Origin of the sequence: Corynebacterium sp. MSK218, from assembly GCF_030232655.1 — a bacterium.
In the GTDB taxonomy this organism is placed as follows: Bacteria; Actinomycetota; Actinomycetes; order Mycobacteriales; family Mycobacteriaceae; genus Corynebacterium.
Map to the genome: position 1 here is coordinate 1 of NZ_JASPGN010000006.1, position 56,238 is coordinate 56,238.

A 56,238-nucleotide genomic window follows, 5' to 3' on the forward strand; every position below is an offset into this window, starting at 1 on the left:
TGATTACAATCAACCAACACAAAAAGTACATTGGCACACTATTGAGTTCTCACACATCATCCGCACACCACAAGAAAATTAACCAAACGTTAACCTCTCGCAAGCGGCCCGAACAACATTACCCAACAAGCCCAACCAAAGTCAAACCCGCCAAACAAACATTGTTCAAACATCTACCACCAGTTAACCTCACGGCTACCTCGCGGCGACTCGCATAAATATACGCACACCCCCAACAAACAACAAATCGCCTGGCTAGTGCTCATTTTTCATAGCACACCAGGCGATGATTGCTCGACCTTTCTAGTGGTAGCAAGCCAAAAGCCCATCCGGGCCATCGATCACTGTGATAGGCGTTTCGAAGATCGGGGTAAGAATGTCATCCCGCATGATCTCGTCTGGGCCACCGAACGCCACGATGTTTCCGTCCTTAGCGGCGCAAATGTAGTCGGCGTAGCGTGCAGCGAAGTTGATGTCGTGCAAAACAATGATGATGGTGCGACCGAACTCCTTGGCGGCACTGCGCAGATGTTTCATCATCTCGACTGAGTGGGAGATGTCGAGGTTGTTGAGGGGTTCGTCGAGAAGCACGTAGTCCGTCTCCTGACACAGCACCATCGCCACGTACGCGCGCTGACGCTGCCCACCGGACAGCTCATCGAGGTAGCGGTTTTCCAGTTCGCGCAAATGGAAGAAGTCAATGTAGCGCGAGACTATGTCTTCATCCTCAGCGGTCAGGCGGCCTTTGGAGTAAGGGAAGCGGCCGAAGCTGACGAGCTGGCGTACGGTCAACTTTGTAATGAAGTGATTTTCCTGGCGCAGGATGGACAGAATCTTGGCCAAGTCCTCGGACTTTGTGGAGGAGACGTCGTAACCGGCGACCTCGATGGTGCCCTCGTCGGCGTCGAGAAGCCTGCCAATCATGGTGAGCATCGTGGACTTGCCCGCGCCGTTCGGCCCAATAAGAGCGGTGATACCTCCGGTGGGGATTTCCAGATCGACGGGGCCAATGGTGGTCTCGCCGGAATAGGCCTTAGAGACCTTGGAAAGCTTGATCACAGCTTGCCCTTTCGCAGAATGACAAAGAGGAAGACGCTGCCGCCCACCAGCTCAATGATGATGGACACCACGCCCTGCGCATAGAAGACGTGCTGCATGAGGAAGTAGGCACAGGTAAGCACGGCAAAGGCGGTGGCCATGGACATCGGGAAGAGATAGCGGTGATCGTAAGTCTCCGCCGCTTGGTAGGCCAAGGTGGCCACGAGGAAGCCCAGGAAGGTCATGGGGCCCACGAGTGCCGTGGTCGTAGCCATGAGGATGGAGACCAAAATCAAGGTGTAGATAGCGTTGACCTTGTGGTTCACACCCAAGTTGGTAGCGGCATCACGGCCTAGAGCCAGAACGTTGAGACGGCGCGAGTTAAAGAACATCAACGCCGTGACCGCAATAACGAGTGGAATAGCAATGGGATAATACTCGGTTTCGGCGTTATTAACTGAGCCGAAAAGGCGTGCGGTAAGCACGTCGAACTCACTCGGCGTGAGCATACGCTGCATGAAAGTGGACAATGAGCCCAAACCACCGCCAATGATGATGCCTACCAGCAACATCGCATGCATATTGTTGCGGCGGCTGGTGAGCAGCCACGAGTACAGAATCAGTGACAGCCCCACCATGAGCACGAGTTGAACAAGGAACATGCCCATGTTGCGGGATTGCGTCAGCCCAGCAGCGCCGAGAAAGAAAATGGTGGCAGTATTAATTGCCACATAGAGGGACTCAAAGCCCATGATGGAGGGCGTCAAGATGCGGTTATTGGTCACCGTGTGGAAGGCCACCGTGGCCACCGCCTGGCACACCGCAACAATCGCCATGGCGGTAACTGCATCAGCACGGCGGCGCGCAATGAGCCACCACTTCCGGGTCCCAAAGTCCATGGGATTGTCGTAGGCCAACAGGCCGAAAGCGAAGATGAGGCCTGCGGCGATGAGGGCGCCGAGGATAATCCAGTACTTGCGCGCAGCAGCAGCGGACTGGAAGCTGCCCACGCTGCGGCGGGAGTTATCGACCTGCAGCTGAGTAGTCGTTGCTGGAACGGAGATACGCACACTCACTTGGTTGACCTCACAATCAGAACGACGAAGACGATGGCGCCGACGACGCCAAGGATGACGGAGACGGGCATCTCAAACGGAGCAATGATAACGCGGCCCAGGATGTCACAAAGCGTTACGGTGGCAATTCCCAGCAGGCACACCCACGGCAGATTGGAGCGCAGGTCATCGCCACGCAGCATGCTCACCATGTTCGGAACGATAAGTCCCAGAAAGGGCAGGGCGCCCACGACGACGGTTACCACGCCCGTCGCCACCGCAATGAGGCCAGTGCCCAGGAGAATCATTCGTTGGTAGTTCAGGCCAATGTTGGTGGCAATATCCTCGCCGAGTCCGGCGACGGTGAGCTTGTCAGCATAAAGGTACACGGCGAGAAGTACGAGCAGAACTACCCACAAAACCTCATATTGTCCTTCATAGACCGAGGTAAAAGAACCCATGAACCAGATGCCGAGCTGCTGCAACGTGTCGGTACGCAACGCCACGTAGGAGGACACTGCGGACACGACGGCGCCCAGCATGATGCCGATGATGGGCACAATGAGCGAGGAGCGCAATGCCACCCGACGCAGGAAAGCGAAGAACACCATGGTCCCGGCAAACGCGAAGGCCACGGAAATAAGCATCTTCACTAGCACCGAAGCATGCGGGAAAAGAATGAGGGAAAAGAGCAGTCCCAGTCCGGCCCACTCGGTGGTACCCGTGGTCGTAGGTTCCACAAAGCGGTTCTGAGTGAGCAGCTGCATCACCAAGCCGCTCATAGCCATGGCCGCGCCGGCCAAGACGAGGGCAATCGTGCGCGGCACGCGCGTAGTGAAGAACATGGTCCAACCATCCTCATTATCGAGGATGCTGTACTCCCCCACCATGAGGGACAGGATGAGCAGAGTGAACACGCCGAGCACACCGAGGCCCAATGTCCACGTCACAACGGGTTCACGGGAGCTGCGCGTGGGCATGCGCCCACGATCATCGTGTGTGCCCATCCGCACCGTCACGGTCTTCACTCTGCTCCTTGAGGTTTTAGGCCTTGGCCTTTTCGAAGGCGTCGGCAAGCGCGTTCAGGATTTCCGTGTAGGTGATGATGGATTCATCGACGTACGTATCCTGTGGCGCGACGTACACGTTGCTGTCCTTGACCGCGGTGACATTCTTGAGCGCAGCGTTGTCCTTGACTAGCTTCTCGCCCGGGGTAACCTGCTCGCCTTCCTTGGAGACTGCGGCGTCGCGGTCCATGATAAGGATCCAGTCTGGGTTGGACTGAGCAATAGCCTCGACGGAAATGTCGTCGCCCTCATGGTCATCGGAAGCGTTCTCCACCTCTAGTGCCGGGGTCAGACCAAGAAGGTCAAAGATCGGACCATAGGTGCGGCCAACGTGCGGGGCAATGTAGCCAATCTCGCCACCAGAGGTGTTGACGGCCATGACCTTCTGCTCCGGGTCATAGGCGTCCTTGGCGCGCTGAGCAGCATCATCGAAATCGGCGATGAGCTTCTCGGCGTCCTCTTCGTGGCCGAAGACCTGGCCCAGTGCTTCGGTGTGGCGCTTGAGTTCCTCGAAGAAGTCCTTGTCATCGCGCGGCTCGAAGTCGAGCACGGGAACGTCCTCCAGCAGCTTCTCGATGTCCTCCTGGTGCGACTCAAAGCGCTGACCATTCCACACCACGTCCGGATCAGCTGCCACCAAGCCCTCGAGGTCCGGCTCCTTGTGCGAGCCGAGATCTACCTCGACGGTGTCCTTGTTATACGTATCACGCAGGGACTTCGGCACCAGCGGCAGCGGTGCTGCAGCCAGGTCAATATCCCACTGAGCCAACACCGAGAAGGCACGGTTATCCGTCACCGCCGGGTTCTCCACCGGGGTGGTAACGGTCTTTTCACCGAAGTTATCCTCCAGGGTGATGGAGGAGGCATCTGCTGCCGCGGAACCCGCTGCCTCAGTGGTCTCCTCTGCGGAGTTGGAGGAGCAGCCGGTCAACGCCAGTGCTGCAATAGAAACAGTCGCAGCAATCTTGGTGGTAGTCGTGCCGAAGGCGCGGCGGGAAATCGTGAACATGGTGTCCTTGCGTATTAGGTGTGGCTAACCACAGTCGGTAAATAACGTCGCCGCCTAACCTAACCTATGTAAGGGTTACCTTTCAAGCACACTATTGTTTCCTAATTCCCCGCGGGGGTACCTGCACCTCCCGCCAGAAGGGTATCCACGGCGACTGGGCCTTGCTTATTGAAGTCCTCGCGGGCAGCGCGCCGGAACTCCGGGTCCGCCAAGAAATCGAGCGTGACCTGCGCCAAGCCGGCTGCCGAATCCACTGCGGCGTCGACAGCTTGAGGCGTGGCCGCCCACCGCGCGAAGTCCTCGGTATGCAGCGCCACATCCGACGGTGAGACTTTCACCATAGGATGCAGGCCCGGCACCAAATTCGATACATTGCCAAAATCTGTCGACGCCGCCACCGTGTCCGGCACAGTGCCCGCTGGCAACGCCGTGCGTCCCCGGCGCGCTTGCGTGGCCGCCCACCGCTCGACGAGCGCAGCATTATTGCGCACCGGCAGTGTCATCGGGTGCTCATCCCACTCGAGGTCTACCTCAACGCCAGCCATTAGCGCCGCGCCCCGCACAATGTCCTCGACGCGTCCGGAGAGGTCCATCAGCGTGCGCGTACCTAAAGAACGCACGTAAATGTGCATTTCTGCGCTCTTCGGAATGATGGACGGCCTGTCACCACCGGCCATGGTGGCATGAACGCGGTCTGACGGCGGCATCTGCTGCCGCATAAGCCCAATGCCTTGATAGGCCAAGCTCGCCGCGTCGAGGGCATTGCGCCCCATAAAGGGCTGCGAGCTCGCATGGGCCGCTAAACCGCGGTAAGTCACGCGCAAGATACGCCGGCCTACCCACGCATGTGCACCGATGTCATAGCCAAAGCCGTGAATCATGACTGCAGCATCCACCCCGTCCAGGCTGCCGCCGCGAATCATGTACTCCTTGCCGGAATGCCCCTCCTCCGCTGGGGTTCCCTGCAGGAGGATGCGGCCGGGCAGGGGGACGTCGACAAGCGCAGCGGTGGCCGCGAGGAATCCCGTCACGCCCGCCGCGGCGATGATGTTGTGACCGCAAGCGTGGCCAATCTGCGGCAGTGCGTCATACTCCGCCAAGATGGCCACGGTGGGGTGATGCTTCGGGTCGAAGTCCTCGCTTTGCCACGAGGCCTCAAAGGCGGTATCTACACCATAGACGCCGCGACGTGTGGAGAAGCCGTATTTTTCCACGATATCGGCCAGCACCGCCATGGAACGATACTCTTCAAAGGCGGTCTCCGGGTGGGCATGCAGATCCGCCACGATGTGCGCGGCGGTTTCCCGCAGCCCTTCCGCCCGTGCTGCGGCGCTGTCCCACACCTTCTCCTGGCCGGGGTAGTCCTCCTCCGTATGTTCGGGCGGGGCGGCGGACGCCACGCGCTTGGCGACGTCCCCCTCCATCGCCTCCAGATATGCCGTTGATGGAGTGTTGGGTTGAGTCATACCTCTACCCAATCATGACCGCGTTGCCTGGGCCCAGTGGAAGATCAACATAGAACCAGATAGCCAGCAAGATGGCCCAAGCGGTGAAGAATGGAATAACGAATGGCACGAGGCGGGACATAAGTGTTCCTAGACCTGCCTCACGTTCATAACGCTGGAGGAAACCCAGCATGACAATCATGTACGGATTGAGCGGGGTGATGATCTGGGTCGCGGAATCACCAACGCGGAATGCGCCCTGGATGAAGGCCGGCTCGTAACCCAGTAGCGCGAACATCGGCACGAATACTGCCGCCATGAGCGTCCACATGGAGGAACCGGAAATAATAAGCAGGTTCAGGCAGGACGCGAGTGCAATGAAGGCAAAGATGGCCGGGAAGCCGGTAAGGCCGATGGATTCCAGGAAGGCTGCGCCCTTCACTGCGGTGAAGGTACCGATGCCGGTCCAGGCGAACAGCGCCACGAACTGACCCAAGATGAACGCCAAAATAAGGAAGCTCATCATGTCCTTGAGCGCGCCGATCATCATGTTCACCACGTCATTGATGCCCTTGACCGTGCCGACAACCCTGCCATAGACCACGCCGAGCACCAAGAAGTAGGCAAAGACGATGAAGACGATGGAGTTCAACAGCGGCGACTTGGGCAAGAAGCTGCCTTCCTCGTTACGCCAGGGGGATTCTGGCAGAAGGACCGCGAAGAGGATGATGGCGGTGAGGATAACCGTGGCCACGCCAGACCAGATGAGGCCCTTGGACTCGGCTGGGCGCAGCTCAGCGGTGAGCTCTTCACCGTTTTCGTCACGGTCTCCGCGCTCGGCAGCGTCCTCTGGGTCGATGTCCTCCTCAGTAGGAACCTCCTGCTGCCACATGCGCGGCTCGATCACCTTGTCGATGATGAAACCGGCAAGCAAGCCTAGGACGATGGAGGAGGCCACGTTGAAGTAGTAGTTCGACATCGCATTGACCGGAGCGAACTCCGTGTTCGGCAAGGTGTCCATGACGGCGGTCGTAATACCAGCAAACAGGGCATCCAGTGAGGTGGGCACCAAGGCGGTCGAATAACCTGCGCCCACAGCGGCGAAACCACCGATAAGGCCGGCAACGGGGTGGCGGCCAGCGGCCTTAAAGACCATGGCAGCCAGCGGCGGGACGATAACGAACGCAGCATCCGCCATCACCGAGGCCGTCACGCCAATAACGCCTACCGCGTACGGCAACAGCCACGGCTTTGCCGAACCGAACAGCTTGCGGATAAGGGCTGAGAGCATTCCGGAACGCTCCGCCACACCCACAGCCAGCATGATGGGCAGCACCGTGACCAGCGGCGGAAAGTTGATGTAGTTCTCACCCATCGTCGTGGTGAACCACGTCAGTCCCTCACCGGTGAACAAGCCTTTCACCGGCTGGATTTCATCTGAGCCTGGAATCTTAATTTCCACGCCCATCTTCGCCATGATGGTGGACAGCACGCCCGTAATTAGGAAGAGGATTAAGAAGATGGTGAAGGGCTCCGGCAGTTTGTTGCCGATGTATTCCACACCGTTGAGGAACTTATCCAGCATTCCCCCGCTAGGCTGTGGGCGCTTGTTCTGATCTGCCTTGACGGAATTCGCCTTGGGCTTCTCCGCGGTACCAGCGCCGCCTTGTGGCGCTGCGTTGGTTGGGCTGTTCATGGGTACTCCTGTCGTAGGGGTCAGTCCCAGTGCTCCACGTCACACTGTTGGAAAAAGGCTACCACGGGAATGTAACTCAAGTAACAAATATTTCGGGCTCACGTCACATTTTTCTCCGACTTGCCTTAGTCCGCTTTTCCGGCCCCTACCCCATTGCGAGCTTTGCCCCCGCTACGTTCACGGCAGATAGCGACTAGAAAATCGCCGGTTTTAGCCCCTTATCTACCGTGAGCGTCACAGAATCTGCCCGAGGCCACGATGCCCCCTCACTCAGCATCATCGCCGCTTGACGACGCCAGCCCATAAAGCCGCGCGAAAGGATCCCACTCGCTGTCGCGGTGCGCCTCATACTCTGCAAAGTTGGCAGCAGCCAGCGCCACTTCTTCAGTTCTGAGATGCGCAATGAGCGCAACCGTCATATCCATTCCGGCTGCAACACCTGAGGAGGTCCATCGATTTCGGTCGTGTACCCACCGTGCTTCCGGCTGCCAAGCCACTTTCTTGCCAAAGGAGCTCGCCCACGCAAACGCGCGTTTGTTGCTCGTTGCGGCATAGCCTTCCAATAGTCCTGCGGCTGCCAAGACTGCAGAACCCGTGCACACGGCGGCAACCATAGGCGCTTGTGAACCCACCTCACGAAGCCACGACAGAAAATATTCGTCCTCCACGAGCTGCCGGGTTCCTTTGCCGCCGGGAACGAGAAGGATGTCAGTCGGCTCAATCTGCTCATAAGAAATTGTCGGCACCACTTCTACGCCCTGAGAGCTAGCCACTGGCTTGCCCGTGGGCCCAGCGAAAACCACGGTGACGTCAGGGACGGCTTGAAGCAGTTGGACGGGACCGAAGACGTCGAGAAGCTCAAAGCCCTCAAACAAGACAACAGTGACGCGTTGTGGCTCAAATGTCATGCAGCAATACTACGCCCGACGATGACCATTCCCCGTGAGGAACAGTTGCCGTGGCGGTTATGGCTAACCTGACTGTCATAACCACTGCCACACACAAATCCGACGACGTTCACCAGACTTTGAGATTTAGCAGTTTCCTCCTGAAAGGACATCAGCATGAAGAAGCTCACCATCGCGCTTACCACACTTGCCATGGCCGTGGCTGGATGTAGCTCCAACACCGAGCCTGCTCCGGCTCCATCGAGCAGCGCGTCGTCATCTTCACCTGAGACGTCCGACTCCAGTTCGAGCATGCCGCCCACGAGCGAGACAGAGGAAGCAAAGCCCGAGACGACGAAGCCGGAGGCCAAACAGCCCGATCCCACCATGGCTTCCCCACAAGCTGATACTCCAGTCGCTGAGGCTCCCGCGGTCGAGCAGGCCCCCGCAGAGCCCGTTGTTGTGGAATGCCTCGAGGGCACCCCAGGGTCAGCACGCTGGTCTGACGGCACCGTCTCCTATTCCCAATGGTGTTTCGACACCATGGGTGGTGAGCAGCACCTCGAAGAGGAGGCAAACGCGGGCGTTCCGCCCACGCCAGAACAGCAACAGCCGCGCAAGCCTAGCCCATGGGTACAGGGGCAAATTGACTGGGCAAACTGCCTCGACTCCGGCAAGACCAAGGAACAGTGCCGCGAAGAACTGAACTAAAGCGGGCCGGCCCCTCCACCAAGTCCCACAAACGAGAAGAAGCCCCAGCTAGAATGCTATCTAGCTGGGGCTTCACGGTGGAGCCGCCGGGAATTGAACCCGGGTCCTTCGTCATCTTGCCAGGGCTTCTCCGTGCGCAGTCTGCACAGGATCTCTACTCGGCCCTCCGGCTCGGGCAAACACGCTCCGGATGATGGGCCCAGTTGCTCTAAAAGTCCCCGACCGGCCGAACAACAAACCGGTCAGGCAAGTTCCCTAGTCGATGCCAGGATCTAGGTCAGGAACCAAACCTAGGCTGACAGACACGCGTCGCTGGAATTAGGCAGCGAGGGCGTAGTCACGCTGAGAGTTCTTCTCTGCGTTTATTGGTTGCTACGACGCTTAACGGTGGTCTCTAGCCTGCACCGGCACGCTTCCCCTGGCTCAATGTACGAAGTCGAAACCAAGTCGACCCCTTGTCCGCAGTGGTGCGAAAACATTGCTGCGAAAGCGCTGTAAAGAAAGCTCGCGCTTCCTCTACGGTTTGTATAACGCTAGTGCATTCAGGCTTATTCCCGCAAGAAGCGCGTTCCACAGTCTCTTTAAATCCAGCCTTGTGATCTGAAATAAATTCATCGTTGCTAAGGTGTGCTAGTCACATCCGTCAAAATAGTTGAAGGTAGCGAAGTGAGCTCAACGACCGAGAACTCTGCCTCCGTACACACCGACCAGAAACAAGCCAGCAACACTGAATGGGCAATTTCGCTCTTTGGCACCGCCGTGGGTGCCGGCATCTTGTTCCTTCCCATCAATGCCGGCAGCTTCGGCTTCTGGCCACTGCTGGTGGCCACCATTCTCATTGGCCCGATGACGTACTTCTCCCACCGCGGGCTCGCGCGCATGATTTGTGTGTCGCCCCGCCAGGGTGAGGACATCACCGCCGTGGTTACGGACTACTTTGGCAAGACCGCAGGTCTTATCATTTCGGTGGTGTACTTTTGCGCGATTTTCCCCATCGTGCTGATTTATGGCGTGTCCATTACAAATACGGTCAACAGCTTCATCGTCAACCAGCTGCATGGTCCCACCATTTCACGCCCGCTGCTGTCATTCCTGCTGGTGGGCGTGATGACCATTGTCTTCGCCTTTGGCCAGCGCATCGTGCTGACTGTTACGCAGTTCTTGGTCTACCCATTGATTTTCTGCCTCGGCGCGCTGTCTATTTACCTCATCCCCCGCTGGGATATCGCTTCCTTCATGGAGGTGGGCAACAATGATTGGCGCGTCGTCGGCGCGGTGGCTCTTATTATTCCGGTGCTGGTCTTTTCCTTTAACCACTCCCCCGCCATCTCCCAATTCTCCCTCGCGATGGTCGCTGCACACGGGCGCGAAAAGAGCTCCGAGAATGCCTCGCGCGCACTAGCGCTCACGGCCATTCTGCTCACCGTCTTCACCATGTTCTTTGTGTGGTCCTGCACGCTCACCCTCGGCGCTGATGGTCTGGCTGAGGCCCGCGAGCAGAACCTACCGGTGCTGTCTTACCTGGCCAACGTCACCGGTGTGCCGGTCTTGGCTTTCATCTCCCCCATCGTCGCGATGGTGGCCATCATTTCCTCCTACTTCGGCCACGTGCTGGGAGCGACCGAAGGCGGTAACTACCTCCTGCGCACCGCAGCTCCTCGAGCTACGAAGAAGCTGTCAGAAAAGCAGTTGACCTCCATCATGCATGGCATCATCTTTGTCTCCGCCTGGGTCGTTGCCATCATTGATCCGTCGATTCTCAGCCTTATCGAGGCCATCGGTGGCCCCTTCATCGCCTCGATTCTCTACCTGCTGCCGATGTACGCCATCAACCGAATTGATGCTCTCAAGCAGTTCCGCGGCCGCCCGAGCAACGTGTTCGTTGTCATCACAGGCCTCATCGCCGTGGGCGCCGCCATCTGGGGACTTTTCGTTTAGTCTTCTTCGAGCCACGCCTTCAGCACGACGGCGTGGTTCACCTCGCGGTCTTTGGCGGCGAAGAGGAGGGTGACGTCGCCAGCCGCGGCAAACTGGCGCAACTGCTTCAGCTCCTCATTGTCGTTGTCGTCAAGCTCCGCTCGGTAGCGCTGCGCAAACTCCTCAAAAGTATCCGGGTCGTGGCCCCACCACTTTCGTAGCTCGACACTGGGGGCCACGTGCTTGAACCAATGGTCGTAATCGAGGCGCTCTTTGGCCACGCCGCGGGGCCAGAGCTTATCGACGAGCACCGCTTCCCCACGCAGCTCCTCGTCACCGTGAATAACGTCATGAGCCACCTTGGCCGTATAAATCATGGCACCCAGGCTAGACGTTCATCGGTTAGGCGTTGATGCCCTTTACGCGGCGGCCCAGCTCACGGGTAATATCGCGGTCTTGGTCGCGGCGTTTAATGGCTTCGCGCTTATCGTAATCCTGCTTACCCTTGGCCAGCCCCAGCTCGCACTTAGCGCGGCCGTTCTTGAGATAGACCTTGAGGGGGATGAGCGTCTTGTTGCCGTCGCGCACCTGGCCCATAAGCTTGTCAATCTCACGGCGGTGCAGCAGCAGCTTGCGGGTGCGCTTGGGCGAGTGATTCGTCCACGAACCTTGGGAATACTCCGGGATGTGGAGGTTGCGGATGTAGACCTCGCCGTCGTCGATAGTGGCGAAGGCATCCGCCAGAGAAATCTTGCCTTCGCGCATCGACTTGATTTCGGTGCCCACGAGCACCATGCCGCATTCCAGGGTGTCAAGGATGGTGTAGTCGTGGCGGGCACGTCGGTTGGTGGCCAGTGTCGAGTTGTTATCGGCCACTGCCCCTTTTCTCTTCTTTGCCTTCTTCGCCATAGTCTGGACTATATTACGCCACGGCCAGGCAAAAACCACATCGCGTGTACGTGCTTAGGTCCGCACGTAGGCGCGCATAGTGACCTGTGCTGTGAGCGCAGCCAGAAGCAGCGCCACAATGCCGACGATAGGCAGCACCGTCCACACATCAGACGACGTCACGGGCGCCAAGAGCTGCTTCTGGTAGAGGTCCTTGAGTGCCGGGTCGATGACCAGGTTCTTGCCCAAGACGATGCCCGCCCCGGCGAGGATAACGCCGCCAATCGCACCCAAGATGGCCTCAACAATGAACGGCGCGTGTGTAATCCAGCGCGAGGCGCCCACCATGCGCATGATGGCAGTTTCGCGTTGGCGCTGGAAGGCGGCAATCTGCACCATGTTGGCGATGAGCATGATAGCGGCCAGCGCTACCACTCCGGCCACGATGAAGGTGGCGTTGCGGATCGCATCCAGGTTGCCGGCGGCGCTGCGCACATCTTCCTGTTGGTCGATGACGTCGGTAACGGCGGGGTCATCCGCAATGGCGTCGATAGGCGCGGTGTCCGTCGGGTCCTTCAGCCGCACATGGAAGGCTGCGGGCAGCGCGTCCGGTGATGTTTCCTCCACCATGACTGGGTCAGTTTCCTTGAACAGCTCGACGAAGCGGTCATAGGATTCCTTCTGGCTGCGATAGCCCACGGATTCAATCTCATCGTCTGCCTCCAGCTTCTTCTTCAGGCCAGCGCAGGCAGCGTCCTTGCACTCCGGGTCGTTGGCAGAGATGTCCTCGTTGAGCTGCACCATAACCTCGACCTGTTCGAGGTAGATGTCTTTGGTGTCCTTGGTCATCTGGGCCACGAGCACGCCGGCGACCACCAGCGCCACCGAAATTGCCGTGGTAATCACCATGGCGATGGTCATGGTGATGTTGCGGCCTAGTCCCTTGAAGGCCTCCCGAAAAACAAAGCCTAAGTTCATCTAGAGCGCCTCCCCGTACATCGCGTTCTTTTCGTCGCGCACGAGCGTGCCGTTGTGCAGCTCGATGACGCGCTGGCGGGCGTCGTTGACCGCGCGCGCGTTGTGCGTCGACATCACCACGGTGGTTCCGCGGCGGTTGATCTTGGTCAGCAAGGCCATGATTTCCGCAGCTGTGGCGGGATCGAGGTTGCCCGTGGGTTCGTCGGCAAGCAGAAGCTTGGGACGGTTCACGAAGGCACGCGCAACAGCCACGCGCTGCTGTTCGCCACCGGAGAGCTCGTGCGGCATGCGGTGCTGCTTGGCGCCGAGGCCCACCATGTCGAGGACCTCCGGAACCTGCTTCGCAATGCGCGACTTCTTCTTGCCAATGACCTGCAGAGCAAACGCTACGTTGTCGTAGACGTTGAGCTTGGGCAGCAGGCGGAAATCTTGAAAGACATAGCCGATGGACTGGCGCAGTTGGTTAATCTGACGGCCCTTCAGCGCATTGACATGGAAGTCCCCAAAGTGAATATCACCGGAGCTCACATTTGTTTCGCGCACCATGAGCTGCAGAAAGGTGGACTTTCCGGAGCCCGAGGGGCCAATAAGGAAGACGAATTCGCCGTCGTCTATGTCAAAAGACACGTTGTCCAACGCGGGCCGAGTTGACGTCGCGTAGACCTTGGACACATTCTCAAAAGTGATCACTTAAGCAACAGTAGCAACAATTGTCACTGAAGCCTAGGCTTCGTTGTCCTCCATACGCCACCGAATACCCGCCTCCAAGAAGCCGTCAATATCACCATCCAGCACCTTGGATGGGTCTCCGACCTCGTAGTTTGTACGCAGATCCTTGACCATCTGATACGGATGCAGAACATAGGAGCGCATCTGGTTACCCCAGGACGCATTGCCGCCCGCGCCCAACGCGTCCAGCTCGGCGCGCTCCTCTTGGCGCTTGCGCTCCAGCAGCTTGGCCTGCAGCACGCGCATGGCAGAGGCCTTGTTCTGGATCTGGGACTTCTCGTTCTGACAGGTCACCACGATGCCGGTCGGGATGTGTGTCAGGCGCACCGCAGAGTCCGTCGTGTTGACCGACTGCCCGCCTGGGCCCGAGGAGCGGTAGACGTCCACACGAACCTCAGAATCCGGAACCTCGATGGAGTCCGTTTGCTCCACCACCGGAAGCACCTCCACCTCGGCAAAGGAGGTCTGGCGGCGCCCCTGGTTATCAAACGGAGAGATGCGCACGAGTCGGTGCGCGCCCTGCTCCACCGAGAGCTGGCCATACATGTATTCGCCATGCACCACGAAAGTGGCAGACTTGATGCCTGCCTCCTCGGCATAGGAAATGTCGTAGACATCCACCTTGTGGCCATTCTTCTCCGCCCAGCGCGTGTACATGCGCATGAGCATCTCCGCCCAGTCCGCAGCATCCACGCCACCCGCGCCAGAGCGAATGTTGATAACAGCCTCGCGCTCGTCATACTCGCCGGAGAGCATGGTGGTGATCTCAAGAGATTCGATGGCGGCTTCTAGTTCCTTCAGCTCGGTGTCCACCAACTCCTGAGAGGCCTCATCGCCTTCTTCCTCCGCCAGCTCAGCCATGACGGGCAGATCCTCAATCCTCCCCCGCAGGGAAGTCAGCTTGCGCAACTTCGCCTGTTCCGCCGAAAGGGCTGAGGTCACCTTCTGGGCATGGTCAGGATCGTCCCACAGCGACGGGTCCCCCGCCTGGGCCTCGAGCTCACGAACGCGCTCGGACACCGCCTCCGGGTCCATAACCTTCTCAATCGAGGTCAAGGTGGCGCTGAGTTCCTCAAGTCGTGCTGTTTGTTCCGGACGCATAGCCCCCTACTTTACTTATTCTCACTCCCTGATTAGCCATCGGCCGCATTTAGCGCGACAATAGGCGGCATGAGTGACCAGCCAAGCCTCACCGAGATGATCGATGCCATCATCAAGACCTTCATCGTCGCCCACGCAGACGATTCCGACGCCCACCTTGCCCAGGCGCTTGTGTACAACGCCGGCCGCCTGGCCTGGCGCCTGCGTGAGCAGGGCGTAGACGTGTCTCAAAAGACCGACCGCGCGGACGTCGTCACTGACGCCGACTTTGCCGCCGAGCGCTTCGTCGCAGGCGTCCTCGAGGCCCTTCGCGGCGAGGACGGCATCGTGGGCGAAGAAGGCGCCAACCGCGCGTCAAAGTCCGGCCGCACCTGGGTCATCGATCCCGTCGACGGCACCTTCAACTTTGCCTCCGGTTTCGACTATTGGTGCTCCGCACTTGCGCTTATCGACGCCAACGGGGTCATCCTCGGCGCCGTCCACCGCCCGGCCATGGGCTACACCTGGTTCGGTGGCCGTGACTTCCCCACTACCTTGGACAGCAAGGAGGTCACCCCGCTGACCGATACCCCCGCGGAAAACCTGTGCTTGTCGACCTACCTCCACCCTTCCTGCATCACCAATCCCAAGATTTCGGCGGCGTGGGAAAAGGTTGCCCCGCATTTCGCCACCGTGCGCATGCTCGGCGCTGGGTCTGTGGATCTTTCCTCCGTGGCCGATGGCACGTGGGGCGCATGGATGCAGCATTCTGTGAAGGACTGGGATTGGTATCCAGGCCAGGCGCTGGTCATCGCGGCCGGCGGCGCGGCGCGCAAGGTTGAAGCCGGCGGTGTGGAATGGTGTATCGCGGGTAATAAACAGGTAGTCGATCAGATGGAGGAATGGCTCCGTGGGTAAGTACAAAGAAGACCTCGGTCTGGCCTTGGAAATGGCGGGCCACGCGGATGCTGTCACCATGCACCGCTTTGAGGCTGCCGACCTTTCCGTAAAGGAAAAGCCAGACATGACTCCGGTCTCGGATGCGGACTTAGCCTGCGAAAAGGCCATCCGTGAAGCACTCAAGCGTTCCCGCCCGCGTGATGAAGTTTTGGGCGAAGAGTTCGGCGGCGAAGCCTGCTATGAGGGCCGCCAGTGGGTCATCGATCCCATCGACGGCACGAAGAACTTCGTTCGTGGCGTCCCCGTCTGGGCCACGCTTATCGCTCTCCTCGAAGACGGCAAACCCGTCGTCTCCGTCATCTCCGCCCCTGCCTTGCGCCGTCGCTGGTACGCCGCCAAGGGCGGTGGCGCCTACCGCGTTTTCGGCGGCGAGCCGAAGCGCCTTCGCGTCTCCGAAGTCTCGAACCTAGAGGACGCTTCTTTGGCTATGAGCTCCCTGGCCGGCTGGGGCCTTAATCGCGACACCTTCGTATCCCTGACCGACAAGGTCTGGCGCCTGCGCGGTTACGGCGACTTTTGGAACTACTGCCTGGTAGCCGAAGGTGCGGTCGACATCGCCGCAGAGCCTGAGGTTTCCCTCTGGGATTTGGCAGCCCCTGCCCTCCTCGTCACCGAAGCAGGCGGCCGCTTCACTAACGTCCGCGGCGAAGACGGCCCCCACGGCGGCTCGGCCTTGGCCACTAACGGCACGCTGCACGACGCCACCCTCACCGCTCTGTCCTAACCCTCGTGCGGCGCCGCACGCCGGTGCCGCACCTCAGCGCCGGCCTGCGAACCGCACTCCGCAGGTCATTTCGATCAAATAAGGCCCCAGATCTTTAACGATCTGGGGCACAATTTGTTAGAAACGTACTTTTAATCTTCCGGAAGCGTGAAACCGGAACCGACCTCACCGCGGCGGTTGAGATCCGCGATGATGGCATCGGTGTTAGAAACGACCGTCGGGTTGTGCAGCGCTCCCTGCCACGGAGTGCGGCAGGACGGCAGGCCCGGGAACAGTCCACGGGAGATAGAACCGACGACGCGACCGTCACGGAAAACCGGCGCGCCAGAGTCACCCACCATGGCGCAAACCTGGTTGACGGAGATCTCCTTGCCGTGCTGGAAGGTCATACCGCAGGTGGTACCAGTGGCAACGCCACGCTTGCAGGCAACTTCGCCCGGCTGTGCCGCGCCGCCGACACCGTGGGCGGTCACGCCGTTGTAGCTGCGGGTTACCTCAGCCTTGGAACCGAACTCAATGACCGAGTAGTCCAGGTAGGTGTTCTTGCTCACCAGGGTGCCGGTGGGGCCAACCTGCCAGGAGTCCGCCGACGACACAGGATCCCCCACGTTGCCGCAGTGACCAGCGGTGATGCCTACCTTGCGGCCTTCAGCATCGGTACCTGCTGCAGTCAACGTGCACATCGTGTCCTCGCTGATATACAGCGGGGTGCCCGGACCATACAGGGATTTGCCCTCTGTCATCGCAGTGTTGGATTCTTCCGGGATCTGCGGTGCATCGTAGAAGGACCCCGGCACGCGGTGCAGGATGTAGTCTGCCTGTGGCTTGCCCGCAGCAAGTTTGGAGAACGAGTCGTTCTTCCACACGTAGTTTGGATCCGTGCCCTTCGGCACGAAGTCCGGCTGCGTAGCCTCCTGCAGCAGCCCAATCGGCTCCGGGTTGGTCAGCGGGTCACCCGTGATGGCATCAGCACCGGTATAGGCGGGAGCCTCCGGGAAAGCCGGCACCTGTGCCTGGTCCGCAACCTGGCGTGCTACTGGAGAGTTCGCCGCGGACGCCACTGCTGCGGAAGCATCCTGAGCCGCCTGAGCAGCGGCGCCATTGACGGCGGTATCGAGAGCGTCGGTAAGTTCGGCATCAACCGGCTTGGTCTCAATACCCACAGACGCCAAATCCGCTCGCACCTGGTCCACGATGTCCGCCGAATCTAGCTCCGGGATGGTGGGAAGTTCCTGGGCGCCGGCCGCCGGGTTGCCCAGGAAAAACGCACCTGCGAAAGCCGAGCCCACAAGGACTTTCTTAAGGTGCGGGATTTTTCGCATTACGCAATTCCTCTTTCACTTCTTCTCGTATTGGTCTATAAGACCTACCCATGATGGCACGCCCACTGTGGCGTGTGTTTCAACCGCGTGGGACTGTGTCCAACCCGTTACATTACTGACAGCTTTCGGGTGCCCCCTCTCTTCTTTCACCACAGTCCCCCTACCCCCGCCCAGACCTACAATGGAGGTATGTCTGAGAACCCCACCTCGCCATCATCAGCTGCAGACATTTCGGAAATTGTCGCCATTGTACTGCGTGATACTCACGGCCGAGTTCTTGTCATTCGCGCTACGTCCACCCCAGAATTCGTCCTGCCTTTCGGCTCCATTGACACCACCATCGATCCCGCCCGCGCGGCCCAGCTCATCGCCCATGAGGCCGTGCGTGCTGTGATTGATATGTCGAAATTGCGTCGCCTCGCCACCTACGTATCGTCGGCTGCCAACGGTGCACCAGAGACCATCCACGCGCACGTCTATGTCTACGAAGAAGAAATCTCCGTCGCACATCCCGACAAGGAGATTGCTGAGCTCGCGTGGGTCGATCCCGCCGCCCCGGACGTCACTATCGCGCCATTACTTAGGGAGAGGGTATTCCCCGCCCTGCAGGAACTCTAGGACCATAACGTCTAGACTCCCCACCATTTTTACGCAGCGACTACTCCCCGTTCTCACCGCCGATTCCCTTGCCCTTACACTGGCCGGCTGCGTCACCGACGACAGCACTGATGGCACGCTTTCCGCTGTCTCCCCCACCACTCAAGCTGGGTGGAGCGATCCGTCAGCCAGTTGTCTGCGCCCTCCGGGATGCCCACGACCGGCGCGATGGCCGACAGTGTGTCGTAGCGCTCTTGATCGCCCGAGGAACGAACGCCGAGGATGAGGATAAGGTCCGGCTGCACGCCGAGCGAGAGCGCCACCTCGGCGTCGCCGCAGACCAGGGCCACGACGCGCCGCGGGGCCTCGTCAATGGTGACGTCGCCGAACTTGGTGGAGATGGTGGCCGGGAATGCCGCGTTGTCCGAGTTGGAGGCGGAGGCCGCGCTCGAGGAGCAGGCGGCCAGGCCGAGGGTGAGCACAGCGACGACGCCGAACACGCGCACGGAGGCAGGTTCACGAGAGGTACCTGTATAGAAAGGAAACGATGTGCCGCGTAGCTTGGCCTTGCCCATCTCCCATGCGCGAATTACCGGCAGGCTAGGACTGCTACACAGGAACGATATCCTCCAGCAGCGGCACCAGCTCGTCCAAGGCGTAGTTGGTGGCCTCGGCTGTCACGAGCGAGAAAGCCTGCGAAAGCTCCTTCGGCATGACGATGGCGCGCCCCTCGCGGACCGCGGGCAAGCCCATCCACGCCGGGTCCGTCTCCACCGTGGAGATGTCCGTGGACACGGCCTGCGCAATGACGACATCCGAGTCCGCGTTGGACAGGGTCTCCCCCGAGAGCGGGACCGAGATATTCTTCGCGGACGCCGACTGCGACTTCACCCAGGGGTTGAGCGAGAAGCCGAGCTCGATGAGCTGATCTGCGCGGTTGGTGCCGTCGTTGTAGGCACCCCACGTCGTGGCCGTGCGGCCGAGAACGGCGAAGGTCGTGCCCGACCACTCCGGATGATCCGCGGCGATGCCCGAGATGCGCTCCTGCAACTGCTCGATCTGCTCCTGCGCCTCCGCAGGCTTGCCCAAAGCGGCGCCGATCATGGTGAGCTGCTCGTCACGCGACGTCTTATACTTGTCGCCGCCCACCGAGACGCCGATGACCGGCGCGATGGCGGAGAGCATGTCGTAACGCTCCTGGTCACCGGACGAGCGCACGTCGAGGATGAGGTCGGGCTCGAGCGCCGCCACCGCCTCGTAATTCACGTCGGTCGTGCCGAGGATCTCCGGCGACTGCGTGTAGCCGTGTTCTACCCAGGGGCCCACGCCGTCGCCACCGAAGGAGAGCCAGTCGGCCGCGGCGATGGGCTCGACGCCCAGCTATAACGCCACCTCCGCATCACCCCACCCCAGGGCCACCACGCGCCGCGGGGCCTCCTCGACGGTGACGTCACCGAACTTGGTGGCCACTGTGACCGGATAGGCCGCGGCGTCGCCGTCAGCCGATGCCTACTGCGCCAACGATGCCGACGATGCCGCCACCGAGTTGTCGGCCGCACCGGAATCGGGGTCCGACGAGCATGCGGCCGCACCCCAGCCGACAAGGGCGAGCGACAGGAATACCGCGGCCGAGCGACGAGTGCGGGAATTCCGCAGAGGCATAAAAGACCTGTCGAATTGAGAAAAGATAGCCTAACCAACATTAGGTGAACCTATCTCAAGCCGACGAACCTCCAGCAAGGAAAGACAATTCACGTATATCGGCGAAATAAGGCTAACCTTACCTACATGACATCGACGACTCTGCCGACACCGGCCGTGGGCACCCCGCGCGCCGCGGGCCACAGCAGACGACTCCTCGGCCTAGCCCTCCTCGTGGCCGCACTCGTCGCCCTCGTCTTCGCCAGCCTGGCACTGGGCGCCAAGGCGACCTCCATCTCAGAGCTCACCCAGGCCTGGCCCACCGCCTGGGAGATCCTGCGCGGGCGCACCGACACCGCCCAGGCCGCCGGCACCGTGGGCAGCAGCGTCGCCGAGATCGCCGGAATCCTTGCCACCATGCGCATCCCGCGCACCGTGCTCGCCATCGTCGTCGGAGCTGCGCTCGGACTAGCCGGCACACTCGTGCAAGGTCTGACCCGCAACCCGCTCGCGGACCCTGGCCTACTCGGCGTCAATGCGGGCGCCGCACTCTTCGTCGCGGCTGGCATCTTCCTCTTCGGGCTGACGTCCATGCAGTCGCACCTTTTCCTCGCCTTCCTCGGCGCGGGCCTGGCGGCGCTGCTCGTCTTCGGGCTCTCCGCCGGCGGCATCGGTCGCGGCGACACCCTGGGCCTCGTCCTCGCGGGTTCCGCCCTGTCCGCCGTCCTCGCGGCGGCCACGTCGGCCATCGTCTACATCGATCCCAACGCGCTCGACACTCTCCGCTTCTGGCAAGCGGGGTCCGTCACCGGACGCGGCTTCGACATCATCACCCCTGCGCTCGTGCCGCTCGCCATCGGCGCGGTACTAGCGCTGGCGCTGGGCCCGACGCTCAACATCCTCAATCTGGGCGCGGAGGCCGCGCAGGCGCTGGGCACCAACGTTGCCCGCGCCAATATCCTGGGCTTCGTGGCCATCACCCTGCTGGCCGGCGCGGCCACGGCAGCCGCGGGCCCCATCGGCTTCATCGGTCTCGTGGTGCCCCACGTCGCCCGCGGCATCACCGGCCCGGACTACAAGTGGGTGACCCCCTACTCCGCGCTGGCGGGCGCCTGCCTGTTGCTCGGCGCCGACATCGTGGGCCGCCTCATCATGCGCCCCGGCGAGCTCCAGGCGGGCATCGTCATCGCGCTGCTCGGCGGGCCGGCGTTTATCTGGCTCGTCCGGCACCGAACGGTGGTGAGCCTGTAATGAAGCACCTCAGCTTCGGAAAGTTCAGCTTCCTCTACCACCCGCGCACGCAAGCCTGGACCGCGGCCATCGTGGTCGCGAGCGCGCTCGTGTGGGTCATCAGCCTCGGCACCGGCGAGTTCCCCCTTAACCCCGCCGAGGTCATCGGTGTTCTGGCGGGCGGCGGAAACAAGCTCGAGCGCACCGTCGTCATCGACTGGCGTCTGGCCCGCTCGCTCGTGGGTCTAGCCGTCGGCGCCGCGCTGGGGCTCTCCGGCGCCATCACGCAGCGCATCGCCCGCAACGGCCTGGCCAGCCCGGACATCCTGGGCATCAACCAGGGCGCCACCGTGGCGGCCGTGGCCATCATGGTCTTCGGAGGATCTGCCGGGGCCGGCGGGGCGTTCGGCGCCTACGTCGGCATCCCGCTCGCCGCCATGGCCGGCGGTCTCGCCACCGGCGCAGCCATCTGGATGCTGTCCCGGCGCGGCGGGGTGGATATGTTCCGCCTCGTCCTCGTGGGCATCGGCGGCAACGCCTTCCTCCACGCCCTGGTCACGTACATGTTGGCCGCCACAGATCTCAACACCGCGGCCGCGGCCAAGGTGTGGATGGTCGGCTCGCTCAACGGCGGCACCTTCGAGCACCTATGGCCCACCCTGGGCATGCTCGTGGTGTGTGGCCTAGTGCTAGCCCGCATCGCCATCGATCTGCCCGCGCTGGAGCTCGGCGAGGATTCCGCCCAAGCCCTCGGCGCCCCCTTGAAGAAGATCAACGCGGCACTGCTCATCGTCTCAGTTCTACTGGCCGCGGTGACCGTCTCCGCCGTGGGCCCGGTGGGCTTCGTGGCCTTCGTCGCCCCGCAGATCTCCGCGCGCCTGGCGCGGGTCGGGGCGCCGCCCCTGGGGGCATCGGCGGCCATGGGCGCACTCATCGTGTGCGTGTCCGACCTCATCGCCCGCTGTGCCTTCGGCTGGGAGATCCCGGTGGGCATCATCACGTCGGTCATCGGCGGACCTTTCCTCATCTGGCTGCTCTGGCAGCAAACTCGAACACGAAAGTAGACGACCATGCAACGACGTAACTTCCTCAAGATCACCGCTGGCCTCGGCGTCGCCGCCTTCGCTGCGGCCTGCTCCAAACAGGAGACTGCGCCGATCGAGCAGGCGGCCACCTCCGCGGCATCGTCCAGCGCCGCCGAGCAGCACCAGCGCGTGATCGCGCTCAACACCGGCCAGCTGGACAACCTCCTCATGCTGCGCATTCTCCCGGTGGGCGCGGCCAAGGCCAAGAACCTGGGCGTCGTCCCGGACTACATCCGCAACCGCTTCGGCTCCGACTTCGATCTGGACTCCATCGCGGACTGCGGCCTACGCGCCAACCCGGATCTTGAGACCATCGCCTCCCTGAAGCCCACCCTCATCTGCGCTAACTCGCGTACGGACGAGGCCATCCTGGAGCAGCTCAAGGCCATCGCGCCTGTCGTCACCGGTAAGGGCGGCGGCGAGAACTGGAAGCAGGACCTCCTCACCATCGCCGAGGCCGTGGGCAAGAAGGACTCCGCCGAGACCCTCCTGGCCGAGTACGAGTCCAACGCCAAAGCCTGGGGCGAGGGCCTATCCTCCAAGCCCACCGTCTCCTTCCTGCGTTCCAAGGACGACCAGTTCCAGCTCTACGGGGTCAACTCCATGGCGGGCTCCGTGGCCGCCGATGCCGGCCTGCCCCGCCCCGCCAACCAAAAGCAGATTGAGAAGGCTGGCCAGGACATCTCCGCCGAGCAGCTCTCCGAGGCCGACGCCGACTGGATCTTCTACGGCGTCAACGCCGGCGCCGCCGACCCCTCGCAGGCCGCCACGTGGCACTCTCTCAAGGCAGTGCAGGCCAACCAGGCCGTGTCCGTGGACTACGAGTCCTGGTACATGAACGCGTCCCTGCTCTCGGCCACCATCATCCTCCAGGGTCTGAAGGACAACATCAAGTAATGAACGCTCGACTTTCCGCGCACTCCGTCTCCGTCGGTTATGGCGATACCGTCATCAGCCGCGACGTCACACTCGACATCCCCGACGGCCAGGTCACCACGCTCATCGGCGCCAACGGCTGCGGCAAGTCGACCCTCCTGCGCGGCCTGTCCCACTTGCTCCCACTGTCGGCGGGCTCCGTCACCCTCGACGGGAAGAAGCTGGGTGACTACTCCTCCCGGGAGCTAGCCACGCGCTTGTCGATGCTCCCCCAGTCCCCCATCACCCCTGCCGGCGTCACCGTCGCAGACCTCGTGGCCCGCGGCAGGCACCCGCACCAGTCCTGGCTGCAGCAGTGGTCCGCCTCCCACTCCGCCGCCGTGGACGAGGCCATGGCGCTCACCAACGTCTTTCAGCTGCGCGACCGCCCCGTGGGCTCCCTGTCCGGCGGCCAGCGCCAGCGCGTGTGGATAGCCATGGTCCTGGCTCAGGACACCGACATCGTCTTCCTCGACGAGCCCACCACCTACCTGGACCTGGCGCACTCCATCGACGTCCTCGAGCTCGTCTCCACGCTCAATAAGGAACAGGGCAAGACCATCGTCATGGTGCTCCACGATCTCAACCTAGCCGCCCGCTACTCGGACAACCTCGTCCTCATGAAGGACGGCTCCGTCACGGCCCTGGGCTCGCCCGAGTCCACCATCACGCCGCAGGCCCTGCGCGACGTCTTCGGCCTGGACTCCCGCGTCATCGAGGACCCCGTCACCGGCGGGCCGCTCATCGTGCCGGAGCGCCCATAGGCCCCGTCGTTCCCTGCGTTTTTCGATCATGGGAAAGGCGGCGGGAGTTCATCATGTTCACACTTTCAGTCACAGGACGGCTACTGCACACTGTGTGACACATTCTGCGAATCGTTGCTCATTGCTAACAAAGACTTAACAGACTCGTGACCAGTAATCTCTAGTCCCCGTCGTGCTGTGAAACTACCCTGTGGGTATGAAGAATCTGCGCGCACTCCTGTCCCTCAGCCTGCTGCTGCCACTCGCCGCATGCTCCGCCGGCGAGGAGGACTCTGCGGCACCGTCGGCAGTCACGACCACCGTCGTTCACTCGGCCGACGCCCCTGCGGGTGACGATGCCGCCGACGACGTTGCTTCCGGGGCCGCTCCCGGCGCGTCCGGCACCGCACCAGCCCCAGCATCCTCCACTATCCCGCCCTTGCCCGAGGGCGCCTGCGCCACCTCCCAGCTCTCCGCCGAGATCACCAACGAACAGGGAGCCGCTGGCTCCCGACTCGTCGACATCGTGCTGACCAATACCTCTGACGAGGAGTGCACCCTCACGGGCTTCCCCGGCGTCTCCGCCGTCACCGGCAACGACGGCACTCAAGTAGGCCCCGCCGCGCTGCGTGAGACCGGCACCGAAGCTGCCACCGTGACGCTGGCGCCAGGGGCCCAGGCCCGCGCGGGGCTCAAGATCACCAACGTGGGATTGCTCGACGCGGCGGCCTGCCAACCGCAGGACGCCGATGGCCTGCGGATCTATCCGCCCGAAAACACCGACAGCCTCTATGTCGCAGTACCGGGCCTGCAGGCCTGCGCGGGCGAGGTCGACATCTTGTCTGTCCAGCCCATCACTCAGCTCTCCCCGTAAATCATTTCGATCTCCTAACAATTTCCAGCCGGTGATAGAACTCGGCTTCGCGCTTCGTTAGTCTCGGCCACGAGTTCGCCCCTCGGACGAAGGACATACACCATGACCACTCTCCCTGTCCTCCTGCCCCAACGCACCGCGCGTGCCGCAGTAGCGGCGGCATCAGTAGCCGCGCTCGTTGCGTCCTGCTCCCTCCCCGACACCCGGCGCGATGCAGCCCCGTCGGAATCCGCAGTGGCAGCTGACTCGACCACGGCGACCGAGTCTGCCTCCAACCCAACAGCGACCTCGAGCACTTCCTCACGCGCGACTCGCAGCAGCACCACCCCAGCTACGTCGAGCAGGGCGGCATCGACACGCAACTGGCCCGTATCCTTGGCCGAAGAAAACTGCGACCCGAACGCCGGAGTCGCCGACACCGGAGTCGGCGAATTCGTAGACAAAGGCGAAGCACCAACGGCCATCGTTCATTTCCTGTCGACGGAGGAGCCTGAACGCGGAGCACCTCTCAAAGACTTCAAGGTCACCCAAGATTCTTTCGATGCGTGCGAGCCCCTGAGCTACATCATTGCCTCCGGCAACTACGAGGGCGAACAAGTGGTCTTCCCCATCGTTTTCAACTGAGGCCACCCGCTCAATGACAGCAATGGTTACTTCTCCGGCGACGGCTTCGACTTCGCCATTGGCAGCGACTCCGTAAGTTTCACTACGAGCGATACTCCCGCACATGAGGCAGGCAAGCCAGTGAGCGTGACATTTACCGCGATGGACTTCGGAGCACTCAAGACCGAGCTCAACGCAGAAGACAAACACCACATCGGAATCGACCTCACCCATCTGAGCGACGCCGTCGATCCCGCCGACCTCGACGAGTTCTACGAATTCGACACCAATAGCGGCCCCGTCCGCTGCCGCTTCTCCATCAGCGAAAGTGAATGCGGCTTCATCGACGGCGATTTTTCCCCCGCGGAAGCCATGAACGGACCAAGCAACTACTTCCTCAAAACCCATGGCGAAACGGAAGTCGACCTTGCCACCTTCAGAGACGACTCCAAGGACTTCCTGTCCGACAAGAAATTTGAAAAGGTCGGCGACGGCACTTACGAGGCCGGCACCTTGGGTCACCTCATCCAGGCGGAGCTCAAAGACGGCACTCTGACCCTTTACTTCCCCGACGGCGCCTACGTCTTTGAGGACGGCGTCCTCGACTTCTTCAGCGAGGATGACCTGGAGGCGGGTACCATGCGCTCGGCGGCAACGTCCTCTGCCCGCGCGGATTAGCCCCCGATGTCGCGCAAGTAACGGGCCGACACCCCGCCCGCAATAGTGCGCAGCGCGACGTCCTTGGTCACCACCGTGCCCGCGGCCACGACCGCATGCTCCCCTTTGTGGATGCCACCTTGATCCTGGAAACGCGCGCCCGAGTTGATGACAACGTTTTCCCGATGTGCGTGTTGCTGCCAAACAGGCTGGATACCTAGCGCGAGCAAGGTATCGCCGTCTCCTAGGCCAACTGCGGCGATGCGCTCGTTCCCATTTCCCTCAATATTTGACGCCGAGGAATCCTCGCCTCGGGAGCAACCGGAAAGGACGAGAGTGGATGCTGCTAAGACAGCGGCCGTCTTCATTGCCGCGCGACGGGTCAGCGAATTGTTTCGAAACATACAGAAGCCTAACGTGTAGGGAGCTCATTGGGGTGCGCTGAAGGCCATCGGACGCACGGGGTGTTGATCGATCCTCGAGCGCGCGTCAATCACGTCTACCGCGTCTACCCCGCATGGGGCAGCCTAACTAGATAAAGGATAGGCTAAGTTAATTATTTTGGGGGGTGTGTGGCTGCCGATATGGAGGCAGCTCAGCCGCTAGGGGCCAGCCGACAGGCGCTCCCAGCCGAAGGGGTGGGACCCCAGCCGATAGGAAGGCTCCCAGCGGAAAGGGGGATCCCGGCCGACAGGGGGCACTTTAGAAACGGTTTAGCAAACCACCGAACGTCCGCCGCTCCTCCACACGCTTCGCCCGACCACAGGCAGTTACCTACCTCCCCTCCCCACCTCGAACAGCTGGGCACTCCACCCCACCGCCTGCTTCGAACGCACTACCGCCCCCACGGCAGCCAGGTGCTTCGCAATCACACGGGCCGTGGGCAGCTGCGATCCATACAGAACGAGGCGTGATAAATCTTCCTGGTAGTCATGATCCTCGGCCCCGCTTTCCTGCAACACTGGGGTCACCAGGAACAGCTGCGCCCCAGAACGTAGTACGGCAGCTACCAGCTGCTGCAACTCTATAGTTGGCCAACGTCGCCACGGATCAACCAGCACCACAGCATCTACCTGCTCACACAAAGTAGCCACTGTGCCAGCCCAATCCGCCCGGCGCGCATCCCCACCGCTACGCCCAACCGTTGGAGCGTGCAGTGCACTATAGCGAGCACGATCCCGGCGGCGTGGAGCAATATCGCGCAGCATAACCTCCTCCGCGCTGGCCCCAGGCTCCGTCATCGCTGCAGTTGCTGCGCCTACTGAGATCCTTGCGTCATCCTCTGCCTCCGAAAACGACCCCAACACCACGGCGTTTGCCTGCGGTATCTTACGTAGAATCTCATCCGCATACACCGCTGCGGCCGGACCTCCCACCGCGCATCGAAGCGAGCCAGCATCCTGTCGCGCTAGTAGCTTGCTGCTCAGAATCTCCGCTGCGGCCGGGGCCGACCACTGAGCACTGGAGGCCGCCTGTTCGTGTTCCTCCACGGCCAGTTGTGGCTGGGTTTGCACAATGTAGTCCCAGCGGTGCTCGCCGGTATCAGCCGGATTCTGCAGTGCCTGCCCTAGCCGGCCAAGTGCTGCGGTCTTGGCGGCCGCCGGCCCGGTAATCCAATCCCTTACTGGAGAATCCGGGTTTGCCAACTCGCTGCCCAGCGCAGTGAGGCCGATTCGAACCGCCCGTTGGTCCGCCACATCCTCCGATGAGCTATCCAGTGCTACATCCGCCGACAACGTCACTAACCCCACTGCCTCCAGGTAACGCGCAATCCGGAGAGCCAGCTCCTGCTGCACGCCAGTTGCTTCGGCCAGTTGATCCACTCGATCCGCGCCCTCATCAATCAGGCCGAAAATCCCCATCCCTACGGCTTGGCGCACCAGAATCGCCGACCCCATTTCGGTGAGTTCATGCAGCTCAACCAGCGCATTACGGTAGCTCGTCACAGCCCCTGTCTCCGCCCCCTCACTGTCGCCCTGCGACGGAGTGCCCGTAACCTGCCCCGCACTCTCAGCCTGCGTAGCCGTCGCCCCTGCTTCCGATTGCGCCGGTGCCATTGCGCGCCAGTACCCCGTAATCTCCACGTTTTCCCGCGGAATCCCCAGAGCTCGAACCCAGCGTCGGATCGCCTTCAATCGCCCGGCCTCTCCCGCAGCCCATACATAGGGCATCGCAGCGGGCTCGGCCGCCCACTCTGGGTGTTCTCCGTACAACTCGGTAGCTTTCGCCACGAAGTCCCCGCCCTCGTCTCGCACCTGCCAGTGAATGTCCACCTGTGCTTCGAACTCCAGTCGCTGGACATGTGCCCGCGTGGCTACCTCAATAATCACCACTGCCCTATACCCGGCGGGCAAAGACTCTATACAGCGAGCAATCGCCGGCAGCGCCGTCTCGTCGCCCACCATCAGTAGCCACGGAGTGTGGGTGGGCAGCGCTGCGCAAGACTTCGGCCCTGCGATATACAGGGGATCTCCCGGTCGAGCTCGTGCGGACCAGTCCTCGGCCAGGCCTTGGCCATGCCGCGCGAAGTCTACGACGAGACGGCCCTGGGAGGCGTCGAATGAACGGACGGTATATGTCCGAAACAGTTCTTTGACTTCCTCTTGCCATAGCACCGTCGCGTCCTCCCGTGTGATGGGGTGAGGGCGCTCCCCGGTGGCCGGGTCTGGGAAGATGATGCGGATATCGTCGTCGAAACCATCGCTGACTAGCGGTGGTGCGTCTACGCCGAACGCACTATGGGCGCGTAGTTGTTCGCCCGTCAGAGTAATGCGACGCATCCCTGGTGTGATGTCCTCGATGTCATCGACCTGCAGTTCGCGGATCGTAATGGGGTAGATTTCCCTGTCTCGGCTATTCCTCGCCATGGTCATTCCTTTCTCGTTTCTGAGTTGGCGGTGTGCGGTGAGTCGGTGTGCGTAGGGTCAGTATGTGGGTTGGTTCAGTGGATTGGGACGGTGTGTAGCGGGTCAGTGCGGTGGATCGGCATGCGGTTGGTCGGCATGCGCAGGGTCGATGCCTCTCGCCTCGGGTGCTGGCCAGTCAGCCGAACTCTTGTCCAGCACCGCGGTGCCCACTGCTGAAAACGTTCTTCCAGCCATCGACTTTCACCAGCTGCGCGTGCGTAAGTTCAAGTTCGCTCACCCGCACCGGATACGCCCCCGGACGGCGCCTCCACGCAGCAGCCGGATCCCACTGCGCAGAAGACAAGCAAAGTTCCTTGCGGGTCGGCGGGCGGCAGCGGGGAGGCGAGTGAGCGAACAAGAAAGGGCATAAGAAAACACCCCACGCTGCCACACCGGGCGACACACTCGCGAGGGGTGCTGGAGAAAAAGAGACTAAGAGAGCTTTTTCAAGGTAGGCTTGACCTGCTCCAATACCCATGCACGGGACAGGGAGGTCGGCGTGTTCAGGCCGGCAACCACAGCCTCGTTACCCGCCAGGGTGGCGCCGGACTTGACCTGCGGCAGGTCTGAGTAGCCCGGGATCTTCTCCACCTCCGCGATGTCACCGGTGCGGTTATAGATCACCATGAAGTCCGCAGCCAGGGCGGAGACGTTTTCTGGCGACAGAGTCACGCGCCCCTGCTTTACCTCAATAGAGCCGTCGGTCAGAGGTTCCGGGAATTTCATACCCAGGTCGTAGATGAAAGAGGCTCCTGGGTCCTTCGGGTCGGCCACAGCTCCAAAGGATCCCTGAGCGAACTGGGAGACCACACCGGTCTTACCCTCGATATTCGGCAGCTCGGACTTCGCATCGGAGAAGACCTTCTCATCCTGGTCGATGACTTCTTGAGCTTTATCTTCCTTGTTGAAGATCTTGCTGAGCTCCTTCAGCTGCGACTTCCAGCCGATCCCTTCACCCTCGGTGCCAATACCACCCAGAGTGGGCGCGATCTCGGAGAGCTGTGTGTAGTTATCCTCGGAGATCGTCCAGTAGTCCCCGACGATGAAATCCGGAGCAGCGGCAGCGATCTCTTCCTTCGGCAGAGTCTTGAAATCGGTCTGCTTGATAATCTCCACGCCGTCCAACTTGCCGTCGCGCCACGGGGCATTCATGTCCTTAGCAGACACCACCACGGCGGAGGGCTTGATGCCCATAGCCAGCAGGTTGTCGATGGCTGGACCAATGGCAACGACGCGCTCGGGGTTTACGGGGTATGTGTCTTCCCCCCTGGCGTGCTTGATGGTGACTTCGGAGGCATTATCACCGGAATTCGCTGCGGAGTTTGCGCCTGAGGAAGTATTTTCCGCCTTGCCATCTGTATCGGAGCTGCAGGCTCCCAACATCAGGGTAGTGGAGAGCACGGCGAGACTGAGCGCACGGACAACGATTGAGTTCTTCATCCTGAATGGGTTTCCATTTCACTAAACGAACAAGGTTAGGTAAGGCTACCATCACCCAGGGTAGGCTAACAAGGGTAATCCGAGACTTTTTAACTTAATTTGGATCGGGGAGGGCACGACGATCCAGCTTCCCATTACTGCTCAGCGGCAATGCCTGCAGAGCTGAAGCCATGTCCGACAACAACACGTCCAAACGGCCCCAGCTGAAACATCAACCCCGATTAAGACACCCGCGAGGTTGACAAAATATATCGGAACGCCTCCAAAAATGAAGCCTCGTATATTCCATTACACAGGCCTACAATCGCGGCCATGGAATCGAAGACGCTGACGTCCCTGGTATTTGGAAATGTTGTGTTGGAATCGCAGATGACGAAGACGATTATCGTCGTCTACGCCGACGATATGAGGTCGTGGTACTTCCGGCCAAGCCCGTATACGGAGCTCAAGGTGCCCCTCGATGAGCTGCGGGGGCAGTTAAGTCGGGAGCGTGCTGAGCTTATCTCTGAGCGCATCTTTAACGACGTAAAGTTTGAGCTGGCGGAAAGCTACCCCGGAGGTGTCGACCGCGCGCAGAGGCAGCTTTGTGGCTGGCTCCTGCGCGAGGACCCAGCCGCTTAGACCAACGTCAGGCCGGTGTAGGTGCTGATTTGGGCTCGATGCGGCCCGTTGGACCGTATGCCAACCGGCGATGCGCCCACTCGAACGGGCCGGGATTGCCCGCTGCCTCAAGCAGAGCAGCAAGAAGCAGCGTGAGAACAAAGACCAGCAGACCGATTCCTAACTTGCCGCTTACCGAAGCATCCGCTCCCAGCCCAAAGCCAGCTGGGGTAACCAGAATGATAAAGAAGACCGACTGCGCAATGTAGCCCGACATCGAGCGCTTGCCCAGCGCCACGAAAGCATAGGCCCACCTGGGAACACGGTTGTTGAGTTTCTCCGTGAGCAGTGCCAATATCGCCAGAATGCCAGGACCAGTAAGAAAGCCACAAGCTTGGTTCAGCATGAAGAACACCGGTTCCAGTTCGATTGGCAGGACACCAGCGGCAGCAAGGCCCCACGGAAGACCAACCAAGACGATGACCGCGCCTGCAATGACAACCCAGGTGGTGAGAGTGCGGCGGTGCGCAGCAACATGAGCCAGCACGCCCTCCCTCGCCCAGATGTACCCGATGAGCAAGGCGCCTACTAGCCCCACGAAAGCGACGGGGATCTGCCCCAAGGCAGCAATCTCACCGCGCAGGTTGCGGGCAAAGTAGTCGCCGAAGGTAACAAGGTCAGCGGTCATCGGCCGCGAACTGGGCAGAAGATTCAAGTAGCCAAAGTAAGCAGCCACCGCACCCGAACCGGCGAAAACCGCATAGCCGCCGAAGAACCAGTAGGCGATGCGCCGCAGAGTGCGCGTCGAGAGCGTAAAGCACCACGCCAGAGCGATGCCCATGAGGCCATAGACCAGCATGATGTCGCCGTCGAAAAGCACGAAGCCATGCGCCAGACCAAACAGCGCCAGCAATCCGTAGCGGCGGATGAGCACACGCCGCGATTCTTTAGTGGTGTAGCCTTTGCGCTGCAGGCTGGCCGCAATAAGACCAATGCCGAAACCCAACAGCATGCAAAACATCGCCAGGCCTCGCACACGCACAAACATGCCGGTAAACACCGCGGCCACAATGTCCGGAGTGTTATCGGGGCGCACACCGCCCACGGTGGAGCTGGGCCCCAAGGACCAGTCGTTCACAACCCAACTCTGCACGGCGTTCGCCATGGCAATCCCCAACAGCGCCGTGCCGCGCGCTAAGTCGGGAACGATGAGACGTTGTCGTTTCTCCTGCATACACCCTATTTTACTATTCTCAAGCAACATCTAAGGGCGGTTTGACTAGGCTAAGCCCCATGCCTGAGCCACTGTCCTACTCCTCCACCGAGGGCTTCCCGCAGCTGCACATGTCCCGCGTCATTGATACTGATTTTGACGCCGCGACCGACAAGCTCTTTCGCTGGGGGCTACAGCGCAGCGGCCTTTTTCGGGTTCGCCCCAGCCACGCCATCGTCGAAGAAGGCGCAGAGGTCGGCCTCGGGATGGGGCCTTTCGAATTCCGCTGCCGGGTAGTAGAGGTGTTCAAGGAGCCTGGGCGTTGCGGATTTACGTACGGCACCCTGCCCGGCCACATTGAGCGTGGCGAGGAGACCTTCACCTTAGAACGCCTGCGGGATGGGCGCACGCTGTTGCTTGTCGACGCCTCCTCCCAGCCCGCCCGCTTCACCTTCCTGCGCCCGCTGCTCGATATTCCCCGGCGCGCACTGATCCGGTGGTTCTATCTGCGGGCGTTGGATGACTAAAAGTGGGGGCCACTCCCCTTGCGCCCTCTATTCGACAGCAAGGCTTTCTCCCTGCATGTAACTTGACTCACATGAACACACCGCCTCGCTTCTCACCAAACTCACGAGTCACCGCGGCACTTGCTTTCCTTGCCGCAACCGTTATCGCCTCTGTAGCCGGACTCTTTCCGGTAGCCGTCGCTGACGATAAGACGGCAGAATCCCCTTCTCCATCGACGTCGAGTGCTCCCTCAAGCTCCACTACCATGGCTCCCACCATGGTGGTCTTCGATTCCTCTGGCTCCATGATCACCAACGACGCCGGCGGCCAAACCCGCATCGATGCTGCCAAGGACGCAGCTCGCACCTTCATCACCGAAGCCGGTGACGACGCCCCGCTGGGCCTTGTCACCTACGGAGGTAATACCGGCGAGGCCCCTGAGGATGAGGCGGCCGGCTGCCAGGACATTACCGTGGTAACTCCGCCCGAAGCCGGCAATTCCGACAAAATGATCGCCCACATGGATGGCCTGCAGCCACGCGGCTTTACACCCATCGGCGAGTCACTACGCAAGGCCGCCGCTGAGCTTCCAAAAGAAGGCCAGCGCAGCATCATTCTGGTCTCGGATGGTGTGGCCACGTGTACCCCACCACCGGTCTGCGATGTGGCGAAGGAACTCAAAGAACAGGGTATCGACCTGGTCATCAACACCGTCGGCTTCAATGTAGAACCTGAAGCACAGCAAGAACTGCAGTGCATTGCCGATGCCACCGGCGGCACCTACGCCGATGCTTCCGACGCCGATAGCTTGGCCAAAGAACTCCGCCGCGCTGCCCCGCGCGCCTACAACGCCTACGAGTCAGACTTGGAGGAGATTGAAGGCGGCGAAACCGAAAGCTCTCCTGCGAAAGTAGACCGCGACGTCGAGGCCTTTGCCACCACTCTTCGCTCTAAAGAGGGCTCACACTCTCGGGATAAAACAGCTCACTATTTCTCCACACCACTGGCCGAAGGGGAGCACGTAGTCATCAGCGCCAATACCGCGCAGGAACCAAGCATCAACAACTTCCGCCGTGGTGAGTATCTCCGTATTGCAATCGACACCGAAGAACTGTCTTGCGAGCTCGACGCTGTTAATTCCACCGACTCCTCTGTGAACCAGTATCAGACTGCGACGTTATACAGCGTTGCAGGTGGTGAGAACGGCTGTTCCACCGAAGACCTGGTCTTCAGCATTAATCGCTCCGGAGATTGGAAGCAGGATGAAGAGATCACTACAGAAGTCACCATCACTCGCTTCGGCAAACCAGACTTGCAAGGTCAACCCGACGCGGCCGAAGACAAGACTGAGGCAGGTCCCGTTGCAGCCTCCGGAGAGCCCACTGAGGTTTCTCCCGGTACGTGGTTCACCGATGCCAGCGAGCTTTCTCCGAAGCAACCCGTACGAGCGCAGATCGTCCCCGGTGAAACTCATTTTTATCGAATCCCTGTCGAGCACGGCCAACAACTCGCGGGCAAGGTATCCATGGTTGAAGAAGCGGAGGATTTCGAGCACGCCAAAGCAGGTGATGGACTTGTTCTGACCGCTTACAACGACGCGCGCAGTGAGATTCGCATGGAAGGGTACCGCGCAACCGTCCAGAAAGACAACAGCCAAGACTTCAGTTATCCAGCGCCTATTCTCTTTGCCAACCGTTATGGTGGCTCTGGCAACGACGGTTCTGGGTGGCCGGACAATGTGCGCGTATGGAAAGGCGGCGAGCAATATATCGCTGTCAACTACGAACAGTTCCTCACCGACCAAGAAATCGACGAAAACACCCAACTGCCGGTGCTGACCTATGATCTCGTGGTGGACGCCTTCGGCGATCCCGTCCCGGAACCCACGTTTGCTCCCGTCAAGGTTGAAACTGAGAAGCCCTCGGAGGCACCGGATCCAACCGCGCAAGACAATTCCGCTAACCAGGCGCAAAGCAAAGATGACTCCTCGTTCTTCTCTGCTATCCCGCTTCCCTTGATTGGCGGGCTGGGGTTGCTCGTCCTGCTTGGCCTCATCATTGCGCTAGTGGTTGTCATCAGAAGCCTGAACCGCTAACCACGCTCACGGCAATCGACGTTCACCGCAAATAGTGCCCCGAATCTGCAAAGAATTCGGGCCTTATTTACGGTGACGGTAAAGATCTAGCGTCGAACATCCAGGTGCGGTAACGCTCCAGGTCGCCGTCTTTAAGCTCGTAGCCCGCCCACTCGGCCACCACGCTCAAGGTGTTGGGGAAGCTGCCGCCGATGGTTCTAGCGCGCACCTCCGGGGTGAGCGGGCGGCCTAGCAGCTCGCCGAGCTCGAAGGTGGCCTTACCCCACAGCGGTTCGGTGTCGATGAGGGTGCCGTCCATGTCCCAGAGGACGGCCTTCGGCCTACTCAAGTTCCGGAAGCTCGTTGAGAGCCTCGTCCGTGGCGCCGGTGGCGGCCGCCGCACGGAACACCAAGGTCTCGATGTCGGCCTTCTCCTCCGGTTCAAGCACCGCGTTGGCGTGCTTTTCGTTGAACTCCTCGAGGTTCTCGTAGAACGGCGCCACGACCTTCACCAGCGCGTCGCCCTCAGGGTCGTCGCCAAGCAGATCGAGGGCGTCAAGGAACATCTCAAGCCGCTTCTTCAAATCCGGCAGCACCGCCGGGTCGAAAGGCTCTTCCCACAGGTCCTTGTCCTCGTCCTGCAGGTAGGAACCGGTGGCGAAGGTGTTCAGGTCGTCGATGAATTCGTCTACCTCGGGCTGAAACTGGGCCCGAATCGAGTTGTCCGCAGCTGCGCTCATGGGCCCATTGTGCGTGAGGCGCGCTAAATGCGCACCCCGAGCAGCCCGTCGAGGGCGGTGGCGATGATCTGGTTGCAGTCGCCGGCTGCGCCGTCGAGAAGCGAAAGTGCCTCCGGGGTGTTCAGATCGTCCGCAAGAATCGCGCGAAGCTTATCGACGACTTCCGTCGCCTCCGCCTCAGAAACCTCGCCGGCGAGCTGCTCGCGCCAACGCGTAAGGCGCTCCTCGGCCTCGGCCAGGATCGCGTCGGAGAAGTCCCGGTCCTCGCGGTAGTGGCCCGCAAAGACAGCCAGGCGGATCGCCGACGGGTCGTGGCCTGCCTCCGAGAGCTTGTGCACGAACACGAGGTTGCCCAGGGACTTGGACATCTTCACACCGTCGAGGGCGATCATGCCGGCGTGGACGTAGTGCCCGGCCATGCGCTCGACCTTTAGCGCGGCCTCAGCGTGGGCCGCGGAGAACTCGTGGTGCGGAAACGCCAGGTCAGACCCGCCGCCCTGGATGGCGAAGTGGCTGCCCAGGCGGTTGGTGGCAATCGCGGAGCACTCGACGTGCCAGCCCGGACGGCCCGGGCCGAACGGTGAGTCCCAGGCGGGCTCGCCCTCGCGGTGGCCGCGCCAGATCAGCGCGTCCAGCGGATCGCGCTTGCCCTCTCGATCCGGGTCGCCGCCACGTTCCGCGAAGTACTCCTCCATGGTGGCGCGGTCCAGGTTGGACTCGTAGCCGAACTGCTCGGTGGCGTCGATGGAGGCGTAAATGTCGCCCTGGTCGAGCTCGTAGGCGGCGCCGGCGTCGAGAAGCTGCTGCACCATCGCGATCACCTCGTCGACTGACTCCATCGCGCCGATGTAGTCGCGCGGCGGGATCACGGACAGGATCTCCATGTCGCTGCGGAACAGGTTGATCTGGCTGGTGCCGAGTTCGCGCCAGTCCACGCCGTCGCGCTCGGCGCGCTCGAACAGCGGGTCGTCCACGTCGGTGATGTTCTGCGCGTAGTGGACCTTGTGGCCGTTGGCGAGCAGCTGGCGCTGCGCCAGGTCGAAGGTGAGGTAGGTCGCGGCGTGGCCGAGGTGGGTGGAGTCGTACGGGGTAATGCCGCAGACGTACATCCCCACCTCCCCGTTCGCATCCGGGGTGGTGTCTACTTCTTTGACGCGCTGATCGGCGGTGTCGAAGAGCTTCAGCGGCACCGGGGTGCCGGCGACTACGGGTACGGACGGGTCGGGCCATGCATGCATGCGGACAACCCTACAACTAGGCGGCCATCACGCCAGTGCCGAGCAGCGCCATGACCAAAAGGCCCAGCGGAATGCGGTAGGCGGCGAACCACGCGAACGAGTGGTTGGACACGAACTTCAGCAGCCACGCAATGGAGATGTAGCCGACCACAAACCCGATGCCGGAGCCGACGAGCAGCTGCAAACCGCTCGCCGCCTGGCCCGCCTGGGGGTCGAAGGCATCAGGCAGGGAGAACAGCCCGGAGGCCAGCACTGCCGGAATGGCTAGCAGGAAGGAGAAACGGGTGGCAACCTCGCGGTCGAGGTTGAGGAACAGACCGCCGGAAATGGTGCCGCCGGAGCGCGACACACCGGGGATGAGCGCCAGGCACTGCCACAGGCCCATCAGAACCGCGTCCTTCATGGTCAGTTCCTCGAAGCCGCGGGTCTTCTTGCCGCGGCGCTCGGCCAGGATGAACACCAGCGAGAACAGGATTAGCACGGTGGCGGTGATCCAGAGGTTGCGGAAGTTCTCGCGGATTAAGTCCTTGAGCAGCACGCCTGCAAGACCGACCGGGATGGTGCCGGCGATGACCATCCAGCCCATGCGGTAGTCGAAGTTCCGCTTGGATTTGTCCGCGAGGCCGGCGAACCAGGCGGTGAGAATGCGCCAGATGTCTTTGGCAAAGAAGACCAGCACGGCAAGCTCCGTTCCCAGCTGGATCACGGCGGTGAAGCTGGCGCCGGCGTCTTCGCCCCAAAACAGTTGGGAGACGATGCGCAGGTGGCCCGAGGAAGACACTGGCAGAAACTCGGTGAGGCCCTGGACAACAGACAGGACGATCACCTGGACCCAGGACATTGTGGTGGCGGGATCAGTCATGGCGAAAGACACTACCCCGCCCGCTTAGCCATCGCGGTACGCGACGGGCGCGTTGCTAGGCTTTAACCTTGTGAATGCTCGTTTGTTTGCCCCCAGTTCCCGCCTCCGCTTTGTCGCAGTTTCCGGTGCAGTCGCGGCTGCCCTGGCGTTGAGCGCCTGCGGCGCGTCTCCCTCTGCCAAGATCGAGGAAGCCGGCGGAGAGGCAGCTGCGAACATGGGCAGCGATGAGCCGGTGCAGTCCCCGCAGTCGTCGGACCCGGCGGGCGACCTGGTCGACTTCGAGCCGGTGAGCGATGTGGACGAAACGAACGGCCGCATCGGCGTTCGCACTTCAAGCGCGCTGACTATCGGCACCCTCGAGGAGATTCAGCAGGGCAAGGCCGCCCGCCACGAGCTGGACCAATCCTGCGGCGAGGCTTCCGCCAACGCCGGCACCTTCGCGCTCGCCTGCGCAGGCGAGATCAAGCTCTTCGGAGACCGGGAGGAGACTATCGCCACGGATAAGCCGGTCACGGCGGCCACGGTGGCGTCGACAGGCGAGGTGCTCGCAGGCAGCGACTCGGAGCGCAAGATCTGGGTCTTCGACGGCGGCGAGCTCAAAGACACCATCGACGTCGCACGCGAAACCGACCAGTTGCAGGCGGTGCAGGTGGACGGCCAGCGCGACTCGGTGGTGCGCACCAACCGCTTCGACACCACCATCCAGGACATCGACTGGAACGGCGCGCGCCAAGGCGGCACCCTGCGCGTCGGCCTGGGCGTGGGCAAGGTGCGCGGCGGCGAGCACGGCCTGGTGCTGGCCGCGGATTCCACCGGTAGTCAGCTCCACGTCTACACCACCGACGACATCATCCGCCTCCAGCAGTCCGCGCCCGTGCCGGAAGGACCCTGGGATGCCGCGTGGGACCCCGCGCAGCGCCTCGCCTGGGTCAGCTCGCTGGCCAGCAACACCGCCACCGGCTACGACATCTCCCAGGGCATTCCGGTGAAGCGCAAGCATTTCGCCACCGTCGCAGATGCCCAGAGCATCATTACGCTTGACGACGGCACCGTGGTCGCCGCCTCCGCATCCGGCGACGGCATCCAGATCGTCTCCCCCGCCGACCAAACCGAGAGCAACTAGGAGAAAACCCATGACGCTCTACGACCGCGCACTCAAGCTCATGTTCCTGCTGCCGCCGGAGCGCATCCACGGCATCATCAGCGGCGCGTTGCAGACGCTGCACTTGGTCACCCCGGTCAACCGCGTGATGGAAAAGGCCGTGCGCGTGCACGACCCGGTGCTGCACCAAACTGTTTTCGGCGTGGATTTTCCCGCCCCGCTGGGGCTGGCGGCCGGCTTTGACAAGAACGCCGAGGCGATCGACTCCTGGGGCGCGATCGGCTTCGGCTACGCCGAGATGGGCACCGTGACCCCGAAGTCCCAGCCGGGCAACCCCACGCCGCGTCTGTTCCGCCTGCCGGAGGACAAGGCGATTTTGAACCGCATGGGCTTCAACAACAAGGGCGCGCTCGTGGTCGCCGACAACCTCCGCGCGCGGCGCTCCCGCGACGTGGTGGGCATCAACATCGGCAAGAACAAGACCTCCGAAGATGCCGTGGCGGACTACCGCGCCACCTCGACGCTTCTGGGCCAGCTTGCGGACTACCTGGTGGTCAACGTCTCATCCCCCAACACGCCGGGTCTGCGCGACCTGCAGGCGGTGGAGGAACTCCGCCCGATCCTGGAGGTGGTGAAGAAGTCCACCACCACCACCCCGGTGCTGGTGAAGATCGCGCCGGACCTTTCCGACGAAGACATCGACGCCGTGGCCGACCTTGCCGTGGAGCTGGGCCTGGCCGGCATTGTGGCTACCAACACGACCATTTCCCGCGACGGGCTGAAAACGCCCGCCTCCAGGGTGGAGAAGATGGGCGCGGGCGGGATCAGCGGAGCCCCGTTGGAGAAGCGCTCGCTCGAGGTGCTCAAGCGCCTGAACGAGCGCGTGGGCGACAAGCTGGTGCTCGTCAGCGTCGGCGGCATCTCCACGCCCGAGCAGGCGTGGGAGCGCATCGCCGCGGGCGCGAGCCTGCTGCAGGGCTACACGCCGTTCATCTACGGCGGGCTGGGCTGGATCCGCGGCATCCACCGCGGGATCGCCGCGCAGATCAAAGCCCACGGCCTGGACTCGATTGAGCAGGCCGTGGGCAGCGGGCTGGAGTGGAAAGCGCTCTAAGCGTGACCGGCTGCGCTGCGGCGCAGCACCACCGCGCAGAGTCCGGCGGCGAGCGCCCAGCCGATCAGCCAGAACGGCGTGGTGGCCATCAGCTCAGTGTCCGGCGCGATGAAGCCGAGCCCGATGAGCACCACGGCCGCGAGCAGCGAGCCCACCTGGGTGCGCGAGCCTTGCTGCTTGGTGTTGTAGGTGGCGAAGGCGCCGACGATGGCCACCGCCGCGATGACGGAGAGCACCTGCGGGGTGACGGGGAACGCGGCGTCGCCTCGAAGCAGCGCCAGCACGGCGTAGAGCACGAGCACGAGTGCGATGCCCATGAACGCGCCGCCGACGCGGAGTTGCACTGGAACCATTCGGCGAATCTTACTGGTTTTCGTACCAGCCCCAGATGATTGCCCGGCCCAGCGAGTGGAAGTTCAGGTTGAAGCCGAGCTGGGTGGGGTTGGCAATCTCGTCCGCGGGCAACTCCGTGTCCACCGCGTGGACGGCGTACAGGTAGCGGTGCGGGCCGTGGCCGGCCGGCGGGTTCGCACCGTAGTAGCCCTTAACCCCGCTGTCGCCGGTGAGCACCACCGCGCCAACCCCGAGGTCGTCCTTCGCGCCCGCGCCGGCGGGCAGCTCGGTGACGTCAGCCGGGATGTTGAACGCGGACCAGTGCCAAAAGCCAGAGGCGGTCGGCGCGTCCGGGTCGAAGCAGGTCACCGCAAAGGTCTTGGTGCCCTCCGGGGCGCCGGACCAGGACAGCTGCGGGCTGGTGGCGTTGTCGCCGGCCAGCGTATCGGCGAGGCGCTCGCCGTCGACGATGTCCTCGGAGGCGATGTCGAAGGACGGCACGTCCGCAAGCGGGGCGTACGGGTCGGGGCCGGGGAAACGGTCGGAAACATAGTTAGCAGTCATGTCCCCATTCCTACCGGAGAGCTAGTGACCGCCGCCACTCCATGCGGCGAACAGTTGCGCATATCTCCCGCCCTCGGCGACGAGCTCAGCGTGGGTGCCGTCCTCGATGATGCGCCCGGCGTCCATGACCAGGATCCGGTCCGCGGCCGCCGCCTGGTCTAGGCGGTGCGCCACCACCAGCGCCGTGGTGTCCGCGGTAATCCTCGCGGCGGCGTCTTCCAGCGCGTTGGTGGCATCGCTGCCGGCTTCCGCTGTGGCCTCGTCCAGGATGAGCACCTTCGGGCCCGACAGCGCCACGCGTGCGAGCGCGAGCTGTTGCTCCACCTCCGGGGGTATGTCCTCCGCGCCCGCGCCGACGGCGGTGTCCAGCCCTTTCGGGAACAGGCGCGCGAACTGGGTGCCATCGGGGTCGAGCCCGACGCTTGCCAGCGCACGCAGCAGGTCCGCGTCGGTCGCGTCCTGCGCAGCCATCGAGAGGTCCTCGCGCAGGGTGCCGGCGAACAGGTGGACATCCTGGGTGAGCAGGGTGACGTTCTTGGCGGTCCACGTATCGCTGACCTGCGAGGTATCCACCTCGCCCACCCGGATGCACCCGGAAGTGGGCTCCACTAGCCCCGCAATGAGCGCGGCAAGCGTGGACTTGCCGGCGCCCGACGTGCCCACCAGCGCCGTGGTTGTTCCTGCCTCGAGCGTGACAGAGAGGTCCTCCAGCACGTTGGCGCCGCCCGGGTAGGCAAACGAGACGTGGTCGACTTCCACGTCCACCGGCTCCGCCAGATCCTCCGGAACGGCCGTAGCTTCACGCCCGTCCGCGAGCTTGGCCAGGCTCACCGCGCGGCCCACTGCGGTGGCCGCGCTCTGCAGCTCGCCGACGAAGAACAGGGCGTTGAACACCGTGACCTCGGCGCGGATGACCATGAACACGGCGGCACTCGCCTGGCCCGGGCTGACGGCACCGGCCGTCGCGAGCCACGCGCCGACGCCAAGCGTGAGCAGCACCCACGCGGCGAAAGCGACCTGGCCGATGCCTGTGAGCCGGATGAACCAGGGCACACGGTCCATCTCCGCCTCCACCGCGCCCCACGAGGTCCGCCGCATCCGTGCCAACGCCCAGCGCTCCAAGTCGAAGGCGCGCAGCGTGGGCAGGCCCCGGACGGTATCCAGCAGCACCGCGTTGCGACGCGCCTCCGCCACGCTCACCGCGTTGGAGGCATCCGGGATGGCGCGGACCACCGCGCGGGCGAACGGGTACGTGCAGATGCAGATCAAAAGCAGGATCAAGGCGAAGCGGACGTCGATAAGCAAAAGCCCGATAAACGTGATCGGAAAGACGAACACGGTGGTGAGCACGCGCGAGCCGATGGCGGTGATGGTTTGGACGACGTCGTCGATGTCCTTGGTCATGCGTGTGATCACGTTGCCGGTGCCGAGCTCCATCACCCGCGGCACAGGTGCGCGCAGGATCGCGTCGAGGCAGCGACGGCGCAAGTCGATGGACGCGCGGGCGACCTTGAGGCCCACCACGTAGTTACCGAGGGCGCGCAGGAACATCTCGACGAGCATGCAGGCCAACGCCAGTCCAACAGTCCACACAAAGGCGCGGGTGCCGGTGCCCAGTAGCGGCACCTCGCCTCCGGTGAGCGGGTCGACGCTGCGCCCGAACAGGTTCGACTGCGTGGTGTACACGGCGACGGTCAGCGCCTGGATGAGCAGCAGACCCGCCCACCAGCGTCTGTCCAGCGCGTTGGGCAGCGCCGAGAGGTACGCGAAGGTCTCCTTCACACTTGCGGGTGCGACCGCGTCTGTGCGTGCGTAATCGGGCGCCATCTACGCCACCTCCAATTCGGTTCCAGCGTGCTGCCACGCGGCGTTTCCGGTGATGACCACGGTGGTTTTGTCTGCTCTGAGCGCGGCGACGGCTGCCACGACGTCCGCCTGTGTCACGGAATCGAGCCCCGTGGTCGGGTCGTCCAGGATGAGCACCTCCGGGTCGGCGGCGAGCGCCCTGGCAAGCGCGACGCGCTGCCGCTGCCCGCCGGAAAGGTTCAGGCCGGCCTCCCCCAGCGGCGCGTCCGGCAACTCGCCTGCTTCGTTGATACCGCCGAGCCTGCGGAGGATGTCTTGGCAGTGGGCGGCGGCGAGCGCCTGCTTGACGACGTCCTCCGGCACATCCCCGCGCGGGTTCACGTTGTCTGCGATGGTGCCCTCAAACACGTTGACGGTGTGCGGCGGGAACAGCACGTCTGCGCGCTGCGCCCACGCGGCGGCGGTGGCGTAGGAACGCTCCTCCGGCTCGAGGATCCACAGCCCCGCGCCTGGGACCGGTGTGTCTGTTAGCTCGGGCCCCGCGGTGTCGTCGCCCGCGTGGTGCAGCTGCTCGATGCGCTGGCCACTCGCGACGGCCCTGCCCCACCCGCTGGCCAGGTCGCCGAACGCTAAGCCCGCCATGGTCAACGCAGGCTGCACCAACAGTGCCACGGATGTCAGCTGCCCCGGGGTGATCTCCCCGCGCAGCGTCATCCACGCGCTCAAGCCCACGATGCCAAGGTTGCACAGCCACACCACGCAAAACCTGGCGAAACCGAGCCACACCTCCACACGCAGGTGCGTGAGCATCAAGCGCTTCGCCTTCGCCGTTTCGGCGTGAAAACGTGTTGCCACGGTTGCACCCGCGCCTAGGCCTTTGACGGTGCGAATGCCTTGCGACGCATCCGTGGCCAAGCCAGCGACATCCGCCTCCGCGGCGCGACGCTTCAACGACACCCGCGTCACCGGCCCCGCGGTCCACGCGGCGAACAGAGCGATGATCAGCGCGCTGGCCGGGATGGCCAGTGAGATCCACGGGGAGACCGACCACATCGCCACCATCGCGCAGACCGCGTAGCCGATGGCCATGAGCGGAAACGACAGCAGCTCGCGGTAGCGGCCGACGGTGTTCGCGTCCGCGTCGATGGTGTTGAGTACGGTGCCGGGGCTCATCGCTCCCGCCCCGCGGCGCAGCACGCCCGAGGACAGGTGCTGCTGCGCGTTGTGGGTCACGCGGCGCACCGAGGCTGTGGCCAGGCCGTCGCCGGTGGCCTCGCCGATGAACTGGATGATGAAGATGCCGACCAGCACCGCGAAGAGCCACCATGCGTTGAACTTTTCTTCCCCCACCAGGCCGTCCACGATCATGCCCACCACCACCGGCACAAACGCGGAGATGCCGGAGCCGATGAGGTAGCTCAGAATGTGCAGCACCAGCACGCCCGGGTATGCGCCAACCATGTCCCTGACCACACGGTTCCCGCTGCTCCAGCGTGCTGGGTGGAGCCGCGCCGGATCGTCCGCTGGCGGCGCGGGCGGGACGAACCAGCTGTACGTCTTCATTCTGCGCGGCGGTGGCATCATTCTGGAAAATCTAGCAAATATTGGGTTAAGGGTCAAAAAGTGTGTCCGGAATCGCGGATTTTCACGGATTGACCTGTAGGTTTCCGGAAAGTATATGCTCCGGAAGCATATATCTAGCTGTGATGTCCAGGGACGTTGTTGAGTCGGTCGAAGGGTACGCCGCCAATCGCAGAGTGGTGTCGGTGGTGGTTGTAGAAGTGGAGCCAGCCGGGCAGCGCCAGGCGTCGTTCGGCCTCTGAACCGTAAAACCTGGCATAGGCCCAGCCGTCCCCGAGCGTGCGGTGGAATCGCTCGATCTTCCCGTTCGTCTGCGGCCGGTAGGGGCGTGTCCGCTTGTGTCGGATGCCGAGCCGAGCGCAGAAGTCCCTCCATGCGTGGGATCTGTATGCCGACCCGTTGTCGGATAGGACTCGCTCGACGGTCACGCCTCGTTCGGCGAACCAGGCCACGGCGCGTTCGAGAACTCCCACCGCTGTGCTCGCCTGCTCATCCGACCAGATTTCTGCGTATGCGACGCGGGAGTGGTCATCGATGACTGTGTGAACGAACGCCGTCCCGGTGCGCGGCTTGTGATCTTTTCCTCGTGGTAATCCCGGAGTCGCGAGCTTGTTCCGTGCGCCTTGCTGCCGACCTACGTAACGATGTCCACCGCCGTCGGGGATGTTGCCGAACTTCGTGACATCGACATGAATCAACGATCCCGGATGAGGATGCTCATATCGCCGCAATGGCTCGCCAGTGACACGATCGATATGCGAGAGGCGGTTCACGCGGCAACGGACGAGGACCGCGTGAACAGTCGACGTCGAGAGACCAAGTCGCGCAGCGATCTGGGCTGGCCCCAGTCGAAGCCGCCAGCGCAGGTTGATGATCTTCTTCTTGACATGCTCGGGCGTCCTGCCTGGGATCCGGTGCGGCTTGCTGGAGCGATCCTGCATCCCAAACTCACCCTCTTCCCGGTAGCGGCCTGCCCATTTCCGGGCAGTGATCGGGGAGACCATGAACATCTTTGCGGCGATCGTGGCCGGATAGCCGTCTTCGACAATCAGCCGAGCTAACCGGAGACGGGCACGAGGAGTGAGAAGAGCGTTCGGATGGGTCATCAATTGGCCTCCGCCGCGGTCTTCGTAAGCGCGCGTCTGGTGAGAAGCATGATGACGAGAGCGATCGCTGTCAGCACCGAAGCGACCCAAACCGGCGCGAGCAGCCCCAGCCCGGTCGCGAGCCCGAGCGCACCAAGCACGGGCCCCGCTGCAGCTCCGATATTCAATGCTGCGGTTGCGTACGAACCGCCCATCGTTGGCGCACCCGATGCTGCATACAGCACACGCGTGATCAGAGTACTGCCGACGCCGAACGACAGGAATCCCTGAACGAGGACGAGGACGATAAGCGCAACGGGATGAGATGCGACCACTGCCAACACGATCCAGCCTGTCAGCAATAGCGGTCCGCCGACTGCGAGCACGAGGCCAGGTCGTTGATCTGATAGTCGTCCTGCGATCGTGACGCCAAGGAACGATCCGATGCCGAACATCACCAGCGCGACGGACACCCACGCTTCGGCCAAGCCCGCGGTCTCGGTCACGATGGGTGCCAGGAAGGTGAATGCCGCAAAGGTCCCTCCGTTGATCAGCGCTCCGAGTGCCATGGCCAGGATGAGCCGCGGCGTCGCCAACTGGCTGAGCTCGACACGGAGCCTTGGTGAGGTCGCGCTAGTCTCGCTCCGACCAACATTGTTCGTGACGCCACGAATGACTCCAACGGCCGCGGGAATACAGAGGATGGCGATCGCCCAGAACGTCGTTCGCCAGCCCAGCGCTGTGCCGAGCAGTGCCCCGGCGGGGACGCCCACGACGGTTGCGATCGTCGTGCCGGAGAGCAGGATCGACAGTGCACGCCCCTTCTGGTTCGCTGGCACGAGGGTAGTGGCCGTGCTCAGTGCTACGGCGAGGAATCCTGCGTTTGCGAGAGCGCTGAGCACCCGGGTGATGAGCAGGAGAGAGAACACTGGTGTCATCGCTCCGATGACGTGGCTTCCCGCGAACACGAGAAGGCAAACGATCAATGTGAGCCGCGGTGGCCAACGGCGAGCGAATGCCGCCATCACTGGCGCGCCGACGACCATACCGACTGCGAATGCGGAGGTCAGCAGGCCCGCAGTGCCGACCGAGACGTCAAGTTCGGTCGCGATCGCGGGGAGCAATCCCGCGAGCATGAATTCTGAAGTGCCCATGACGAAGACCGCCAGGGCAAGCATGTAAAGGGCAAAAGGCATCGAGTACTCCGAGGTGTGAGATCAAGAAATGGTTCTTCTTGTCACCACGGCCAGCGCCCCGGGTACGCCAGACATACGCCCACACAGATCGTGGGCGTCGTAACTAGTGGTTCAAGGGGCTGGCGGTGTGACCGACAACCCCTGACCTGTCTGATTCGGGACTCGACATGCCCCAAACTCTAACATGCCTTCAATGGCAAGGGCAAGCGGTCTGGACAGATACTTCTTGAATCGGCACGGTGTCATTACGGGCGGGGGCCAGAACAACGTCCCTGGACATCACATCTAGCCCCCGACGGGAAATCCTCGGTGTGGCAGCCGTGATGTGCTATGCGCGGCGTGGTGTGGTGTCGCAATGTCGAAGAACCAACCACGCTGCCACTGCGGCGGTGAAATGAAACGCAACGGCACCACCAGCAAAGGCACCACCAGATGGCGCTGCAAACAATGCGGCGCCTCCAGCGTCAAACGTCGAAACGACATCACCAACGCGGCAGTGTTCACCCAGTTCATCGAGCATTGCACCACCGCAATATCACTCGACGACCTAGCCAAACGAAACGGTGTTAGCCGCGCCACCATGAAGCGGCGCTTCAAGTGGTGCTGGCTCGTTGATGTGCCTGACCCCACCGCCGGCCACCACAAGCGGATCTACGACCAGGTATTTCTCGATGGCACCTACACCGCCGGTGGCTGCCTGATCGTCGCGGCGACCATCGACCACGTGATCGCCTGGCACTGGTGCAAACACGAAACCACCCGCGACTACCAACTGCTGCTTGAACGCATCGAAGCCCCACTCATCGCCGTCATCGACGGCGGCCAAGGCGCATACAGCGCAATCAAAAAGTGCTGGCCGACTACGAAAATTCAACGCTGCCTCGTCCACGCCCAACGCGTGGTCCGCCGCTACACCACCACCAACCCACGCACCGATGCCGGGCGCACCATCTACCGACTTGCGCTGAAACTGACCCGGATCACCACACTGGATGAAGCCGCCGCGTGGGGTGTGCAACTGCACGAGTTTTCAACGATCTACCGGGAATGGATGAACGAGAAAACCATGATCAAAGACCCCAAAACAGGTGCATGGACCCGCGTGTGGACCCACCACAACGTGCGCAAGGCCTACAACAGCCTCAACCATCTTTGGCGGTCCGAGATGCTGTTTGTCTACCTCAACCCGCCAGCAGGAGTCCTTGCGCCCGAGCGGATCAAATCCACCACCAACAGCTTAGAAGGCGGCATCAACGCCCAGCTCAAACTGCTCGCCAGAACCCACCGCGGCAGATCAGGCGAACGACAACGCCGCATGCTGGATTGGTGGGTAGCGCTCGAGGCGAATTTCGGGCCAACGAAAACGAAGAGACCCACCAGCCGAAGTGACTGGTGGGTCTTAGAAGTTGGTAGCGGGGGCCGGATTCGAACCGACGACCTCTGGGTTATGAGCCCAGCGAGCTACCGAGCTGCTCCACCCCGCGTCGAGATGTACTTCCAAACATCAAGCGCTCTGCGCACTGTCCTGTGCGCTGGCGACTCATGTAACTATACAGACACCATGGTGCCTACCCAAATCAGCAGGGTAGGCACCATTTCGTGCGGAGGCGCCAGGCTTGAGTGCTAGCGCTGGTTGTGGCTTACTGGGACTGCAGCGAGCGGTAGTCCTCCACGGCCTTATCCAGCTCGTCTAGGGCCTTGCCGTACTCCTCGAAGGAGCCGTCCTTGGCCTTGTCCACACCGTCGAGAGCCTTGTTGATGGCGTCGATGGCCTCGCCTTCGCTGGATGCCTTCGGAGCGGAAGCCGGTCCGGATGCCTCAGAATCCTGGTCATCCTTAGCGTCCTTCTGGTCACCGTCGGACTTCTCCTTGTCATCCTTGTCGGTCTTCTCACCCGAGTCGCCCTCGATCTCCGTGATGTCCTGGGCAGCCTTCGGATCAATACCGACCTGCTCCAAGGCCTCACCAATCGTCGGGGCATAGCCCACGCGGCCCTTGTAGGACACAAGCACGCGCAGCAGCTTCGGGAACGCGGATTCCTGGCCCTTGCGCTGCGAGTAGATCGGCTCCAGGTAGAGGATCTCTCCCCCGCCCACTGGCAAAGCCAGAAGGTTACCGTTCTTCAGGTCATTCGAGCCCTGCCACAGCGTGCGGTCACGAGCCACCTGGTCGGAGGACATCATGGCGTCCTGTGCCTGCTTCGGGCCCTGGGTTTGGGTGTTCGTCGGCAGCACGCGCACGGTGATGTCACCGTAGGTATCCGGGTCCGAGGACACCGCCATGTGTGCGGAGAGGAACTGACGGTTCAGACCACGGTAAGAAGTAATGAGCTGGAAGCTCGGCTTGTTGGTTTCCGGATCGGAGGCCAACACGTAGTACGGCGGCTGGTTCAGACCCTGGGACTCGCCGGCGGTCGGGTCCTCCGGCACAGACCAGAAGGCATCGTTGTTGAAGAACACGCCTGGGTCATCCACGTGGTACTTAGCCAGCAGGTTGCGCTGTACCTTGAACATGTCCTCCGGATAACGCAGGTGCTTGCGCAGCTCGTCGGAAATCTCCGACTCTGGCTTGACGACGCCCGGGAACACACCCTCCCACGCCTTGAGCACGGGGTCTTCGGTGTCGAACTCGTAGAGATCGACGGTGCCGTCGTAGGCGTCGACAGTCGCCTTGACCGAGTTACGGATGTAGCCCACCTGGTCATTGACTAGGCGCTGCGTGGTGCCGTTGGGATTCTGCGTGTCCTGGGTGGTCTCCGTCAGTGAAGTGCGCTGCGAGTATGGGAGGGAATCTAGTGTGGTGTAGCCATCCACGATCCACTTGATGCGGCCATCGATGACAGCCGGGTAGGTGGAGGAATCCGTAGTGAGCCACGGGGCGACCTTTTCCACGCGCTCACGCGGGTCACGGTCATAGAGCAACTTGGATTCGGAGCCGACGCGTTCGGACAGCAGGAAGTTCAGCTCCTGGTACTTCAGGGCAAAGGCAGTGCGGTCAACGATATTGCCAATATCCACACCGCCAGTACCTTCGTAGGTGTACGTGGAGGTATCGGTGTCATACTCCACCGGCTGGTCACCGGTCTTGCCCACGATGGCGTAGTCCATGCCATCGCGCGCACCCGCAATCACTGGACCAAAGTAGATGCGGGGCTCGTCCACCTTGATGCCCAAGGATTCTTCAGCGTTCTGAGTCTCACCCTCGCCCTCAGCGTCTTTACCGGACTGAGTCTGCAGGTCAGCCACCGTGAAGATGGGGAAACCACCACGAGCAGAACCTGCATCGCGGGCTACCTCATCCACCTTGTTAGCCTGTGCTGCGATGAAGCCGTTGCCGTGGGTATACACAGTGTGACGGTTAATCCAGTTCTGCTGGTTTTCCTGCAACTCATTGGGATCCAGCTCGCGGGCAGCCACAACGAAGTCACGGATTTCGCCGTCAATCTCGTAGCGGTCCATCGCCAGAGTCTCCGGGAAGCCATAGAAGTTCTTCAGCTGCTGCATCTGAGTAAACGTCGGCGCCAGAATGTCTGGGTCCAGCAGGCGGAGGTTCGAGATGGTGGAGTCATCAGAAGCCACCTTGTCATCAGAAACGTCTCCTGCTCCCCAGTTTTCCTCGTAGGTCACCTTGTCTTCAGTAAGCCCGTACGCAAAGCGGGTGGACTCGATATTGCGCGAGATGGATTCAGCTTCTTTAGCCTGGCGGTTCGGGTTGACGGAGAAGCGCTCCATGATGAGCGGCCAGCCCTGACCAATGACCAATGCGGACAGCACCATAAGCACCACGGCCAGCCCTGGGATGCGCAGGTCCTTAATCACCACTGCGGAGAAGATCGCCACCGCCACAAAGATGCCGATGATCATGAGGATGATCTTTGCCGGCAGGTAGGCGTTGATATCGGTATAAGAACCACCGGTGAACAGCGAATGCTGGTTGTAGAGCAGCTGGTAGCGCTCCAGCCAGTAGCCAGCCACCTGTAGCAGCATCCAGATACCAGCGGTCACAGCCAGTTGGGTACGCGCAGGTTTCGACAGCGAACCACGAACACCAGCAGCACGGTTACCAATACGGATGCCACCCAGGATGTAGTGGCCCACCAGCGCGATGAGGAAGCACACCGCAAACAGCATCGAGAATGCATTGACCAGCATGGACCACACCGGCAAACGGAAGGCATAAAAGCCCAAGTCGTGGTTGAACTGCGGGTCATTAAATCCAAAGTCCTGCGAGTTGAGGAAGAGCATGACCGTGCGCCAGTTAGCCTGGCCCAGCAGACCGGAGACGACACCGATGAGCACCGGGATGGTCTTGAGGAAGACCCCCATGGTGCTTTCAATGGACTTGCGGTACTGGTAGACCGGCGAGTTCAGGTCTGCCATATCGAAAGAACCGCCGCGACCACGCCATACCAAAAGCCCTGCGACGTAGGTGATGGCGGCGGCAACGAGTCCGAAGACGACGAAGAGCACGATTCGGGTAAGCAGGGTCTTGGTGAAGACCCCGCGGTACTCAATCGCGCCGAACCACTTCCAGTCCGTGTAGAAGCCCACGAACATAGGGCCGATGAACAAGAGGACAGCGATGATGGCGACGACCCAGGAGAGCACTCTGGGAGGACGTTTCATCGGGGCGGTGGGTCGGTTCAGTCCGGAAGCCAACTCCAGCTCCAATCAGGTCTCGTGCGAATATAGAGGTATCAAGCTTCTAGTCTAGAGAAGCACTATCACCGTCAACGAACAAGGACGCTTATGAGTTCCCAACCCAATTCCAAGCCAGCTGCCAACCGCGCGCTCAACCAGGCGATGCGCGAGGCCGTCGACTTCATTCATGCCGAGGGCTGGGATGCCCCACCGACTCTGTTTGCGCTTGTGCCTACCGAGTTAGTCGCTGCCCAGTTGGGTGATGTGGATGACGAGTCGCCGCTTACTCTGGTCGTCCAAGAGCTGCCGGAGGGCATTGAGCCCGGCTCGGAGCACTTAGCCGAGTACGTCGCGCGCCTGGCGTGGCCGCGCGAGATTGCCGGAGTCATCCTGGCACAAGAAATCATGTTTAAAGACACGGAGGACGCCGCGCTTGGCGACGCCCACCCGGCCCGCCTCTTCTCCGGTGTCTTGCGCGATACCGTGCAGGGCGGCGATGAGCATGGCGCTGAGCTCACCCTCCTGCAGCTGCGCCCCACGGAGGAGGAGCTGGAAGCAGCTGGCCCCTTCGCCGAGGACGATATTCAGCTGCGCGGAGGTCCAAACGTAGCGCCCGGCGTCATCGCTGCGCTGCGCTACGGTTTGGAGCAGGATCCAGACGAGCTTATTTAATCGTCTAAACTGGGCAGATAGCATTAAGCATTATCGAGTTATTCAGCAGTACCGCTTTGTAGAGGAGCCACCCCACCGTGCGTTTGACCACCCGCCTCACCGCCGCTGCCTCAGCCGTGCTCGCCGCCGGCGCGCTGTTGAGCGCATGTGGGGATAAGGAAACCCCCGAGCCGTCGCCGGCTACCTCGCCTGTTGCGTCAACAGACGCAGAGAAGCCCACCTCCGCGGCCGCTACCTCGACATCCGCAGAGGAGAGCGAGACCAGCTCTGCTGAGGACACCACCTCCTCCGAGGAATCCGAGTCCGCGCCGGCTTCCGAATCAGAGTCCAACTCCGATGACGCGGACGAGTCCGAATCCGCTGAGCCGAGCTCGGCATCGGGTGGGAAGTTCGAGGCTTCGGTGGACAAAGCCTACGCAATTTTCGGCGGCCTCGTTCCCGAGGAAATCTTTGAGGAGTTTGATCGCTGCGACCCGAACGGTGTGACGGACTCTTTCAATTGCTCTGGCTCCAAGGTGGGCCAGTTCCAGTTCTTCAAGTCCAAGGCCAAGGCTTCCCAGACCACCCAGGTGCTCACGGAACTGCGCAGCTCGCGTGTCGTTGAGGACAGCGGCAACCGCGTCGTGGGCTGGTCCATGTTGGGCAACACCGCCATCCTCACCGTCGTGGATAACGACGAAGGTCTCATCATGCAGCAGATGATTTCCACCGACCAGGACGATCCGGAGGAGCGCCTGAAGGAACTAGGCCTCGTCTAGCCTCACCTTCTAGTCTCACCGCACGCGGTCAGGCAGGCCGCGCGCGATTACTTCGCGCACGTCTCGACCTCGTCGCCGGCAGCAAAGTCATGCATGGCTGTGATGGCGTCGTCGAGAGTATGCACCTTGGCTACCACCATGTCACCGGTATCGCGGCTGATGGCCTCGGCGCAGTTTTCTGCTGGGGAGAGGAAGAGCTGCGCGCCCGCATCCCGGGAGGCACGAACCTTATGGACAATGCCACCGATAGGGCCAACCTGTCCGTCCTCACCGATGGTGCCCGTGCCAGCTACCTTGACTCCGCCAGTGAGATCCTCGGTGGACAGTTTGTCGATGACCGCCAGCGTAAACATCATGCCAGCCGAAGGACCACCGATGTCCTGCAGGTTGTAATCCACCGTGATGTCTTCGGTGGGAACCGACGTCATGAGGATGCCAAGGAGCGGAGTGTCCTTGTCCTCTGGGTGGGCACCAAGCGTGACCTTTTCGGTGCGGTCCTTACCGTCGCGGGTGATGTCGAGCGTGACGTCATCGCCGGGATCCAGTCCTCGGATTTTCTCTTGGACCTCGCCGGGTTCGGTGACGGGTTCGGAATTGACGGCGGTGATGATGTCGCCGTCGTGAAGCGTGGAGGCCGCAGGGGCGTCGTCAAGCACCTGCGCCACCTCAACGCGCACGGGTTTGTTGAGGTAGTCCATGGCGGCCACAGTGGCAGCTGACTCAGACTGGGTAAAGGCCTGCTGGTTCGCCTCCTGCACCTCCTCGTCGGTCTTGCCCTGCGGGATGATGTTTTCGATAGGTACGAGAGTGTCATCAGTAAACAGCCAACGCCCCAGCGCCTGCGCCATCGTCATGTTGGTGCGCACCGATACCGTTGTCATGTTGAGCTGGCCGGTGGGCTGGTACGTCTCCGGCGCTTCCACGTCGACGACCTGCATACCCTCAACCTCACCGAGCGTGTCCACAACAGGCCCCGGGCCTTCTGCGGCATACGGAACCGTCAGAGTAATGTCCGTCCCCGGGATGTGGTCCACGCTGAGCAGAGCTCCCGTAAGCACCACCGGAATCGCTCCCCAAGTCAGGGTACGGAGGCGGCGAGTTCGAGGGTTCTGCTGTTGATTCACGGAGAAACAGCCTACAACGTTTGATGGTCTGTTCGCTCTCAGCGTTGCCGAGAACCTAGAATCCGTGACCTGGAAACCGGTAGATTGGGGCGCATGAGCAACGGATTCGGTTTTTCCTTCCCCAACAATGATGATGACGACGACAAAGATCGTCGCGACCAGAACCCGTTCGGCGCCTTCGGCTTCAGCGCGGGTGGCGCTGGCGGTGGCGGTGGCCTAGGCGATCTTCTCAACCAATTTGGTCAGATGCTATCCGGTATGGGTTCCTCCATGAACTCCCCGGAAGGCGCTGGCCCCGTCAACTATGACCTGGCCAAGCGCATTTCCTTGCAGCAGATCTCCGGTGATAAAGAGGTCAACGACAAAGACCGCACCGCCGTCCAAGAATCGGTACGTTTGGCCGAGCTGTGGCTTGATGACGCCACCTACCTTCCCACGGCCTCGGGTACCGTGACCGCATGGAACTCTGCCCAGTGGCTCGAGGAAACCCTGCCGATGTGGCAGCGCATGGTCACCCCGGTGGCGGAGCACATGAACAACGCACAGCTCGAGTCTTTGCCGGAGGAAGCCCGCGACATGATGGGCCCCCTGACCTCAATGATGAATTCGATGTCCGGCATGAACTTCGGCATGAAACTGGGCCATGCTCTTGGTGACCTCGCCTCGCAGGCACTGACCGGTTCCGACTTCGGACTGCCGGTCTCCCCCGCTGGCACCACGGCGCTCCTGCCGCACAATATTCAGGCCATCGCCCGCAACCTCAACGTTCCGGGCCAGGAGGTGCTCGTCTACATCGGCGCCCGTGAGGCTGCCCGCCAGCGCCTGTTCAAGCACGTGCCGTGGCTGGTCGAACGCCTGGTGTCCTCCGTCGAGGAGTACGCCATGGGCCTGGTCATCGACACTTCCCACATTGAGGAAGCTACACGCGAGCTCAACCTGGAATCCGGTGACCCGCAAGCTATTCAGGATGCGATGGGCAAACTGCAGGGCATGGACCTCTCCCCGCGCATCACCTCGCGCAACGCTGGCGCGGCCTCCCGTCTGGAGACCCTTCTGGCACTCGTCGAAGGCTGGGTCGAGCACGTGGTTACTGAGGCCCTGAGTGAGCGCATTCCGTCGACGCAGGCGATGAATGAGGCGTGGGCACACCGCCGCTCCACCGGCGGCTCCGCGGAAAAGGCCTTCTCCCAGGTCGTCGGCATTGAGCTCAATGCCCCGAAGGTGGAGGCTGCCGCCGAGCTGTGGCGTCGCGCCACCGTGGCCGTGGGGCCAGACAAGCGCGATTCCGCGTGGGATCACCCAGACCTGTTGCCGACTGCGGAGCACATCGACAACCCTGCCTCCTTCATTGATGGCCTGCTCGATGACAGCACTGACGAAGGTTTTGAAGAGGAATTCTCCAAGCTGGAGGAAATGCTCAAGCAGCAGAACGATGACTCCGCGCAGGACACTGACGCGGAGGGCACAGTCGAAGGCGAGGACGACGCCGACGGCAAAGACTCCCGCGAGGATTAGCGGAAGCGCTGATAGGCCTCCAAATAGCCCTTGGCGCGCTCCGCCTTAGGCGCACGATCTGCCCATTCCCAAAACTCCGGGCCATGACCGGAAATGAAGGTGTGGGTCAGCTCGTGGATAATGACCGCATCGAGAACGTACTCGGGAACGTCCTGCAGACGGTCCGAAATGCGAATATCTCCCGTTGAGGTAGTGCAACTGCCCCAACGGGATTTTTGATTGCTTACCCAGCGAATAGATCCTACGGTTGCGCGGCCGTCGAGAAATCGTGCATTCAGTGAGCGGGCGCGGGCTGTGAGGGAGGCGTCGGAAAGCTGCGCCGATGAGTGCTTCTTCTGCACCTTCGCCACGATGTCCGCTACGGCCTTCTCCTCCTCCGTTGCCGACATCCATGCCGGGATACGTACTTCCAGCACGCCGTCGACAGTGCGGGCTTGGACGGTGCGCCGGCGCCGGGCTGAGCGAATGACGCGGACTTCGGGGTTACTCGACATGACAGGGCATTCTACCTGTGGTGCAATAGAGACCCACCGCGGCTAGGAGGGATGCCGCGCGACGGGGGGAGAGAATTTATGGCGGCACAAACCTATATGTTGGCGCCAGACGTGGTCGTTCTCGAACGCGAGCCGGGAATGGTGCAATGCGGAATGGACGCCACGCGCGTCGGGGTGCTAGAAGCACATCCACAGTTGGCGAGTGTCCTCAACCGGCTTCGGACGCCGCTGACCAGGCAAACGATTGAGAATTTGATTGCCCGTACGGGGCTATCACCTGCTGCTGCGCGCAGTCTTGTCGACGACCTCATTAGCTACCACATCTTGTGGCCGGAACCGCGACTCCAACGCATCGCGGTGCTTGGGAACTCGGTGTTAGCCGATGAGCTTCGCGACGCACTTCTGGGCGACCACTTCCAGCCCCGCACTCCCCTCCACACCGAATCAGCCGCTGATTACATCGACAACGTGGCGGGCTACCTTCCAATCGTGGCGGTGGACATGCTCGGTGGTGCCGTGAAATGGGCGCAGGCGCTCCACCGAAGTAAGGCGACGTGGTTGCCGGTATCTATGTTGGATGCCCGGGGCATCATTGGGCCGGTACGTGTCAATGGTGCGGGCCCGTGTCCCATGTGTGCGCACCTGCACCGCATTGATGCTGATGCACAGTGGCATGAGGTGGCACAGCGAGCTGATGCGGCCGTGCGGCCAGGGGATCCCATAGTGCGCACCGCCGTTGTGATGCATGCGGTGGTCACCATTCGCCGACTCATGGGCAGGCCTTCCCCACCTGGGGCTCCGACAGCACGGCCCCTGGCCGGAG

Annotated in this window: 55 protein-coding genes, 1 tRNA gene, 1 other RNA gene and 1 pseudogene (1 of these 58 only partly in view); 22 read left to right on the top strand and 36 right to left on the bottom strand. The window is 62.0% G+C overall.

The features are described 5' to 3' along the window. Window positions 1-303 precede the first annotated feature (303 nt). The 7 genes from QP922_RS05975 to QP922_RS06005 all read right to left on the bottom strand — a co-directional run bounded on the left by QP922_RS05975 (window position 304) and on the right by QP922_RS06005 (window position 8,218). Complete coding sequence (locus QP922_RS05975; RefSeq protein ID WP_284808351.1) at window positions 304-1,059, bottom strand: iron ABC transporter ATP-binding protein; 756 nt, start codon at window positions 1,057-1,059, stop codon at window positions 304-306. Further along, complete coding sequence (locus tag QP922_RS05980) at window positions 1,056-2,114, bottom strand: iron chelate uptake ABC transporter family permease subunit (protein ID WP_284808352.1); 1,059 nt, start codon at window positions 2,112-2,114, stop codon at window positions 1,056-1,058. Before QP922_RS05980 ends, QP922_RS05975 begins: the two co-directional genes overlap by 4 nt. Further along, window positions 2,111-3,073, bottom strand: a complete 963-nt coding sequence (locus QP922_RS05985; protein ID WP_284808548.1) for an ABC transporter permease — start codon at window positions 3,071-3,073, stop codon at window positions 2,111-2,113. Before QP922_RS05985 ends, QP922_RS05980 begins: the two co-directional genes overlap by 4 nt. 64 nt (window positions 3,074-3,137) lie before the next feature. Then, window positions 3,138-4,169 (bottom strand): siderophore ABC transporter substrate-binding protein, encoded by a 1,032-nt coding sequence (locus QP922_RS05990; RefSeq protein WP_284808353.1) that lies wholly within the window; start codon window positions 4,167-4,169, stop codon window positions 3,138-3,140. 101 nt (window positions 4,170-4,270) lie between these two features. Continuing rightward, on the bottom strand, window positions 4,271-5,635 hold the full coding sequence (locus tag QP922_RS05995; RefSeq protein WP_284808355.1) for a M20 family metallopeptidase: 1,365 nt from the start codon (window positions 5,633-5,635) through the stop codon (window positions 4,271-4,273). Between the two features lie 4 nt (window positions 5,636-5,639). After that, window positions 5,640-7,310, bottom strand: coding sequence for an AbgT family transporter (locus tag QP922_RS06000; RefSeq protein WP_284808356.1), 1,671 nt, complete (start codon window positions 7,308-7,310; stop codon window positions 5,640-5,642). A gap of 266 nt (window positions 7,311-7,576) precedes the next feature. Beyond that, complete coding sequence (locus QP922_RS06005) at window positions 7,577-8,218, bottom strand: DJ-1/PfpI family protein (RefSeq protein WP_284808357.1); 642 nt, start codon at window positions 8,216-8,218, stop codon at window positions 7,577-7,579. A gap of 156 nt (window positions 8,219-8,374) precedes the next feature. On the opposite strand from QP922_RS06005, the gene QP922_RS06010 reads away from it, so the two are divergent. Continuing rightward, on the top strand, window positions 8,375-8,908 hold the full coding sequence (locus QP922_RS06010) for a superantigen-like protein SSL4 (protein WP_284808359.1): 534 nt from the start codon (window positions 8,375-8,377) through the stop codon (window positions 8,906-8,908). A gap of 75 nt (window positions 8,909-8,983) precedes the next feature. Here the strand turns inward: QP922_RS06010 and ssrA are convergent. Further along, window positions 8,984-9,363: a transfer-messenger RNA gene (gene ssrA, locus QP922_RS06015) on the bottom strand. 211 nt (window positions 9,364-9,574) lie between these two features. Between ssrA and QP922_RS06020 the strand changes: the two genes are divergently transcribed. Beyond that, window positions 9,575-10,846, top strand: coding sequence for an SLC5/6 family protein (locus tag QP922_RS06020; RefSeq protein ID WP_284808360.1), 1,272 nt, complete (start codon window positions 9,575-9,577; stop codon window positions 10,844-10,846). Here the strand turns inward: QP922_RS06020 and QP922_RS06025 are convergent. Genes QP922_RS06025 through prfB form a run of 5 tightly spaced genes read right to left on the bottom strand, consistent with a single transcriptional unit; the run spans window position 10,843 to window position 14,521 of the window. Next, on the bottom strand, window positions 10,843-11,202 hold the full coding sequence (locus tag QP922_RS06025; RefSeq protein WP_284808361.1) for a DUF488 domain-containing protein: 360 nt from the start codon (window positions 11,200-11,202) through the stop codon (window positions 10,843-10,845). The two genes, QP922_RS06020 and QP922_RS06025, sit on opposite strands and share 4 nt — an antisense overlap. 25 nt (window positions 11,203-11,227) lie before the next feature. Then, window positions 11,228-11,734 carry an SsrA-binding protein SmpB gene (smpB, locus tag QP922_RS06030; RefSeq protein ID WP_284808363.1) on the bottom strand — a complete coding sequence of 169 codons (507 nt, stop codon included), beginning with the start codon at window positions 11,732-11,734 and terminating at the stop codon, window positions 11,228-11,230. Window positions 11,735-11,788: 54 nt separating this feature from the next. Beyond that, window positions 11,789-12,691 carry a permease-like cell division protein FtsX gene (ftsX, locus tag QP922_RS06035; RefSeq protein WP_284808364.1) on the bottom strand — a complete coding sequence of 301 codons (903 nt, stop codon included), beginning with the start codon at window positions 12,689-12,691 and terminating at the stop codon, window positions 11,789-11,791. Then, window positions 12,692-13,381 (bottom strand): cell division ATP-binding protein FtsE, encoded by a 690-nt coding sequence (gene ftsE / locus QP922_RS06040; protein WP_284808366.1) that lies wholly within the window; start codon window positions 13,379-13,381, stop codon window positions 12,692-12,694. 33 nt (window positions 13,382-13,414) lie between these two features. Continuing rightward, window positions 13,415-14,521, bottom strand: a complete 1,107-nt coding sequence (gene prfB, locus QP922_RS06045; RefSeq protein WP_284808367.1) for a peptide chain release factor 2 — start codon at window positions 14,519-14,521, stop codon at window positions 13,415-13,417. A gap of 69 nt (window positions 14,522-14,590) precedes the next feature. On the opposite strand from prfB, the gene QP922_RS06050 reads away from it, so the two are divergent. Further along, the gene (locus QP922_RS06050; protein WP_070672605.1) at window positions 14,591-15,418 is read left to right on the top strand and encodes an inositol monophosphatase family protein; all 828 of its coding nucleotides are present in this window, start codon (window positions 14,591-14,593) and stop codon (window positions 15,416-15,418) included. Beyond that, window positions 15,411-16,184, top strand: a complete 774-nt coding sequence (gene hisN, locus QP922_RS06055) for a histidinol-phosphatase (protein ID WP_070672608.1) — start codon at window positions 15,411-15,413, stop codon at window positions 16,182-16,184. The genes QP922_RS06050 and hisN overlap by 8 nt, the downstream gene beginning before the upstream one ends. A gap of 131 nt (window positions 16,185-16,315) precedes the next feature. On the opposite strand, the gene QP922_RS06060 is transcribed toward hisN, so the two are convergent. Beyond that, window positions 16,316-17,506 (bottom strand): S1 family peptidase, encoded by a 1,191-nt coding sequence (locus tag QP922_RS06060; RefSeq protein ID WP_070672611.1) that lies wholly within the window; start codon window positions 17,504-17,506, stop codon window positions 16,316-16,318. 189 nt (window positions 17,507-17,695) lie between these two features. On the opposite strand from QP922_RS06060, the gene QP922_RS06065 reads away from it, so the two are divergent. Beyond that, window positions 17,696-18,124, top strand: coding sequence for an NUDIX hydrolase (locus QP922_RS06065; protein WP_284808368.1), 429 nt, complete (start codon window positions 17,696-17,698; stop codon window positions 18,122-18,124). 92 nt (window positions 18,125-18,216) lie between these two features. Here QP922_RS06065 and QP922_RS06070 read toward each other — a convergent pair whose 3' ends face one another. The 3 genes from QP922_RS06070 to QP922_RS06080 form a co-directional block, all read right to left on the bottom strand. Continuing rightward, window positions 18,217-18,609 carry an ABC transporter substrate-binding protein gene (locus tag QP922_RS06070; RefSeq protein WP_502869589.1) on the bottom strand — a complete coding sequence of 131 codons (393 nt, stop codon included), beginning with the start codon at window positions 18,607-18,609 and terminating at the stop codon, window positions 18,217-18,219. A 103-nt stretch (window positions 18,610-18,712) separates the two neighbouring features. Further along, on the bottom strand, window positions 18,713-19,429 hold the full coding sequence (locus QP922_RS06075; RefSeq protein ID WP_246817083.1) for an ABC transporter substrate-binding protein: 717 nt from the start codon (window positions 19,427-19,429) through the stop codon (window positions 18,713-18,715). 183 nt (window positions 19,430-19,612) lie between these two features. Then, a complete protein-coding gene (locus QP922_RS06080) occupies window positions 19,613-19,765 on the bottom strand; it encodes a hypothetical protein (protein WP_284808370.1) in 153 nt (50 codons plus the stop codon). A 126-nt stretch (window positions 19,766-19,891) separates the two neighbouring features. Here QP922_RS06080 and QP922_RS06085 point away from each other — a divergent pair, with 126 nt between their 5' ends. From QP922_RS06085 to QP922_RS06115, 7 genes are all read left to right on the top strand, one after another. Continuing rightward, window positions 19,892-20,995, top strand: a complete 1,104-nt coding sequence (locus tag QP922_RS06085) for a FecCD family ABC transporter permease (protein ID WP_284808371.1) — start codon at window positions 19,892-19,894, stop codon at window positions 20,993-20,995. Then, entirely contained in the window at window positions 20,995-22,038 is a 1,044-nt protein-coding gene (locus tag QP922_RS06090) for a FecCD family ABC transporter permease (protein WP_070672621.1), read from the top strand. The genes QP922_RS06085 and QP922_RS06090 overlap by 1 nt, the downstream gene beginning before the upstream one ends. Window positions 22,039-22,044: 6 nt before the next feature. Continuing rightward, window positions 22,045-22,956 (top strand): ABC transporter substrate-binding protein, encoded by a 912-nt coding sequence (locus QP922_RS06095; RefSeq protein ID WP_070672623.1) that lies wholly within the window; start codon window positions 22,045-22,047, stop codon window positions 22,954-22,956. Continuing rightward, complete coding sequence (locus tag QP922_RS06100; RefSeq protein ID WP_070672626.1) at window positions 22,956-23,738, top strand: ABC transporter ATP-binding protein; 783 nt, start codon at window positions 22,956-22,958, stop codon at window positions 23,736-23,738. Before QP922_RS06095 ends, QP922_RS06100 begins: the two co-directional genes overlap by 1 nt. A 196-nt stretch (window positions 23,739-23,934) precedes the next feature. Next, entirely contained in the window at window positions 23,935-24,591 is a 657-nt protein-coding gene (locus tag QP922_RS06105; RefSeq protein WP_070672629.1) for a DUF4232 domain-containing protein, read from the top strand. 102 nt (window positions 24,592-24,693) lie between these two features. Further along, window positions 24,694-25,215: a hypothetical protein gene (locus tag QP922_RS06110; RefSeq protein ID WP_284808373.1), complete on the top strand. Its 522-nt coding sequence runs from the start codon at window positions 24,694-24,696 to the stop codon at window positions 25,213-25,215. Window positions 25,216-25,335: 120 nt separating this feature from the next. After that, window positions 25,336-25,872 carry a hypothetical protein gene (locus tag QP922_RS06115; protein ID WP_284808375.1) on the top strand — a complete coding sequence of 179 codons (537 nt, stop codon included), beginning with the start codon at window positions 25,336-25,338 and terminating at the stop codon, window positions 25,870-25,872. On the opposite strand, the gene QP922_RS06120 is transcribed toward QP922_RS06115, so the two are convergent. From QP922_RS06120 to QP922_RS06130, 3 genes are all read right to left on the bottom strand, one after another. Continuing rightward, window positions 25,869-26,255 (bottom strand): hypothetical protein, encoded by a 387-nt coding sequence (locus QP922_RS06120; RefSeq protein ID WP_070672633.1) that lies wholly within the window; start codon window positions 26,253-26,255, stop codon window positions 25,869-25,871. The two genes, QP922_RS06115 and QP922_RS06120, sit on opposite strands and share 4 nt — an antisense overlap. A gap of 366 nt (window positions 26,256-26,621) precedes the next feature. Further along, window positions 26,622-28,718: a siderophore-interacting protein gene (locus QP922_RS06125; protein ID WP_284808379.1), complete on the bottom strand. Its 2,097-nt coding sequence runs from the start codon at window positions 28,716-28,718 to the stop codon at window positions 26,622-26,624. A gap of 471 nt (window positions 28,719-29,189) precedes the next feature. Next, the gene (locus QP922_RS06130; RefSeq protein ID WP_070672636.1) at window positions 29,190-30,197 is read right to left on the bottom strand and encodes an ABC transporter substrate-binding protein; all 1,008 of its coding nucleotides are present in this window, start codon (window positions 30,195-30,197) and stop codon (window positions 29,190-29,192) included. 312 nt (window positions 30,198-30,509) lie between these two features. Here QP922_RS06130 and QP922_RS06135 point away from each other — a divergent pair, with 312 nt between their 5' ends. Next, entirely contained in the window at window positions 30,510-30,818 is a 309-nt protein-coding gene (locus tag QP922_RS06135) for a hypothetical protein (RefSeq protein WP_284808382.1), read from the top strand. Between the two features lie 7 nt (window positions 30,819-30,825). Here the strand turns inward: QP922_RS06135 and QP922_RS06140 are convergent, their stop codons facing one another. Then, window positions 30,826-32,031, bottom strand: a complete 1,206-nt coding sequence (locus tag QP922_RS06140; protein WP_284808383.1) for a DUF418 domain-containing protein — start codon at window positions 32,029-32,031, stop codon at window positions 30,826-30,828. A 59-nt stretch (window positions 32,032-32,090) separates the two neighbouring features. Here QP922_RS06140 and QP922_RS06145 point away from each other — a divergent pair, with 59 nt between their 5' ends. Continuing rightward, entirely contained in the window at window positions 32,091-32,537 is a 447-nt protein-coding gene (locus QP922_RS06145) for a DUF1990 family protein (protein WP_284808384.1), read from the top strand. Window positions 32,538-32,608: 71 nt separating this feature from the next. Next, window positions 32,609-34,612, top strand: a complete 2,004-nt coding sequence (locus tag QP922_RS06150) for a vWA domain-containing protein (RefSeq protein WP_284808385.1) — start codon at window positions 32,609-32,611, stop codon at window positions 34,610-34,612. 67 nt (window positions 34,613-34,679) lie between these two features. Here QP922_RS06150 and QP922_RS06155 read toward each other — a convergent pair whose 3' ends face one another. The 4 genes from QP922_RS06155 to QP922_RS06170 are packed head-to-tail and all read right to left on the bottom strand — an operon-like array spanning window position 34,680 to window position 37,431. Continuing rightward, window positions 34,680-34,940, bottom strand: coding sequence for an HAD family hydrolase (locus QP922_RS06155; protein WP_284808386.1), 261 nt, complete (start codon window positions 34,938-34,940; stop codon window positions 34,680-34,682). Continuing rightward, on the bottom strand, window positions 34,933-35,331 hold the full coding sequence (locus tag QP922_RS06160; RefSeq protein ID WP_005296305.1) for a hypothetical protein: 399 nt from the start codon (window positions 35,329-35,331) through the stop codon (window positions 34,933-34,935). The genes QP922_RS06155 and QP922_RS06160 overlap by 8 nt, the downstream gene beginning before the upstream one ends. A gap of 23 nt (window positions 35,332-35,354) precedes the next feature. Further along, entirely contained in the window at window positions 35,355-36,569 is a 1,215-nt protein-coding gene (mshC, locus tag QP922_RS06165) for a cysteine--1-D-myo-inosityl 2-amino-2-deoxy-alpha-D-glucopyranoside ligase (RefSeq protein ID WP_005296309.1), read from the bottom strand. A 16-nt stretch (window positions 36,570-36,585) separates the two neighbouring features. After that, window positions 36,586-37,431, bottom strand: a complete 846-nt coding sequence (locus QP922_RS06170; protein ID WP_005296312.1) for an undecaprenyl-diphosphate phosphatase — start codon at window positions 37,429-37,431, stop codon at window positions 36,586-36,588. Between the two features lie 70 nt (window positions 37,432-37,501). On the opposite strand from QP922_RS06170, the gene QP922_RS06175 reads away from it, so the two are divergent. Then, entirely contained in the window at window positions 37,502-38,554 is a 1,053-nt protein-coding gene (locus QP922_RS06175; protein WP_284808387.1) for a YncE family protein, read from the top strand. Window positions 38,555-38,564: 10 nt separating this feature from the next. Continuing rightward, entirely contained in the window at window positions 38,565-39,647 is a 1,083-nt protein-coding gene (locus QP922_RS06180; RefSeq protein ID WP_284808388.1) for a quinone-dependent dihydroorotate dehydrogenase, read from the top strand. Here the strand turns inward: QP922_RS06180 and QP922_RS06185 are convergent. From QP922_RS06185 to QP922_RS12925, 7 genes are all read right to left on the bottom strand, one after another. Continuing rightward, entirely contained in the window at window positions 39,644-40,000 is a 357-nt protein-coding gene (locus tag QP922_RS06185; protein WP_005296320.1) for a hypothetical protein, read from the bottom strand. The genes QP922_RS06180 and QP922_RS06185 overlap by 4 nt on opposite strands. Window positions 40,001-40,010: 10 nt before the next feature. Further along, window positions 40,011-40,544, bottom strand: coding sequence for a YbhB/YbcL family Raf kinase inhibitor-like protein (locus QP922_RS06190; RefSeq protein WP_200445696.1), 534 nt, complete (start codon window positions 40,542-40,544; stop codon window positions 40,011-40,013). A 21-nt stretch (window positions 40,545-40,565) separates the two neighbouring features. Further along, a complete protein-coding gene (locus QP922_RS06195) occupies window positions 40,566-42,371 on the bottom strand; it encodes an ABC transporter ATP-binding protein (protein WP_284808389.1) in 1,806 nt (601 codons plus the stop codon). After that, window positions 42,372-43,934 (bottom strand): tetracycline efflux ABC transporter TetAB subunit A, encoded by a 1,563-nt coding sequence (gene tetA, locus QP922_RS06200; RefSeq protein WP_350309350.1) that lies wholly within the window; start codon window positions 43,932-43,934, stop codon window positions 42,372-42,374. It abuts the gene before it with no gap. A gap of 113 nt (window positions 43,935-44,047) precedes the next feature. Continuing rightward, entirely contained in the window at window positions 44,048-45,037 is a 990-nt protein-coding gene (locus QP922_RS06205; protein WP_167380529.1) for an IS481-like element IS5564 family transposase, read from the bottom strand. Further along, the gene (cmx, locus tag QP922_RS06210) at window positions 45,037-46,212 is read right to left on the bottom strand and encodes a chloramphenicol efflux MFS transporter Cmx (RefSeq protein ID WP_005297378.1); all 1,176 of its coding nucleotides are present in this window, start codon (window positions 46,210-46,212) and stop codon (window positions 45,037-45,039) included. The genes QP922_RS06205 and cmx overlap by 1 nt, the downstream gene beginning before the upstream one ends. 21 nt (window positions 46,213-46,233) lie before the next feature. After that, a complete protein-coding gene (locus tag QP922_RS12925) occupies window positions 46,234-46,287 on the bottom strand; it encodes a chloramphenicol resistance leader peptide (protein ID WP_011113070.1) in 54 nt (17 codons plus the stop codon). 319 nt (window positions 46,288-46,606) lie between these two features. On the opposite strand from QP922_RS12925, the pseudogene QP922_RS12930 reads away from it, so the two are divergent. Beyond that, a pseudogene (locus QP922_RS12930) lies at window positions 46,607-47,500 on the top strand (IS256-like element IS1249 family transposase); the annotation flags it as partial. Window positions 47,501-47,619: 119 nt separating this feature from the next. Here QP922_RS12930 and QP922_RS06225 read toward each other — a convergent pair. Both QP922_RS06225 and QP922_RS06230 read right to left on the bottom strand, forming a co-directional pair. Beyond that, window positions 47,620-47,696 (bottom strand) — tRNA-Met (locus QP922_RS06225). A 156-nt stretch (window positions 47,697-47,852) separates the two neighbouring features. Further along, window positions 47,853-50,837 carry a UPF0182 family protein gene (locus tag QP922_RS06230; protein ID WP_284808394.1) on the bottom strand — a complete coding sequence of 995 codons (2,985 nt, stop codon included), beginning with the start codon at window positions 50,835-50,837 and terminating at the stop codon, window positions 47,853-47,855. Window positions 50,838-50,960: 123 nt separating this feature from the next. Between QP922_RS06230 and QP922_RS06235 the strand changes: the two genes are divergently transcribed. Both QP922_RS06235 and QP922_RS06240 read left to right on the top strand, forming a co-directional pair. Beyond that, complete coding sequence (locus tag QP922_RS06235; RefSeq protein WP_284808396.1) at window positions 50,961-51,524, top strand: PPA1309 family protein; 564 nt, start codon at window positions 50,961-50,963, stop codon at window positions 51,522-51,524. A 77-nt stretch (window positions 51,525-51,601) separates the two neighbouring features. Further along, window positions 51,602-52,282 (top strand): beta-N-acetylglucosaminidase, encoded by a 681-nt coding sequence (locus QP922_RS06240; protein WP_284808397.1) that lies wholly within the window; start codon window positions 51,602-51,604, stop codon window positions 52,280-52,282. Between the two features lie 47 nt (window positions 52,283-52,329). Here QP922_RS06240 and QP922_RS06245 read toward each other — a convergent pair whose 3' ends face one another. Further along, the gene (locus QP922_RS06245) at window positions 52,330-53,406 is read right to left on the bottom strand and encodes a YlbL family protein (protein ID WP_284808398.1); all 1,077 of its coding nucleotides are present in this window, start codon (window positions 53,404-53,406) and stop codon (window positions 52,330-52,332) included. A 93-nt stretch (window positions 53,407-53,499) separates the two neighbouring features. Here QP922_RS06245 and QP922_RS06250 point away from each other — a divergent pair, with 93 nt between their 5' ends. Next, a complete protein-coding gene (locus QP922_RS06250; protein WP_284808399.1) occupies window positions 53,500-54,921 on the top strand; it encodes a zinc-dependent metalloprotease in 1,422 nt (473 codons plus the stop codon). On the opposite strand, the gene QP922_RS06255 is transcribed toward QP922_RS06250, so the two are convergent. Then, entirely contained in the window at window positions 54,918-55,415 is a 498-nt protein-coding gene (locus QP922_RS06255; protein ID WP_284808401.1) for a M48 metallopeptidase family protein, read from the bottom strand. The genes QP922_RS06250 and QP922_RS06255 overlap by 4 nt on opposite strands. A 78-nt stretch (window positions 55,416-55,493) precedes the next feature. Here QP922_RS06255 and QP922_RS06260 point away from each other — a divergent pair, with 78 nt between their 5' ends. Continuing rightward, window positions 55,494-56,238, top strand: the 5' portion of a protein-coding gene (locus QP922_RS06260) for a TOMM precursor leader peptide-binding protein (RefSeq protein WP_284808402.1). 83 nt of this gene lie beyond the right edge of the window; the window shows 745 of its 828 coding nt (coding positions 1-745); the start codon lies at window positions 55,494-55,496; its stop codon lies off the right edge, out of view.

What these genes read in the sequence shown, in the direction of transcription:
- QP922_RS06235 (WP_284808396.1), top strand. Translation starts at nt 50,961, where the DNA reads ATGAGTTCCCAACCCAATTCCAAGCCAGCTGCCAACCGCGCGCTCAAC.
- QP922_RS06140 (WP_284808383.1), bottom strand. Translation starts at nt 32,031, where the DNA reads ATGCAGGAGAAACGACAACGTCTCATCGTTCCCGACTTAGCGCGCGGC.
- prfB (WP_284808367.1), bottom strand. Translation starts at nt 14,521, where the DNA reads ATGCGTCCGGAACAAACAGCACGACTTGAGGAACTCAGCGCCACCTTG.
- QP922_RS06190 (WP_200445696.1), bottom strand. Translation starts at nt 40,544, where the DNA reads ATGACTGCTAACTATGTTTCCGACCGTTTCCCCGGCCCCGACCCGTAC.
- QP922_RS05990 (WP_284808353.1), bottom strand. Translation starts at nt 4,169, where the DNA reads ATGTTCACGATTTCCCGCCGCGCCTTCGGCACGACTACCACCAAGATT.
- QP922_RS06150 (WP_284808385.1), top strand. Translation starts at nt 32,609, where the DNA reads ATGAACACACCGCCTCGCTTCTCACCAAACTCACGAGTCACCGCGGCA.
- QP922_RS06080 (WP_284808370.1), bottom strand. Translation starts at nt 19,765, where the DNA reads ATGCCTCTGCGGAATTCCCGCACTCGTCGCTCGGCCGCGGTATTCCTG.
- QP922_RS06025 (WP_284808361.1), bottom strand. Translation starts at nt 11,202, where the DNA reads ATGATTTATACGGCCAAGGTGGCTCATGACGTTATTCACGGTGACGAG.
- tetA (WP_350309350.1), bottom strand. Translation starts at nt 43,934, where the DNA reads ATGATGCCACCGCCGCGCAGAATGAAGACGTACAGCTGGTTCGTCCCG.
- QP922_RS06195 (WP_284808389.1), bottom strand. Translation starts at nt 42,371, where the DNA reads ATGGCGCCCGATTACGCACGCACAGACGCGGTCGCACCCGCAAGTGTG.
- QP922_RS06230 (WP_284808394.1), bottom strand. Translation starts at nt 50,837, where the DNA reads ATGAAACGTCCTCCCAGAGTGCTCTCCTGGGTCGTCGCCATCATCGCT.
- QP922_RS06135 (WP_284808382.1), top strand. Translation starts at nt 30,510, where the DNA reads ATGGAATCGAAGACGCTGACGTCCCTGGTATTTGGAAATGTTGTGTTG.
- QP922_RS06085 (WP_284808371.1), top strand. Translation starts at nt 19,892, where the DNA reads ATGACATCGACGACTCTGCCGACACCGGCCGTGGGCACCCCGCGCGCC.
- mshC (WP_005296309.1), bottom strand. Translation starts at nt 36,569, where the DNA reads ATGCATGCATGGCCCGACCCGTCCGTACCCGTAGTCGCCGGCACCCCG.
- cmx (WP_005297378.1), bottom strand. Translation starts at nt 46,212, where the DNA reads ATGCCTTTTGCCCTTTACATGCTTGCCCTGGCGGTCTTCGTCATGGGC.
- smpB (WP_284808363.1), bottom strand. Translation starts at nt 11,734, where the DNA reads ATGGCGAAGAAGGCAAAGAAGAGAAAAGGGGCAGTGGCCGATAACAAC.
- QP922_RS06105 (WP_070672629.1), top strand. Translation starts at nt 23,935, where the DNA reads ATGAAGAATCTGCGCGCACTCCTGTCCCTCAGCCTGCTGCTGCCACTC.
- QP922_RS06090 (WP_070672621.1), top strand. Translation starts at nt 20,995, where the DNA reads ATGAAGCACCTCAGCTTCGGAAAGTTCAGCTTCCTCTACCACCCGCGC.
- QP922_RS06005 (WP_284808357.1), bottom strand. Translation starts at nt 8,218, where the DNA reads ATGACATTTGAGCCACAACGCGTCACTGTTGTCTTGTTTGAGGGCTTT.
- QP922_RS06145 (WP_284808384.1), top strand. Translation starts at nt 32,091, where the DNA reads ATGCCTGAGCCACTGTCCTACTCCTCCACCGAGGGCTTCCCGCAGCTG.
- QP922_RS06110 (WP_284808373.1), top strand. Translation starts at nt 24,694, where the DNA reads ATGACCACTCTCCCTGTCCTCCTGCCCCAACGCACCGCGCGTGCCGCA.
- QP922_RS06185 (WP_005296320.1), bottom strand. Translation starts at nt 40,000, where the DNA reads ATGGTTCCAGTGCAACTCCGCGTCGGCGGCGCGTTCATGGGCATCGCA.
- QP922_RS05995 (WP_284808355.1), bottom strand. Translation starts at nt 5,635, where the DNA reads ATGACTCAACCCAACACTCCATCAACGGCATATCTGGAGGCGATGGAG.
- QP922_RS06170 (WP_005296312.1), bottom strand. Translation starts at nt 37,431, where the DNA reads ATGACTGATCCCGCCACCACAATGTCCTGGGTCCAGGTGATCGTCCTG.
- QP922_RS05985 (WP_284808548.1), bottom strand. Translation starts at nt 3,073, where the DNA reads ATGCCCACGCGCAGCTCCCGTGAACCCGTTGTGACGTGGACATTGGGC.
- QP922_RS06095 (WP_070672623.1), top strand. Translation starts at nt 22,045, where the DNA reads ATGCAACGACGTAACTTCCTCAAGATCACCGCTGGCCTCGGCGTCGCC.
- QP922_RS06000 (WP_284808356.1), bottom strand. Translation starts at nt 7,310, where the DNA reads ATGAACAGCCCAACCAACGCAGCGCCACAAGGCGGCGCTGGTACCGCG.
- ftsX (WP_284808364.1), bottom strand. Translation starts at nt 12,691, where the DNA reads ATGAACTTAGGCTTTGTTTTTCGGGAGGCCTTCAAGGGACTAGGCCGC.
- QP922_RS06255 (WP_284808401.1), bottom strand. Translation starts at nt 55,415, where the DNA reads ATGTCGAGTAACCCCGAAGTCCGCGTCATTCGCTCAGCCCGGCGCCGG.
- QP922_RS06180 (WP_284808388.1), top strand. Translation starts at nt 38,565, where the DNA reads ATGACGCTCTACGACCGCGCACTCAAGCTCATGTTCCTGCTGCCGCCG.
- QP922_RS06120 (WP_070672633.1), bottom strand. Translation starts at nt 26,255, where the DNA reads ATGTTTCGAAACAATTCGCTGACCCGTCGCGCGGCAATGAAGACGGCC.
- QP922_RS06065 (WP_284808368.1), top strand. Translation starts at nt 17,696, where the DNA reads ATGTCTGAGAACCCCACCTCGCCATCATCAGCTGCAGACATTTCGGAA.
- QP922_RS06130 (WP_070672636.1), bottom strand. Translation starts at nt 30,197, where the DNA reads ATGAAGAACTCAATCGTTGTCCGTGCGCTCAGTCTCGCCGTGCTCTCC.
- QP922_RS06010 (WP_284808359.1), top strand. Translation starts at nt 8,375, where the DNA reads ATGAAGAAGCTCACCATCGCGCTTACCACACTTGCCATGGCCGTGGCT.
- QP922_RS06205 (WP_167380529.1), bottom strand. Translation starts at nt 45,037, where the DNA reads ATGACCCATCCGAACGCTCTTCTCACTCCTCGTGCCCGTCTCCGGTTA.
- QP922_RS06100 (WP_070672626.1), top strand. Translation starts at nt 22,956, where the DNA reads ATGAACGCTCGACTTTCCGCGCACTCCGTCTCCGTCGGTTATGGCGAT.
- QP922_RS06050 (WP_070672605.1), top strand. Translation starts at nt 14,591, where the DNA reads ATGAGTGACCAGCCAAGCCTCACCGAGATGATCGATGCCATCATCAAG.
- QP922_RS06125 (WP_284808379.1), bottom strand. Translation starts at nt 28,718, where the DNA reads ATGGCGAGGAATAGCCGAGACAGGGAAATCTACCCCATTACGATCCGC.
- QP922_RS06160 (WP_005296305.1), bottom strand. Translation starts at nt 35,331, where the DNA reads ATGAGCGCAGCTGCGGACAACTCGATTCGGGCCCAGTTTCAGCCCGAG.
- QP922_RS06060 (WP_070672611.1), bottom strand. Translation starts at nt 17,506, where the DNA reads ATGCGAAAAATCCCGCACCTTAAGAAAGTCCTTGTGGGCTCGGCTTTC.
- QP922_RS06250 (WP_284808399.1), top strand. Translation starts at nt 53,500, where the DNA reads ATGAGCAACGGATTCGGTTTTTCCTTCCCCAACAATGATGATGACGAC.